At 64.5% G+C, this 55,529-nt stretch carries 57 protein-coding genes (1 of these 57 cut by a window edge); 32 read left to right on the top strand and 25 right to left on the bottom strand.

The annotated features are described in order from the left end of the window. Positions 1–201, bottom strand: the 5' portion of a protein-coding gene (locus tag ISM_RS01190; protein WP_009812263.1) for a DUF2312 domain-containing protein. The gene continues 54 nt to the left of window position 1, outside the view; the window shows 201 of its 255 coding nt (coding positions 1–201); its start codon is at positions 199–201; its stop codon lies off the left edge, out of view. 144 nt (positions 202–345) lie between these two features. On the opposite strand from ISM_RS01190, the gene ISM_RS01195 reads away from it, so the two are divergent. Continuing rightward, entirely contained in the window at positions 346–564 is a 219-nt protein-coding gene (locus ISM_RS01195) for a hypothetical protein (RefSeq protein ID WP_009812264.1), read from the top strand. Here the strand turns inward: ISM_RS01195 and ISM_RS01200 are convergent. The 7 genes from ISM_RS01200 to ISM_RS01235 form a co-directional block, all read right to left on the bottom strand. Then, entirely contained in the window at positions 561–1,979 is a 1,419-nt protein-coding gene (locus ISM_RS01200; protein ID WP_083780871.1) for an enoyl-CoA hydratase/isomerase family protein, read from the bottom strand. The genes ISM_RS01195 and ISM_RS01200 overlap by 4 nt on opposite strands. Positions 1,980–2,080: 101 nt before the next feature. Continuing rightward, entirely contained in the window at positions 2,081–2,293 is a 213-nt protein-coding gene (locus ISM_RS01210; protein WP_156783284.1) for a hypothetical protein, read from the bottom strand. Between the two features lie 169 nt (positions 2,294–2,462). Continuing rightward, positions 2,463–3,407: a FliM/FliN family flagellar motor switch protein gene (locus ISM_RS01215; protein ID WP_050754091.1), complete on the bottom strand. Its 945-nt coding sequence runs from the start codon at positions 3,405–3,407 to the stop codon at positions 2,463–2,465. A 139-nt stretch (positions 3,408–3,546) separates the two neighbouring features. Then, positions 3,547–6,249, bottom strand: coding sequence for an ATP-binding protein (locus tag ISM_RS01220; RefSeq protein ID WP_009812269.1), 2,703 nt, complete (start codon positions 6,247–6,249; stop codon positions 3,547–3,549). After that, complete coding sequence (locus ISM_RS01225; RefSeq protein WP_009812270.1) at positions 6,246–6,533, bottom strand: hypothetical protein; 288 nt, start codon at positions 6,531–6,533, stop codon at positions 6,246–6,248. Before ISM_RS01225 ends, ISM_RS01220 begins: the two co-directional genes overlap by 4 nt. Continuing rightward, the gene (locus ISM_RS01230) at positions 6,530–6,898 is read right to left on the bottom strand and encodes a response regulator transcription factor (RefSeq protein ID WP_009812271.1); all 369 of its coding nucleotides are present in this window, start codon (positions 6,896–6,898) and stop codon (positions 6,530–6,532) included. The genes ISM_RS01225 and ISM_RS01230 overlap by 4 nt, the downstream gene beginning before the upstream one ends. 63 nt (positions 6,899–6,961) lie before the next feature. Further along, complete coding sequence (locus tag ISM_RS01235; RefSeq protein WP_050754092.1) at positions 6,962–8,266, bottom strand: XRE family transcriptional regulator; 1,305 nt, start codon at positions 8,264–8,266, stop codon at positions 6,962–6,964. A gap of 255 nt (positions 8,267–8,521) precedes the next feature. Between ISM_RS01235 and ISM_RS01240 the strand changes: the two genes are divergently transcribed. From ISM_RS01240 to ISM_RS01270, 7 genes are all read left to right on the top strand, one after another. Then, positions 8,522–9,868, top strand: a complete 1,347-nt coding sequence (locus tag ISM_RS01240; protein WP_040618226.1) for a substrate-binding protein — start codon at positions 8,522–8,524, stop codon at positions 9,866–9,868. 126 nt (positions 9,869–9,994) lie between these two features. Beyond that, entirely contained in the window at positions 9,995–11,026 is a 1,032-nt protein-coding gene (locus tag ISM_RS01245; protein ID WP_009812274.1) for a branched-chain amino acid ABC transporter permease, read from the top strand. 3 nt (positions 11,027–11,029) lie between these two features. Continuing rightward, positions 11,030–12,259, top strand: a complete 1,230-nt coding sequence (locus ISM_RS01250; protein ID WP_009812275.1) for a branched-chain amino acid ABC transporter permease — start codon at positions 11,030–11,032, stop codon at positions 12,257–12,259. 10 nt (positions 12,260–12,269) lie between these two features. After that, complete coding sequence (locus ISM_RS01255) at positions 12,270–13,025, top strand: ABC transporter ATP-binding protein (protein WP_009812276.1); 756 nt, start codon at positions 12,270–12,272, stop codon at positions 13,023–13,025. A 24-nt stretch (positions 13,026–13,049) separates the two neighbouring features. Further along, entirely contained in the window at positions 13,050–13,805 is a 756-nt protein-coding gene (locus tag ISM_RS01260; protein ID WP_009812277.1) for an ABC transporter ATP-binding protein, read from the top strand. A 108-nt stretch (positions 13,806–13,913) separates the two neighbouring features. Further along, a complete protein-coding gene (gene acs, locus ISM_RS01265) occupies positions 13,914–15,863 on the top strand; it encodes an acetate--CoA ligase (protein WP_009812279.1) in 1,950 nt (649 codons plus the stop codon). Between the two features lie 140 nt (positions 15,864–16,003). Next, positions 16,004–17,002 (top strand): DMT family transporter, encoded by a 999-nt coding sequence (locus ISM_RS01270; RefSeq protein WP_009812280.1) that lies wholly within the window; start codon positions 16,004–16,006, stop codon positions 17,000–17,002. A 64-nt stretch (positions 17,003–17,066) separates the two neighbouring features. Here the strand turns inward: ISM_RS01270 and ISM_RS01275 are convergent, their stop codons facing one another. Then, positions 17,067–18,230 (bottom strand): HPP family protein, encoded by a 1,164-nt coding sequence (locus ISM_RS01275; RefSeq protein ID WP_050754093.1) that lies wholly within the window; start codon positions 18,228–18,230, stop codon positions 17,067–17,069. Positions 18,231–18,391: 161 nt separating this feature from the next. Between ISM_RS01275 and ISM_RS01280 the strand changes: the two genes are divergently transcribed. The 4 genes from ISM_RS01280 (at position 18,392) to aat (ending at position 21,721) form a co-directional block, all read left to right on the top strand. Beyond that, positions 18,392–18,937 carry a LuxR C-terminal-related transcriptional regulator gene (locus tag ISM_RS01280; RefSeq protein WP_009812282.1) on the top strand — a complete coding sequence of 182 codons (546 nt, stop codon included), beginning with the start codon at positions 18,392–18,394 and terminating at the stop codon, positions 18,935–18,937. A gap of 220 nt (positions 18,938–19,157) precedes the next feature. Continuing rightward, positions 19,158–19,664: an acetyl-CoA carboxylase biotin carboxyl carrier protein gene (accB, locus tag ISM_RS01285; protein WP_009812283.1), complete on the top strand. Its 507-nt coding sequence runs from the start codon at positions 19,158–19,160 to the stop codon at positions 19,662–19,664. A gap of 10 nt (positions 19,665–19,674) precedes the next feature. After that, positions 19,675–21,024 carry an acetyl-CoA carboxylase biotin carboxylase subunit gene (gene accC / locus ISM_RS01290; protein WP_009812284.1) on the top strand — a complete coding sequence of 450 codons (1,350 nt, stop codon included), beginning with the start codon at positions 19,675–19,677 and terminating at the stop codon, positions 21,022–21,024. A gap of 49 nt (positions 21,025–21,073) precedes the next feature. Then, complete coding sequence (aat, locus tag ISM_RS01295; protein ID WP_009812285.1) at positions 21,074–21,721, top strand: leucyl/phenylalanyl-tRNA--protein transferase; 648 nt, start codon at positions 21,074–21,076, stop codon at positions 21,719–21,721. Here aat and ISM_RS01300 read toward each other — a convergent pair. The 6 genes from ISM_RS01300 to ISM_RS01325 all read right to left on the bottom strand — a co-directional run bounded on the left by ISM_RS01300 (position 21,682) and on the right by ISM_RS01325 (position 26,893). After that, the gene (locus ISM_RS01300) at positions 21,682–22,071 is read right to left on the bottom strand and encodes a DUF2155 domain-containing protein (RefSeq protein WP_009812286.1); all 390 of its coding nucleotides are present in this window, start codon (positions 22,069–22,071) and stop codon (positions 21,682–21,684) included. The two genes, aat and ISM_RS01300, sit on opposite strands and share 40 nt — an antisense overlap. Beyond that, a complete protein-coding gene (gene mlaD, locus ISM_RS01305; protein ID WP_009812287.1) occupies positions 22,071–22,526 on the bottom strand; it encodes an outer membrane lipid asymmetry maintenance protein MlaD in 456 nt (151 codons plus the stop codon). Before mlaD ends, ISM_RS01300 begins: the two co-directional genes overlap by 1 nt. Before the next feature lie 4 nt (positions 22,527–22,530). After that, a complete protein-coding gene (locus tag ISM_RS01310; protein WP_009812288.1) occupies positions 22,531–22,914 on the bottom strand; it encodes an NADH:ubiquinone oxidoreductase subunit NDUFA12 in 384 nt (127 codons plus the stop codon). A 191-nt stretch (positions 22,915–23,105) separates the two neighbouring features. Continuing rightward, entirely contained in the window at positions 23,106–24,371 is a 1,266-nt protein-coding gene (gene clpX / locus ISM_RS01315; RefSeq protein ID WP_009812289.1) for an ATP-dependent Clp protease ATP-binding subunit ClpX, read from the bottom strand. Positions 24,372–24,484: 113 nt separating this feature from the next. Beyond that, positions 24,485–25,120 carry an ATP-dependent Clp protease proteolytic subunit gene (locus ISM_RS01320; RefSeq protein ID WP_040617754.1) on the bottom strand — a complete coding sequence of 212 codons (636 nt, stop codon included), beginning with the start codon at positions 25,118–25,120 and terminating at the stop codon, positions 24,485–24,487. A gap of 108 nt (positions 25,121–25,228) precedes the next feature. Further along, positions 25,229–26,893 (bottom strand): ABC transporter permease, encoded by a 1,665-nt coding sequence (locus ISM_RS01325; protein WP_009812291.1) that lies wholly within the window; start codon positions 26,891–26,893, stop codon positions 25,229–25,231. A gap of 422 nt (positions 26,894–27,315) precedes the next feature. Here ISM_RS01325 and ISM_RS01330 point away from each other — a divergent pair, with 422 nt between their 5' ends. The 5 genes from ISM_RS01330 (at position 27,316) to ISM_RS01350 (ending at position 32,829) form a co-directional block, all read left to right on the top strand. Further along, on the top strand, positions 27,316–28,854 hold the full coding sequence (locus ISM_RS01330; protein WP_009812292.1) for an ABC transporter substrate-binding protein: 1,539 nt from the start codon (positions 27,316–27,318) through the stop codon (positions 28,852–28,854). A gap of 114 nt (positions 28,855–28,968) precedes the next feature. Continuing rightward, on the top strand, positions 28,969–29,955 hold the full coding sequence (locus ISM_RS01335; protein WP_254655628.1) for an ABC transporter permease: 987 nt from the start codon (positions 28,969–28,971) through the stop codon (positions 29,953–29,955). After that, positions 29,952–30,860, top strand: a complete 909-nt coding sequence (locus tag ISM_RS01340; protein ID WP_009812294.1) for an ABC transporter permease — start codon at positions 29,952–29,954, stop codon at positions 30,858–30,860. Before ISM_RS01335 ends, ISM_RS01340 begins: the two co-directional genes overlap by 4 nt. Then, on the top strand, positions 30,860–31,828 hold the full coding sequence (locus ISM_RS01345) for an ABC transporter ATP-binding protein (RefSeq protein WP_009812295.1): 969 nt from the start codon (positions 30,860–30,862) through the stop codon (positions 31,826–31,828). The genes ISM_RS01340 and ISM_RS01345 overlap by 1 nt, the downstream gene beginning before the upstream one ends. Continuing rightward, positions 31,825–32,829 carry an ABC transporter ATP-binding protein gene (locus ISM_RS01350; RefSeq protein ID WP_009812296.1) on the top strand — a complete coding sequence of 335 codons (1,005 nt, stop codon included), beginning with the start codon at positions 31,825–31,827 and terminating at the stop codon, positions 32,827–32,829. Before ISM_RS01345 ends, ISM_RS01350 begins: the two co-directional genes overlap by 4 nt. 73 nt (positions 32,830–32,902) lie before the next feature. Here the strand turns inward: ISM_RS01350 and modC are convergent, their stop codons facing one another. From modC to modA, 3 genes are read right to left on the bottom strand one after another with little or no spacing between them, the layout of a single operon-like run. Next, a complete protein-coding gene (gene modC / locus ISM_RS01355; protein ID WP_009812297.1) occupies positions 32,903–34,018 on the bottom strand; it encodes a molybdenum ABC transporter ATP-binding protein in 1,116 nt (371 codons plus the stop codon). After that, entirely contained in the window at positions 34,015–34,701 is a 687-nt protein-coding gene (gene modB, locus ISM_RS01360) for a molybdate ABC transporter permease subunit (protein WP_009812298.1), read from the bottom strand. Before modB ends, modC begins: the two co-directional genes overlap by 4 nt. Continuing rightward, positions 34,698–35,474 (bottom strand): molybdate ABC transporter substrate-binding protein, encoded by a 777-nt coding sequence (modA, locus tag ISM_RS01365; RefSeq protein ID WP_040618230.1) that lies wholly within the window; start codon positions 35,472–35,474, stop codon positions 34,698–34,700. Before modA ends, modB begins: the two co-directional genes overlap by 4 nt. A 187-nt stretch (positions 35,475–35,661) precedes the next feature. Here modA and ISM_RS01370 point away from each other — a divergent pair, with 187 nt between their 5' ends. The 4 genes from ISM_RS01370 (at position 35,662) to ISM_RS01385 (ending at position 38,786) form a co-directional block, all read left to right on the top strand. Continuing rightward, a complete protein-coding gene (locus ISM_RS01370) occupies positions 35,662–36,144 on the top strand; it encodes an NUDIX hydrolase (RefSeq protein ID WP_040617755.1) in 483 nt (160 codons plus the stop codon). 52 nt (positions 36,145–36,196) lie between these two features. After that, complete coding sequence (locus tag ISM_RS01375; protein WP_009812301.1) at positions 36,197–36,628, top strand: DUF1178 family protein; 432 nt, start codon at positions 36,197–36,199, stop codon at positions 36,626–36,628. Between the two features lie 37 nt (positions 36,629–36,665). Next, complete coding sequence (locus tag ISM_RS01380) at positions 36,666–37,310, top strand: SDR family NAD(P)-dependent oxidoreductase (protein ID WP_009812302.1); 645 nt, start codon at positions 36,666–36,668, stop codon at positions 37,308–37,310. Between the two features lie 240 nt (positions 37,311–37,550). Continuing rightward, the gene (locus ISM_RS01385) at positions 37,551–38,786 is read left to right on the top strand and encodes an aspartate kinase (RefSeq protein ID WP_009812303.1); all 1,236 of its coding nucleotides are present in this window, start codon (positions 37,551–37,553) and stop codon (positions 38,784–38,786) included. A gap of 31 nt (positions 38,787–38,817) precedes the next feature. On the opposite strand, the gene ISM_RS01390 is transcribed toward ISM_RS01385, so the two are convergent. Beyond that, positions 38,818–39,954, bottom strand: coding sequence for a PDZ domain-containing protein (locus tag ISM_RS01390; RefSeq protein ID WP_083780873.1), 1,137 nt, complete (start codon positions 39,952–39,954; stop codon positions 38,818–38,820). Positions 39,955–40,131: 177 nt separating this feature from the next. On the opposite strand from ISM_RS01390, the gene ptsP reads away from it, so the two are divergent. Beyond that, positions 40,132–42,375, top strand: coding sequence for a phosphoenolpyruvate--protein phosphotransferase (gene ptsP, locus ISM_RS01395; RefSeq protein ID WP_040618231.1), 2,244 nt, complete (start codon positions 40,132–40,134; stop codon positions 42,373–42,375). A 44-nt stretch (positions 42,376–42,419) separates the two neighbouring features. Here the strand turns inward: ptsP and ISM_RS01400 are convergent, their stop codons facing one another. Both ISM_RS01400 and ISM_RS01405 read right to left on the bottom strand, forming a co-directional pair. Then, the gene (locus ISM_RS01400) at positions 42,420–43,205 is read right to left on the bottom strand and encodes an EcsC family protein (protein WP_009812306.1); all 786 of its coding nucleotides are present in this window, start codon (positions 43,203–43,205) and stop codon (positions 42,420–42,422) included. Positions 43,206–43,252: 47 nt separating this feature from the next. Beyond that, positions 43,253–43,738: a GNAT family N-acetyltransferase gene (locus tag ISM_RS01405; RefSeq protein ID WP_040617756.1), complete on the bottom strand. Its 486-nt coding sequence runs from the start codon at positions 43,736–43,738 to the stop codon at positions 43,253–43,255. Positions 43,739–43,837: 99 nt separating this feature from the next. On the opposite strand from ISM_RS01405, the gene ISM_RS01410 reads away from it, so the two are divergent. Both ISM_RS01410 and ISM_RS01415 read left to right on the top strand, forming a co-directional pair. Further along, positions 43,838–44,422 carry a flavin reductase family protein gene (locus tag ISM_RS01410; protein ID WP_009812308.1) on the top strand — a complete coding sequence of 195 codons (585 nt, stop codon included), beginning with the start codon at positions 43,838–43,840 and terminating at the stop codon, positions 44,420–44,422. Between the two features lie 245 nt (positions 44,423–44,667). Continuing rightward, on the top strand, positions 44,668–44,901 hold the full coding sequence (locus ISM_RS01415) for a hypothetical protein (protein ID WP_009812309.1): 234 nt from the start codon (positions 44,668–44,670) through the stop codon (positions 44,899–44,901). Between the two features lie 114 nt (positions 44,902–45,015). Here ISM_RS01415 and ISM_RS01420 read toward each other — a convergent pair whose 3' ends face one another. From ISM_RS01420 to ISM_RS01430, 3 genes are all read right to left on the bottom strand, one after another. Continuing rightward, positions 45,016–46,641 (bottom strand): SulP family inorganic anion transporter, encoded by a 1,626-nt coding sequence (locus ISM_RS01420; protein WP_420806190.1) that lies wholly within the window; start codon positions 46,639–46,641, stop codon positions 45,016–45,018. 181 nt (positions 46,642–46,822) lie between these two features. Beyond that, a complete protein-coding gene (locus tag ISM_RS01425) occupies positions 46,823–47,743 on the bottom strand; it encodes a DMT family transporter (RefSeq protein ID WP_040618233.1) in 921 nt (306 codons plus the stop codon). A gap of 4 nt (positions 47,744–47,747) precedes the next feature. Next, a complete protein-coding gene (locus ISM_RS01430; RefSeq protein WP_009812312.1) occupies positions 47,748–48,341 on the bottom strand; it encodes a TetR/AcrR family transcriptional regulator in 594 nt (197 codons plus the stop codon). A 165-nt stretch (positions 48,342–48,506) separates the two neighbouring features. On the opposite strand from ISM_RS01430, the gene ISM_RS01435 reads away from it, so the two are divergent. From ISM_RS01435 to ISM_RS01470, 8 genes are all read left to right on the top strand, one after another. Further along, positions 48,507–49,379: an S-methyl-5'-thioadenosine phosphorylase gene (locus ISM_RS01435; RefSeq protein ID WP_009812313.1), complete on the top strand. Its 873-nt coding sequence runs from the start codon at positions 48,507–48,509 to the stop codon at positions 49,377–49,379. A gap of 43 nt (positions 49,380–49,422) precedes the next feature. Then, positions 49,423–50,049, top strand: coding sequence for a LysE family translocator (locus ISM_RS01440; protein ID WP_009812314.1), 627 nt, complete (start codon positions 49,423–49,425; stop codon positions 50,047–50,049). A 38-nt stretch (positions 50,050–50,087) separates the two neighbouring features. Continuing rightward, the gene (locus tag ISM_RS01445; RefSeq protein ID WP_009812315.1) at positions 50,088–50,618 is read left to right on the top strand and encodes an adenine phosphoribosyltransferase; all 531 of its coding nucleotides are present in this window, start codon (positions 50,088–50,090) and stop codon (positions 50,616–50,618) included. A gap of 119 nt (positions 50,619–50,737) precedes the next feature. After that, positions 50,738–50,947 (top strand): twin transmembrane helix small protein, encoded by a 210-nt coding sequence (locus ISM_RS01450; protein ID WP_009812316.1) that lies wholly within the window; start codon positions 50,738–50,740, stop codon positions 50,945–50,947. Position 50,948: 1 nt separating this feature from the next. Continuing rightward, positions 50,949–51,527: a cob(I)yrinic acid a,c-diamide adenosyltransferase gene (locus ISM_RS01455; protein ID WP_009812317.1), complete on the top strand. Its 579-nt coding sequence runs from the start codon at positions 50,949–50,951 to the stop codon at positions 51,525–51,527. Between the two features lie 202 nt (positions 51,528–51,729). Then, entirely contained in the window at positions 51,730–52,488 is a 759-nt protein-coding gene (locus ISM_RS01460) for an electron transfer flavoprotein subunit beta/FixA family protein (protein WP_009812318.1), read from the top strand. Beyond that, complete coding sequence (locus ISM_RS01465; RefSeq protein WP_009812319.1) at positions 52,488–53,414, top strand: electron transfer flavoprotein subunit alpha/FixB family protein; 927 nt, start codon at positions 52,488–52,490, stop codon at positions 53,412–53,414. Before ISM_RS01460 ends, ISM_RS01465 begins: the two co-directional genes overlap by 1 nt. A gap of 223 nt (positions 53,415–53,637) precedes the next feature. Continuing rightward, positions 53,638–54,480 carry a hypothetical protein gene (locus tag ISM_RS01470; RefSeq protein ID WP_009812320.1) on the top strand — a complete coding sequence of 281 codons (843 nt, stop codon included), beginning with the start codon at positions 53,638–53,640 and terminating at the stop codon, positions 54,478–54,480. A gap of 63 nt (positions 54,481–54,543) precedes the next feature. On the opposite strand, the gene ISM_RS01475 is transcribed toward ISM_RS01470, so the two are convergent. Beyond that, positions 54,544–55,377 (bottom strand): DUF6473 family protein, encoded by an 834-nt coding sequence (locus ISM_RS01475; RefSeq protein WP_009812321.1) that lies wholly within the window; start codon positions 55,375–55,377, stop codon positions 54,544–54,546. Positions 55,378–55,529 lie beyond the last annotated feature (152 nt).

The following is a 55,529-nucleotide window of genomic DNA, read 5'->3' on the forward strand; positions in this document are numbered from 1 at the left end:
AATGTCGTCCTTGTCGCGCTTGCGCAGCGCGATGACCTTGCGCATGACCTTGGTGTCATAGCCCCGGGCCTTGGCCTCGGCCATGACTTCCTTTTGCTGCTCGGCCACATCCTTTTTCTCGGCTTCCAGCCGCTCGAACCGCTCTATGAACTGGCGCAACTCGTCGGCGGTGACCCGGTAACTGCTCTCGGCATCCTGCATGTGATGTCTCCATTCTGGCTTTTTTATCTGCCTAACGCGGGCTCAGAACGCTCGCAAGCCCGTTTCGCACCCTTGCCAGCCGGGCCGAAGTCATTTACCCGGCGCAGCATCTGAACCGATTGCACCGCACAAGGGACCGTGGACATGGACTTCCTCATCTGGATTGGCGCCGCCATCTCTGCCACCGGCCTCGGCGGTCTGCTCTGGTGCATTGCCCGGGTCTGGCGGGCCCGCAAGGCGGGTCTCTCCGAAGAGGCGCTGCGCGCGGAATTGCAACGGGTGGTCCCGGTCAACACCGGCGCACTGCTGCTCTCCGTTCTGGGCCTGATGGTCGTGGTGCTCGGTATCGTGTTCTCGGGCTAAGCCCCGGCGAGGCTGGCGTTCCTCGGCGTGACCTCATCAAAGAGGCGCCGCCCCTCATTCACCAAACGCGAGAACTCCGGCACCGGAGCCAGAACCGATGCGGCCTCGGCCCGCAGACCCTGCAACGCGCGCAAGAGCGGCAAGAGCCCCTGTTCTTCCGCCTGAAAGAGCAGGCCGCCTTTTGCGGCCTCAAACCCAAGGTCCCGCGCCGCGATCACATCCGCCTCCATCGTGTGCCGCAGCACCCCGGCCGCCTGCGCCGCCACGCAGAGATTCACCATCCCGGCATGGATAATGCCACCGAGCAGCGCCTCATCGAGCGAGGCTTGCGCAAAGCCGCTCGCGGGCACACGCCAGCCGCTGGCCCGTGCGAAGGCATCGAATTCGCGCACGATCTCCTCGCCGGAATGTGTCTCCATCATCGCGAAAGGCCCTTTGGCAAATCCGATCTGCCGCGCCGCTGCATCAATGGCATCGGGCCGTGCCCCTCGGACCAAGAGACTGCGCCCGATCGCCCAATAGCCCTGCCTGACCCACGTCGCTGCCGCATCATTTGGCGGCTCATCCCTCGCCGATGCGCGTGCAAAATGCGCCAACCGGGCCCGGTATCGCGCGGCACGCGCCTCCGCGTCCCGGGCCAAATCCTGCGCCAGCACCTCCTCGAGCGCGACGCCCCGCTCAAACGGCAAGAGCGCCGCCGCCTCCACCGCGCGAATGACCGCCTGAGCGGCCGCCGTCACAGGCGTATGGGACTGGGCGCGATGTGCGGCAATTGCTGCGAAATAAGCCCCGGGCTGGCGCAGCCCGTCCTCTCGCAAAGAGGTTCGCCGCGATGGGGCGAGCGTTTTTGCCAGATCAATAGCCTGTGCCAGCGGGGCCTCATCCTCGATCCCGTCGATCACCGTCGCAAGTGCGGGATCACCCGCCCGATGCAGCCGCCCCTCGAGCATCATCTGAAGCGCGGTATCCGCCCCAACAAGTCGCGGCAGCCGTTGCGTGCTGCCCCCGCCCGGTATCAGGCCAAAGCCCACTTCGGGACAGATCAGCCGAGCCTCTCGGGTTGCCACTCGGCCATGGGCGGCCAGAGCCAATGCCACCCCGGCCCCGCTCACGAGCCCGTCGAGACACGCGACGGTCGGAACGGGGAAAGCCTCCAATCCAGTGCAGAGCGCCGCCAGCGCCTCTCGCGCGGCGTCACCCTCTTCTGCAACGGGGTCAAAGCCTCGGCAAAACTCCTGCCCCGCCCCACGCAGAACAAGACCCGCGGCTTCGGTTTCCCCGCGCTCCAAACGGCCAGCCAAATAATCAAGCGCCCGCAGCACATCCCGGCACATCTCGCCGGTCAAATAGCCCTCCGGCCCCGCGGGCAGCTCCAGAATGGCAACGCCATCCGCCTGTCGGATCAGTCCTGACATATCACCTCCACACACCAAACCACCGGCCGCCGTGACGCAGACGGCCTGAACAGTTTAGAACAGAGATGTCTGTCAAAAGGCAATCTGTGACTTGAAGGATGTCAGACAGGCATGTTGTCGAACATGTCTTCCGCCGCTTCCTCCTCGAGCCGCCGCAACATGGCCCGCGCCTGGCAGGGTGCCGGCTGCCCCGAACTGGATTGCGCAGCAATCATGCGCCGCAGCGTCGGGATATGCGCGTAGCGCGCGGGCGCGGGTGCCCTTTCAATCCTCTGCAACAATGCGCCAAAGGTCTCGTCATGTGATCCGGTCATCAGTCTCCCCCCCTGGTGTCGCGGGGAGCAGCCCCCGCTGATGCAATCTTTATCTCTCATATCAGATTTCCTCCGAATCGTCGCCTATGCTTACCGCCGGTTGAAAAACTCGGCGGAATTGCTCGCATGTCTTTTGCCGCATGCGCCTGTGCCAAATTGATCTCGCCCCTCAATCCGCTGACCCCACTGTCTTTTGTGCCTCTCGGGGTGTCGGCACCGGATCACTTTGTGGCGCGGCGGGCCGTGCTCTGGCCCGCGTGGCCGGCGCCGGTTTCGCCGCAGCTTGGCTCTTCTGATCCGCCTCGGCGGCCTGATGCGACGGCTGTTTGCGCAGCCTTATCGCCCGCATCCCGTTCACTTGACCCAACCGCCCGTCTGAGACCAAATGCCCGCCCGGCGCCTCGAGCCGCAGCGCCATCGCGCCACTTCCCGGCACGATGAGCTGATCGCCGGCCTTGAGCGACAAGGCCTTCTCAAGCGGGATGGAATGCCGCGCGAGAATGGCCTGCAACGTCACCGGCGCGCCCATGACCACCGGGCTGAGCGCGCGCGGCTCGTCCCGCGGCCGCCCCGGCTTTTCCTTGGAGACCTGTGGCGCGTCCATCACCGGCAGCAAGAGCTCGTAGACCCCGGCGCGCTTGGCCTCGCCCAGCATCACGCCAACCCTAAAAAGATGATAGTGATCCGCCTCCAGCGCGAGGCTCAGGGAATGCGCATCCTCGGCCATCGCGCCAAAGCGATAGCCCTGCCAGCTCTGGCCATCGGGCAGGTCCTCGGCCCCCGTCTCGAACGCCTCGAACACCGCATCGAGCAGCGGCGCGCAGAGCGCCGCATCGGTGCGGGTGAGCGGGCGTTCAACCACCTCGCGTTCGGCCACGCGACCGATGGTCTGAATTTCGATCACCGCGCTCAGCGCCGGAAAATCGAGCCGCACGGCCCCGCGCCGCCCCCGATCATCCTCGACGAGACAGGTGAGCCCGGTCCCGGCCAAGACTTCGGGCAGGTCCTTTTGCGACAGCCGTGATTGTTCCACCGTCGAGACAGAGAGCGCGAGGCCAAGCGTGCCATCGGCGGCCTTGCCCAGCCCGACACGAAGCGCCTTGGCCGGCGACATGGCCCGCGCATCAAATCCCTCTCGGGCCGCACGCGCCTTTCTGTGTTTGACTGTGTCGGTCGCGACCGAATCCATAGAAGCACCGATGTCCTGAAACGGGGGGCAGGCTCAGCCTACGTCAGGCGAGGTTATCAACCTCTTAATCGGCGACGTTTTCCCCGGCAGCCTGCAGCCCGCCCGCCACTGGAAAACTCACGAGAAAACCGCCGCCCTGCGGCTTGGGCAGGCAGACAATCTCGCCCCGCAGCCGCGTCATGATCTCGCGACAGATCGCCAGCCCGAGCCCCGCGCCGCCGGCCTTGGTTTCGCCGACCCGCACGAACTTCTCGAAGATAATGCTCTGAAGCTCCTCCGGCACGCCCGTCCCATTGTCGGCAAAGACCACCTCCACGGTGTCGTCCCGCTGCGTGACGTCGATCCGCAGCTCGGGCTGCGGCGCATCGCAATATTTCCGGCAATTGGCGATCAGGTTGATGAACACCTGCACCAGCCGGTCGAGATCAGTGTCCACCACGATATCTTCGCGCGCCGCCTCCCGCAGGATGCGCAGCCGCGCGTCGAGCCCGCCGGTCGCGTCAATCGCCCGGTCAAGCAGATCGCCCAGACGCGCACGCCCGGGGTTCAAAACGACCGTTCCGCTTTCCAACACGCTCAGATCCAGCAGATCGTCGAGCAGCCGGGTCAGCCGCAGCGTCTCGTCATGAATGATCCCCGCGTATTTCGCCTGCGCCCCGGCATCGAGGCCCTGAGTGTCGCGCAAGATCTCGGAAAACGACCGGATCGAGGTCATCGGCGTGCGGAGCTCATGGCTGATCTGGCTCAGAAACGCATCCTTTTGCACCGACAACTTGGTGAGCTTGTCATTCACCTCGCGCAGCTGGCGGGCGGTGTCGGCCAGCTCATTGGATTTCGCTTCGAGCTGCGAGGAATATTCCATGATCTGCGCCGTCTCATCGGCCACGGCCAACAGATCCTCGACCGACACATTCGCGCCGCCGATGATCTGGGAAATCATCGCATGGGCCGTCGCCGCGCCGACCGAGCCCGACAGCTCACGTTCCAGAAGTTCGATGAATTCGGGCGACGGCTCTGGCAAAAACCCCGGCAGCCCCTGAAGCTGTGCCGACCGCGCAAAGAGCTTGCGCGCCTCGTCCGGCCCCATGATCCGCTGCGCCATGATCAACAGGTCTTCGCTCTGCGCCATGCCCGCGTTCCAGCCCCCCGAGGTGCCGGAATGGTCAAAGATATTCACAAACTGCGCGCCCTGCAGACGCTCCACCGGTGTCGGAAAGCTCAGCAGCGACACCCCGACAAAACCCGCCACGTTGAGAGACAGGCTCCACAGCACCGCATGCACCACATTGTCGATCCCCTCGGTCCCAAAGAGCGCATAGGGCCGCAGCCAGCCGATGCCCCAAGGCCCCGCCTGCATCACCTCCGCCGAGATCAGCACATCTGGCCCAAAGCTCGGCAGGAACAGGCAATAGGCCCAAGTGACAAAGCCGATCGAGACCCCCGCCAGCGCCCCGCTGCGCGTCGCACCCCGCCAGATGAGCCCACCCAGCAGCGCGGGCAGGAACTGCGCCACCCCGACAAAGGCGATGAGCCCGATGGCCGCCAGCGCCGTGCCGCCGCCTGAGAGACGGAAATAGAGATAGCCAAGGAAGACCACCGCAGCGATAGACAGACGCCGCGCCAAGAGCGCCACGCTGCGCACATCCCCCGACATCATCGCCGTGCCACCCGTCATCCGAAGCCAAACCGGCATCACGATATGGTTCGACACCATGGTTGATAGGGCAATCGCCGCCACGATCACCATCGAGGTGGCCGAGGAAAACCCGCCGAGAAAGCTAAAGATCGCCAGCCCGTCCTGCCCATGCATCAGGGGCAGTGTCAGAACAAAGAGATCCGGGTTGCTGTCCTCGGGCAGCAGGTCGAGCCCCATCACCGCAATCGGGATCACGAACAGGCTCATCAGCATCAGATATGTGGGAAAGGCCCAGGCGGCGGTGCGCAGATGGCTCTCATCCTGGTTCTCGACCACCATGACCTGAAACATCCGCGGCAGGCACAGAAACGCCGCCGCTGACAGCATGGTCAGCCCGATCCAGCGGCTGTTGCTCACCTCCCACCGCGCGATATCCGACGCATCCACCCGCGCCAGAATATCCGCCGGTCCGCCGCCGAGGCCCCAGACCACAAACACCCCGACTGCCAGAAGCGCGCAGAGCTTGATCACCGCCTCCACCGCAATCGCCATGACAACCCCGTGATGCCGTTCGTTCACATCGAGATTCCGCGTCCCAAAGAGCACGGTAAAAAGCGCCAGCCCCGCCGCGATCAGAAACCCGGTGGTCCCGGTCTCGCTCACCTGATCCCCCGGCAGATCGACCTGCGCAAAGGCGTTGATCGACAGGGTCACCGATTGCAGCTGCAAGGCGATATAAGGCGTCGTGCCGATGACCGCGATCAAGGTGACAATCACCGCCAGCAGGTTCGACTTGCCATAGCGCGAAGAGATCATGTCGGCGATCGAGGTGATGCGCTGACTGCGCCCGATCCGCACCATCTTGCGCAGCAATCCCCACCAGCCGATCATCACCAATGTCGGCCCGAGATAGATGGTCACGAACTCAAGCCCCGAGCGCGCCGCAAACCCGACCGCCCCGTAAAAGGTCCAGGCCGTGCAATAGATCGACAGCGACAATGTATAGACGATGGGCGAGCGGAGCCACGCGCCGCGTCCCCGCCGCGCCGCACGGTCGGCGGCAAAGGCCACGCTAAAGAGAAACACAACATAGCCAAGGCAGACTGCGATCAGCAGGTTGAGAATGCTCATGTCACCTGCTCGGGTTTTGCCTCTTCAGAGCCATCAGCGCCGTCGTCGCCCTCGCCCGCCGCATCTGCGCGCAACCGCCACGCCACCAGCCCCGACAGGATGCAAAGCAGCGCCCAGGTCAGAAACACATAGATCAAGGCCCGCGTCGTCGGCGTTTCCTGCCAGAAAATCGGCAGACCAAAGAGCCCGGCCCCGAGCACCGGCAACAGCCGCGCCGCATCGCCAAGCCGCCGCCGCCGATAGGTTTGCCGCTCGGCATAGATCGGGTCTTTGGCCTGCGTCATGGCATCAGCAGATCCCGCACCGCCTGCAACACATCCGCATTGGAAAAAGGTTTGCTCATGTAACGGCTTGCGCCAAGCTTCTCAGCCATTTCCCGGTCGCGCGTCTGGCCTCTGGCCGTCAGCATGAGCACCGGCAGGCCTTGGGTCTGGTCGTCATTGCGCAGGTCTTGCAGGATGTCATAGCCACTGCGCCCCGGCAGCATCACGTCGAGGACCAGCACATCGGGCGCTTCGCGCCGCACGACATCGACCGCGTCCACCCCGTTGGAATGGCTCTTCACCGTCAGCCCGTCGCGCGAAAGAATAAAGCCGATCGCCTCGGTGATGTTCGGCTCATCCTCTATCAGAAGTACCTTCGCCCCCATTCAACCGGCCTCCCCTCCGATCAAAACCATTGCCTCGCACTATCACCATTGCCCTGCCCGCTGTCAAAACTCCTTTGCCGCCCCCCGGTCTGCCGGGTTTTGCAGCAGCGACGGCTCGCGCCGCGCGGCGCATCCCGCGACGGGGCAGACACGGCAGGTCATCCCCACCTGTCGTGCCGGTTCCGAGGGCGTGGCGTCGCCCCGCTCGGCGGGTACGAGGATCATCTGCGCCCGGTGCAGCGCCGGCTGGCCATATTGCGCCGCCGGGATCATCTCGCCATGGGCATAGGCCAGCAAGTGCCGCGCCTCCTGCCCGGCCTGCTGGATCTCGACCCGGATCACCGCCCCCGGCTGCCCCAAGGCCAGATAGAGCGGCCAGCGCGGGCAGCCGCCCGAGCCGCGCGGCATGGCAAAGCCCGCAATGGCCCGCCGCGACAGGATCGCCCCCGCGCCGTCACAGCTCAGATAACCGAGCTCTCCAATCACCTCCTGCGGCAGATGCGACAGGCGGCGCATCACCCGCGCGACCGGCTGATCGAGATGCTGCGCCAAGCGCAAAACATCCGTGCCCTGATCCGCCACTGCCGCCGCAATCTCTGCCAATGGCAGCGCCTCGGCCTCCTGTGCATAGTGGCCGAGCCGCTCGCGGGCCATGGCGCGCGCCTGCTCGGACACCAGAACATCGCTCGCACCGATCAGCTCCGCCACAGCCCCGGCCCCCTGCGCCTCGATCTGAGGGAAATGGTGCCCATGCGCCGCCCAAAACCCATCGACCTCGTCAAGCGGCGTCTGCATCTGACCCGCCTGCCCCACCGGCGCATCGAGATAAGCGACCAGCGCCTCCGCCCCTTGGGCAAGCCGGTCGCTGTCCTCGTTGATATTGCGGTGAAACCTGTGCTGCCACTCGGGCTCGAGCTCGGGCGTCTCCATCAGGATCGAGGCCGAGGAGCGGATCGCGGTCACCATGCTCAGCACCTCATGCAGCCTGCCCGCCAGATCCGGATCATGGGCGAGCCGATCGGTCAGCCGCTGCACCTGCTCTTCGAGCTCCGCCAGCCGCGCCTGATCCTTGGTGATCAGCTCGGCCCAGCCCGGGAACCGCTCGGCCAGCTCGGCCGCCTCCTCCACATCGAGCGCCAGCTCAGGATAGCCCTGCGCCGCCGCCTGCACCCCGGAGACAAGCCCCGCCGCCGCCCCTTGCGTCAAGAGCGCCGGTTCGACCCCCAGCGCCCGCGCCAGCCGCAACACGAGCGAGCCGCCGATTCTGCGCCGGTTGTGTTCGATCAGATTGAGATAGGAGGGCGAAATCTCTGCCGCGCGCGCCAGATCGGTCTGTTTCAACCCCAGCGCCAACCGTCTTTCCCGCACTCTCGTCCCGATCAGCCCGGTTTCCGCTAGGGCAATTTCTGCCATGTTTCCAACCTCTCCATCCCGGGTTTGCGAATTTTTTTACAAAAATCACACCTCGCCTGTCGAAAACTTTACAAAAAAATCCTTACTGGGAAAGCTTTTATTGAGAAATTTTCTTACGCAATGAAATAATGCTTTTGCACAATCGTGCCCATTCACTGCGACATGGAGGAGATGTCGCCGCGGATGGAGATAAAAATTTGGGAGGACTTCATGTCAAAATCGAACTTCACGCGTCGTGGCCTGTTGAAGACCAGCGGCATTGCCGGCGCAGGTCTGGCACTGCCGACGATCTTTACGGCCTCATCGGCCGCAGCCTTTACCAACGAACCCACCGGGAGCACCGTCACCCTCGGCTTTAACGTGCCGCAATCGGGCCCCTATGCCGACGAGGGCGCTGACGAGCTGCGCGCCTACAAGCTCGCGGTCGAACACCTCAACGGTGGCGGCGATGGCGGCATGATGAACACGTTTTCGTCCAAGGTGCTGCAGGGCAATGGCGTCCTCGGCAAGAAGGTCGAGTTTGTCACCGGCGACACCCAGACCAAATCCGACGCGGCCCGTGCCAGCGCCAAATCCATGATCGAAAAAGACGGCGCGGTGATGATCACCGGCGGCTCGTCCTCGGGCGTGGCCATTGCCGTGCAGGGCCTTTGCCAAGAGGCAGGCGTCATCTTCATGGCCGGTCTCACCCACTCGAACGACACCACCGGCAAGGACAAGAAAGCCAACGGCTTCCGCCACTTCTTCAACGGCTACATGTCCGCCGCCGCCCTCGCCCCCGTGCTCGAGAGCATGTATGGCAATGACCGCAAGGCCTATCACCTGACCGCCGACTACACCTGGGGCTGGACCCAGGAGGAATCGATCGCGGCCGCCACCGAGGCCATGGGCTGGGAAACCGTGGAAAAGGTGCGCACACCGCTCGCCGCCACCGACTTCTCGTCCTATATCGGCCCGGTCATGAACTCGGGCGCCGATGTGCTCGTGCTCAACCACTACGGCGGCAACATGGTGAACTCGCTCACCAACGCCGTGCAATTCGGCCTGCGCGACAAGCAGGTGAACGGCAAGAACTTCGAAATCGTCGTGCCGCTCTACTCGCGTCTGATGGCCAAGGGTGCCGGCGAAAACGTCAAGGGCATCCTCGGCTCGACCAACTGGCACTGGTCGCTGACCGATGAAGGCTCGAAAACCTTCGTCAAATCCTTCGGCGAAAAATACGGCTTCCCGCCGAGCCAGGCGGCGCACACCTGCTATGTGCAGACCCTGCTCTATGCGGATGCCGTGGAGCGCGCCGGATCCTTCAACCCCTGCGCCGTCGCCGAAGCCCTTGAGGGCTATGAGTTCGACGGTCTGGGCAACGGTCCGACGCTCTACCGTGCCGAAGATCACCAGTGCTTCAAGGATGTTCTGGTGGTGCGCGGGAAGGAAAACCCGACCAGCGAATTCGACCTTCTCGAAGTGGTCGAGGTCACCCCGCGGGCCCAGGTGGAATACGCACCTGATCACCCGATGTTTGCAGGCGGCAGCCTCGGCTCCTGCAACCCCGGCGCCTGAGCCTAGACCCGGGTGGGCAGCGATGCCCACCCGACCCCAGGACACCGAAAACCCAATTCCTTCCAGCCGTCGGTCTGCGTTGCTTCGCGGGCACGGCACTGGACACTCTTATGCAAGGCGGGGACCATGGACGCCATCCTCCTTCAGATACTCAACGGGCTCGACAAGGGCTCGGCCTATGCGCTCATCGCGCTCGGCCTGACACTCATCTTCGGCACGCTCGGCGTGGTGAACTTTGCGCATGGTGCGCTGTTCATGATCGGGGCGTTTTGCGCGGTGACGCTGCAACGCATCCTGACGCTCAGCACGATCACCATCGACGAGACGCAAAAAGACTTCCTTGGCAATCCGCTCAAGGTCAAAACCCCCTATGTCGAAAGCTGGTTCGGCCCCGAGACCGGGGCGGCGATCATCGACTGGTCCGTGCCGCTGGCCATCCTCTTCGCGATCCCGGTGATGCTGCTCATCGGCTATGTGATGGAGCGCGGGCTGATCAAGCATTTCTACAAGCGCCCCCATGCCGACCAGATCCTCGTGACCTTTGGTCTCGCCATCGTCCTGCAAGAGATCATCAAGGCCTTCTACGGCGCCAACCCGATCCCCACCGGCGCCCCCGCCGCCTTTCGCGGGTCGTTCGATTTCGGCTCGATGTTCGGCTTTGATCCCAACACGATCATCTACCCCTATTGGCGCATGGTCTATTTCGCTTTTGCTGCGGTGATCATCGGCGGCGTCTTTGCCTTCCTGCGCTACACGACCTTCGGGATGGTGGTGCGTGCCGGCATGGCCGACCGCGAGACCGTGGAACTTCTCGGCATCAACATCGACCGCCGCTTTACCATCATGTTCGGCGTCGCCGCCGCGGTGGCAGGGCTCGCAGGCGTCATGTACGCCCCGATCAATTCACCCAATTACCACATGGGCATGGATTTTCTGGTGCTGAGCTTCGTGGTGGTCGTCGTCGGCGGCATGGGCAGCCTGCCCGGCGCCGTTCTCGCCGGGTTCCTGCTCGGCATTCTCGAGGCCTTTGCCTCGATGAACGAGATCAAGGCGATCTTTCCCGGCATCGACCAGATCATCATCTATCTCGTCGCCATCATCATCATTCTCACCCGTCCCCGTGGCCTCATGGGCCGCCCCGGCGTGATGGAGGAATAATCCATGTTCGGACTGAACCAAAAAGACACCCGCCTGTTCCTCATCGTGGCTGCGATGACATTGCTGGCGCCTTTCATCCTCAACCCCTTCCCCGAAGGCACCGCGATGGCGCAGATGTTCAACGCGGGCTACCCCGACCTGATGCAGCGTTTCGTGATCTTCGGCATCCTGGTCATCGGCTTCAACATCCTCTTTGGCCTCACCGGCTATCTGTCCTTTGGTCACGCGGCCTTTCTCGGCGTGGGCTCATATGCGGCGGTCTGGATGTTCAAGCTGGTGGGCATGAATGTCGTGCCTGCGATCCTGCTGTCGATGGTGGTGGCCGGGCTCTTCGCGCTGCTCATCGGCTATGTGAGCCTGCGCCGCTCGGGCATCTATTTCTCGATCCTGACGCTGGCCTTCGCCCAGATGTCCTACAACCTCGCCTATTCGGTGCTCGGCAATCCGGCGTCGAACTTTAACCTGACCAATGGCGAAACCGGCCTGCAGCTGCTGCTCGACGACCCGCGTGTGCTGGGCGAGAGCGTGACGGCGGATGGCTCGATCCCGGTGACCAATTTCTTTGGCATCGCCATGCGCGACAGCTTCAACCTCGAGATCGGCGGCTGGCTCTTTACCTTTAACGCGGGCTACTACCTCGCCGGGATCATCATGCTGATCTCCTTCTACATCTCGATCCGCATCTTCCGCTCGCCCTTTGGCATGATGCTGCGCGCGGTGAAGTCGAACCAGCAGCGGATGAACTACACCGGCCTGTCGAGCCGCCCCTACACGCTCGCGGCCTTTGTCATCTCGGGCATCTATGCCGGGCTTGCCGGCGGCTTGCTGAGCTCGATGGACCCGCTTGCGGGCGCCGAGCGGATGCACTGGACCGCCAGCGGCGAGATCGTGATCATGGCGATCCTCGGCGGTGTCGGCACGCTCATCGGGCCGATCCTCGGCGCGGGCTTCAACGAATACTTCAAGAACATCCTGAGCAAGATCAACGACGAGGTGCTGCACCAATGGCTGTCCTTCATGCCCGATGGGCTTGAGAACGCCTTTGTCGGCGTGCTGCATTTCTTCGTGGGCAAAGGCTGGCACCTGTCGCTTGGCCTGTTGTTCATGATGGTGATCATCTTCCTGCCCGGTGGGCTGGTCGAAGGCGGTCAACGTCTGGCGCGGCTCTTCCGCCGCCGTCGTCCGAGCGACGACGACAGCCAGAAATCCGCGCAATCCACCCCGGCGGAATGAGGAGAGTGTGATGGGAATCCTAGAGGTCAAAAACGTCAACAAACGCTTCGGCGGGCTGCAAGCCCTCGGCGACGTGAACCTGAGCGTGGCGGAAAACACCGTCCATGCCATCATCGGCCCCAACGGGGCGGGCAAATCCACCCTGCTCAACTGCCTGATCGGCAAGCTCATCCCCGACACCGGCAGCGTGCTCTTCGACGGCGAATCCGTGCTCGGGCGCAAACCCTTTGAGATCTGTCAGATGGGGATCAGCCGAGTCTTTCAAACGCCTGAAATCTTTGGCGAACTCTCGGTGCTCGAAAACATGATGATCCCGATTTTCGCCAAGCGCGACGGCGCCTTCCGGATGCAGGCCCTGTCCAGCACGGCGGGCGAGCGGGACGTTCTCGAACAGGCGGAACATATGCTCGAAAGCCTCAACATGGCCGACAAGCGGCATATGCATTCCGCCGCCATGAGCCGGGGCGACAAGCGCCGCCTCGAAATCGGCATGTGCCTGAGCCAGAACCCCCGCCTCCTGCTGCTGGACGAGCCCACCGCCGGCATGGCGCGGGCCGACACCAACAACACCATCGACCTGCTCAAGCAGATCAAGGACGAGCGCGACATCACCATCGCCATCATCGAACATGATATGCATGTGGTCTTTAGCCTCGCCGAACGCATCACCGTGCTGGCCCAGGGCTCGCCGCTGGTCGAGGACACGCCGGAAAAGATCAAGGGCCACCCCAAGGTGCGCGAAGCCTATCTCGGCGAAACCGCCTGAGCCGGGTCAAAGGAGAGATCAAAGATGAACGTCAAACCCGACATCGCCCACAATGGCAACCACGCCGAAACCGCGCCTGCCTATCTCTCGGTCTGGGATCTTCAGGCCTATTACGGCGAGAGCTATATCGTCCAAGGCATCAGCTTTAACGTCCATGAAGGCGAGATCCTCGCCCTTCTGGGCCGCAATGGCGCGGGCAAGACCACGACGCTGCGCTCGATCGCGCGGATGGCCAACCCTCAGCTGCATCGCGGCGAAATCTGGCTCGACCATCAGCCGCTGCACAATATGACCGCCCATCAGGCGGCGCAGGCGGGCATCGGTCTCGTGCCCGAGGACCGCCGCATCATCCCCGGCCTCACCGTCGAGGAAAATCTCGAACTGGCCCAGATCGCCCCGCCGGTGGGCTGGTCGCTCGACCGGCTTTACGATCTCTTCCCGCGCCTCGCCGAACGGCGCAAACAAGAGGGCGTGACCCTGTCGGGCGGCGAACAGCAGATGCTCGCCGTGGCACGGGCGCTGGCGCGGGACATCAAGGTGCTGCTTCTGGACGAGCCTTATGAAGGCCTCGCGCCGGTGATCGTCGACGAGATCGAAAAGACGCTCGACGTGATCAAACAGCAAGGCATCACCACGGTGATCGTCGAACAGAACGCGGTGCGCGCGCTCGAATTGTCAGATCGTGCCGTGATCCTCGACACCGGCGGCATCGTCTTTGACGGCACCGCGCGCGAGGTTCTCGACAATGCCGAACTGCGGGCGGAGTATCTCGCGATCTAGAGTGTCATTTCCACGCGATGCAAAATCTTCTCGGGGTGCTTGTGGATTAGGCAAAGCCCCGTCAAGATCGCCCAAAAATATAACCAATGTCTTAAGAGGGGGTCCGACATGTCCGACACCATTCACCCGCCATCCGCCGAATTCGCGGAAAATGCCCATATCGACGCCGCGAGATACCGGGCGCTCTATGACGCCTCGCTGCGCGATCCAGAGGCATTCTGGCAGGAACACGGACAGCGTATCGACTGGATCAAACCCTTCACCAAGGTGAAGGACGTCAATTTCGATCTCGGCAATGTCTCGATCAAATGGTTCGAGGATGGCACGCTCAACGTTGCCGCCAATTGTATCGACCGCCATCTCGCCAGCCGCGGCGATCAGACCGCGATCATCTGGGAACCCGACAGCCCGGATGAAGAGGCGCTGCATATCTCCTACCGTGAACTCCACGCGCGCACCTGCAAAATGGCCAATGCGCTCAAGGAGTTGGGCGTCACCCGTGGCGACCGTGTGGTGCTCTATATGCCGATGATCCCCGAAGCCGCCTATGCGATGCTCGCCTGTGCGCGGATCGGGGCCATTCATTCGGTGGTCTTCGGCGGGTTTTCCTCCGACGCGCTCGCGGCGCGGGTCAACGGATCGGAGGCCAAGGTCGTGGTCACCGCCGACGAAGCCCCGCGCGGCGGCCGCAACACGCCGCTCAAGACCAATGCCGACAAGGCGCTCGACGGGGTTTCGCATGACTGCAAGCTGCTCGTGGTACAGCGCACCGGCGGCGACATTCCGATGCAAGAGGGCCGCGACCACTGGCTGCATGATCTCGAGGCCAAGGTGGCCGACGACTGCCCGCCCGAGGAAATGAACGCCGAGGACCCGCTTTTCATCCTCTACACCTCCGGCTCGACCGGCGCGCCCAAGGGTGTGGTGCATACCTCCGGCGGCTATCTCACCTGGGCGTCGATGACCCATGAGCTGGTGTTCGATTACCACGATGGCGACATCTACTGGTGCACGGCGGATGTCGGCTGGGTCACCGGTCACAGCTATATCGTCTATGGCCCGCTGGCCAATGGCGCGACGACGCTGATGTTCGAAGGCGTGCCGACCTACCCGGATGCCTCGCGCTTCTGGCAGGTCTGCGAAAAGCACAAGGTCAACCAGTTCTACACCGCCCCCACCGCGATCCGCGCCCTGATGGGCAAGGGGCGAGAGTTCGTCGACAGATGCGATCTCTCGTCGCTCAAGCTCTTGGGCACGGTGGGCGAGCCGATCAACCCCGAGGCCTGGAACTGGTATAATGATGTGGTGGGCCAAGGCCGCTGCCCCATCGTCGACACTTGGTGGCAGACCGAAACCGGCGGTCACCTGATGACCCCCCTGCCCGGCGCCACCGCCACCAAACCGGGGTCCTGCACCACGCCCTTCTTCGGGGTCGAACCGGTCGTGCTCGACGCGCAATCGGGCGAGGAAATCACCAGCACCGAGGCCGAGGGCGTGCTCTGCATCAAGTCGAGCTGGCCGGGTCAGATGCGCAGTGTCTGGGGCGATCACGAGCGGTTTGAGAAGACCTACTTCTCTGATTACAAAGGCTATTACTTCACCGGCGATGGCTGCCGCCGCGACAAGGATGGCTATTACTGGATCACCGGCCGGGTCGATGACGTGATCAACGTCTCGGGCCACCGCATGGGCACCGCCGAGGTCGAGAGCGCGCTCGTGGCCCATCCCAAGGTCTCGGAGGCGGCGGTCGTCGGCTATCCGCATGACGTCAAGGGACAGGGCATCTATTGCTATGTCACGCTGATGGCGGGCGAGGAATATACCGACGATCTGCGCAAGGAGCTGCGCGACTGGGTGCGCAAGGAAATCGGGCCCATCGCGTCGCCGGATCTCATCCAATGGGCGCCGGGCCTGCCCAAGACCCGCTCGGGCAAGATCATGCGCCGCATTCTGCGCAAGATCGCCGAGGATGATTTCGGCAGTCTTGGCGACACCTCGACCCTGGCCGAGCCCGCCGTGGTCGACGATCTCATCGAAAACCGGATGAATCGCAGCTAAAAACTCTGCCGCCATTCCAACGGCTTGCCCCGCGTCACCCTGTGATGCGGGGCGTTTTGCGACACGCTGTCGCAAAGTCACAAGACGCCGGCCCCCGCGCGCGGCGAGGTTGGGCCTGTCGCCAATTACAGGAGACAGCCATGGCCGTCATGTCAGACACCGCGTTTCAGCCCTCGTCGCGTCCGCTCGAGGGGATGACCTGTCTCATGATCGGTATGGTGTTCTTTGTGGTCCAGGACGCGCTGATGAAGACGCTGCTGGCGACCTATCCGGTCTGGATGCTGATCGGGGCGCGGGCGACGATCAGCGTGATGATCCTGGTGCCGCTCATCCTCTATCTGGGCAGGCCGCATCGGCTCTGGACGCCGCTCTGGCCCTTGCATCTGATCCGGGCCACGCTGTTTGCGGTGGGCTTTTGCCTGTTTTACACGGCTTTTCCCTTTATGGGGCTGGCGGAGGTCACCACGATCTTCTTCTCCGCGCCTCTGATGACCGCGCTTCTCGCCGCCGTTTTCCTACGCGAAACCATAGGCTTGCAGCGTGGGCTTGCGCTGGTCATCGGGTTTATCGGCGTGCTCATCGCGATGCGGCCCGGGGGCGCGACCTTTCAATGGGTGGCGGTGCTGCCGCTGATCTGTGCCTTTACCTATGCGCTGTCACAGATCGTGGCGCGCAAGATCGGCGACCGGGAAAGCACGCTGACCGTCGGGCTCTATACGCTCGCGCCCTCTGGGCCGATCGTGGCGCTGCTCGGCTGGTCGGTGAACCAAGTCTTTGATTTCGGGCCGGAATTCGCGCATTTGCGGTTCGAGTTTCCGATCCCGGATGGCAGCGGCATCCTGTGGCTCGCGGCGATCGCGGGGGCTGGGATGATGGGCTATATCCTCAATTCCCGGGCCTATCAGGTCGCCCCGGCAAGCCTGATGGCGCCCTTTGACTATTCCTACCTGCCGATGGCGGCGGTGCTCGGCTATCTCCTCTGGGGCGAGGTGCCGCCGGTCAATACGGTGGTGGGCATGGCGCTCATTGTGGCGAGCGGGGTGTTCATCGGCTACCGCGAAATCCAGACGGCGCGGCGGGCCAAGGCGGTGCATATCGCGCCGACCGCGCCCTTTGTGGTGGACAGTCCGGACGTCTGAAATCGGCCAAAATGCCATGTCGGTATCCTGTCGGTATTCCGACTGTATGACGACAGTGCGTATTTTACGCGCCCCGTGACGGCCCTGACGCCCCGGTTTCCGGCCGCGCCCCCGCCCCGCGCAGCAAAAGCGCCAGAATATCCGACCGGGTGAGAATGCCGCTCAGCCGCCCTGCCGCATCGGTGAGCAGCACGGATTGCACATCGCCCTCGGCCATCCGGTTGAGCACCCGCCCCACCGGCCAGTCCTGCGGCACCGAGACCGGCACCGGGCGCATGATCCGGCCCGCGTTGAGACGGCTCTGAAGCGCCGCTGGGCGCATCGGCCCCATGCCGCGCTGACGGGTCAGACCGTCGATGAGATCGGCCTGCTGCACCAGCCCCTGCGCCACGCCATCCGCCCCCACCACCGGCAGGCTCTTGATGCCGTGGTCGCGCATCATCCGCGCCACATCGCGCAGCCGCGCCTCGGGCGTCACCCGCAATGGAGTGCGCGTCATGATCTCGGCACAGCGCGTGCCGTCGAACCGGTGCTCGGCCGCCTCGCGTTCCGCCGCCGCGAGGATACGCCCGAGATCAGCCACCCCGAGGTTGGCGCTTTGGTGGAACTCGTCGAGCAGCGCCTCGAGCTCTTCAGTGCCAAGGCCCAGCCGGGGCTGCGCCTCCGCCGGCGCGCTCGCCGGTGGCGGTGGCAGGCGGAACGGGTAGACCCGGCCCGAGAAGCGGTGAAACACCACCCCGGCCAGCACCAATATCGCGGTACTGAGCCCGATGGGCATCAGCACATAGAGCGGCCCTGCGCCAAGCGCCGCCTCGGGGGCCAGCACGGTCAAGAGCGCCACCGCGCCGCCCGGCGGGTGCAGCGAGCGTGTGAGCATCATCATGGCAATCGCGCCGCCCACGGCGAGCGCCGGTTGCCAGGGACCGGCGGGCGTGAGCCAGAGCACCACAAGCGCCAGCGCCGCCGAGATCATATTGCCGATGAGCGCCGACCAGGGCTGGGCCAGCGGCGCGTTGGGCACGCAAAAGACCAAAACCGCCGTCGCGCCGAGCGGCGCCACGAGGTAAAGCCCCGCCTCCGCAGGCCAGATCAGCACCATGAGCGCACAGGCCAAGAGCCCAAGCGCCGCGCCAAGGCTCGCCCGCCACAGATCGCCGCGATGCGGCCAAGGCAGCGCCGGGCCAAAACCCGCCATCCGCTGCCGCAGCCGTTCCGTTCCTCGTTGCATCCGTCCTGTCCCTTTGCCCAACGCCTTGGCCCCATCCCTAGGGCTGCCGCCAGATATGGGAACCATAGCCCCGCGGCAAAAGCCGAAACCTATCGCCTGCGACAGCATGGCACGCGGTCGCGGCCTCTTCCCCCGCGCGGCGGTGCAAGGCATAAGGAGGCATGGACAGCCTCAACGATATCGCCTTTACCCATGCGCCCACCGGGCTTGTCGTGTTGGAAAACCGGATCATCCGGCTGTGCAATCTGCAATTTGCCCGCACCTTCATCGGCACGCCCGCCGATTTCATCAACATCCCGCTGGCGCATTACTACCCCTCGATCGAGGATTACCGCCGCATCGGCGAACGCAGCCTCGAGGCGATGCAGCGCACCGGGCGCTATAATGACGAACGGATCATGAAGCGCAGCGATGGCAGCCTGTTCTGGTGCCGGGTGCGCGGCCAGTCGGTGACCCCGGATGACCCGTTCCGGCGCGGCGTGTGGTCCTTTGCCGATCTGTCAGAGGAGCGGCCCATCGTGGCGCTCACCCAACGCGAGCGCGAGATCGCCATTCTCACCGCGCGCGGCATGACCTCCAAGGAGGTAGGGCTTGAACTGGGGCTGAGCTATCGCACGATCGAAGTGTACCGCGCCCGGCTCTTGAAGAAATTCAGCGCCCGCAATCTCGCCGAACTGGTCGCCAAGCTGAGCGGAATGCCGCATTAGGCACAGGGCGCGGGCCATCGCGCCCTGGCCCGCAATCGGCAGCAAACTGCCCTTGCGTCAGCAAAATTCCCCGTCCCCCTCGCAATTGCCTGCCATTATTCCCAGTTTTACGCATAGAACGGCGCTTTCATCGCTGTGCAGCTTGCCGTATAAGCGGCGAAAACAAAGCAAGAGCACCGGGCCGGGCCTCCCCCCGGCACCGAAACGGTCGAGGAACCCGATGGCAAAAAAAACACATGAAGACGATGTCGCGTTCATCAAGGCGCTGGCGGAACTGCTGAATGACAATGAGCTCACCGAGCTTCAGGTCAAACGCGAATATGGCGAAGCTGACAGCCTCAACGTGCGCGTGAGCCGCCGCCAAGACGTGGTCCATATGGCCGCCGCCCCGGCACCCGCCGCAGCCGCCGCCCCGGCCCCTGCCGCGCCCGCGCCGCATGCCCCCGGCGCGCCGGCCGCCTCCGAGGCCCCCGGCGAAGATCCCGCAAGCCATCCCGGCGCGGTCACCTCGCCGATGGTCGGCACCGTCTATATGCAGGCCGAGCCCGGCTCGCCCTCTTTCGTCAAGGTTGGCGATCAGGTCGGCGAAGGCGACACGCTTCTCATCGTTGAGGCGATGAAGACCATGAACCACATCCCCGCGCCGCGCGCCGGCACGGTGAAACGCATCCTCGTCGAGGATGGCGCCGCGGTCGAATATGGCGCGCCGCTGATGATCATCGAATAAGGGGCGCCCCATGTTCGATAAAATCCTGATCGCAAACCGGGGCGAGATTGCCCTCCGCGTGATCCGCGCCGCCCGTGAAATGGGCATCCGCACCGTGGCGGTGCATTCCACCGCCGACACCGATGCGATGCATGTGCGGATGGCGGACGAATCCGTCTGTATCGGCCCGCCGCCGGGCACCGACAGCTATCTGTCGATCCCGTCGATCATCGCCGCCTGTGAAGTCACCGGCGCGCAGGCGATCCACCCGGGCTATGGCTTTCTCTCCGAGAATGCCAATTTCGTGCAGATCGTCGAGGATCACGACCTCACCTTTATCGGCCCCACCGCCGAGCATATCCGCATCATGGGCGACAAGATCACCGCCAAGGACACGATGAAGGATCTGGGCGTGCCCTGCGTGCCCGGCTCTGACGGCGGTGTGCCCGATGTCGAGAGCGCCAAGGCGCTCTGTGCCGAGATCGGCTATCCGGTGATCGTCAAGGCCACCGCCGGTGGTGGCGGGCGCGGCATGAAGGTCGCGATGAGCGCGGCCGAGATCGAAAGCGCCTTCCGCACCGCGCGGACCGAGGCCAAGGCGGCCTTTGGCAATGACGAGGTCTATATCGAGAAATACCTGACCACGCCGCGCCATATCGAGATCCAGGTCTTTGGCGATGGCAAGGGCGGTGCGGTGCATCTCGGCGAGCGCGACTGTTCGCTGCAGCGCCGTCACCAGAAGGTGTTCGAGGAGGCCCCCGGCCCCTGCATCAGCCAGGAAGAGCGCGATCGCATCGGCAAGATCTGCGCCGATGCCGTGGCCCGGATCAACTATACCGGGGCCGGCACGATCGAGTTCCTCTACGAGAAGGGCGAGTTCTATTTCATCGAGATGAACACCCGTCTGCAGGTGGAACACCCGGTGACCGAGGCCATCTTTGGCGTCGATCTCGTGCGCGAACAGATCCGCGTGGCCTCGGGCCTGCCGATGTCCTTCACGCAAGACGATCTCACCATCAACGGTCATTCCATCGAGGTCCGTATCAACGCCGAGAAACTGCCGGAATTCTCGCCCCGTCCGGGCCGGATCACGCAGTTTCACGCCCCCGGCGGGCTTGGCGTGCGAATGGATAGCGCGCTCTATGACGGCTATAACATCCCGCCCTATTACGACAGCCTGATCGCCAAGCTGATCGTGCATGGGCGCGACCGTCCCGAGGCGCTGGCGCGTCTGCACCGGGCGCTGGGCGAGCTCATCGTGGATGGGGTCGAAACCACTGTGCCGCTGTTTCATGCGCTGCTCGAGGAAGAGGCCGTGCTCACCGGCGAATATAACATTCACTGGCTGGAAAAATGGCTGGAGACCGATCCCCTGACCTGAACCTGTCCCTCGCGCCCCATAAGGGCGCGGGGGCCAACCGGGGCAGCGCATGAGCACCGAGCCTGCGCTGTCACCGGCGCTTATTCTGCGGGCCTATGCCAATGGCATCTTTCCGATGGCCGAGACCCGCGACGACCCGGAAATATTCTGGGTCGATCCCCGCGAACGCGGGATTTTCCCCATCGATGGCTTTCACGTCTCGCGCAGCATGGCCCGCCGCGTGCGCCGCGCCGAGTATCGCGCCACGCTCAATCAGGATTTCGCGGCGGTGGTCGATGGCTGTGCGGCGCGGGAAAACACCTGGATCAACGACACGATCCGGGGGCTCTATATCGAGCTGCACAATATGGGCCATGCCCATAGTCTCGAGATTTACGAGGGCGATGTGCTGGCCGGTGGGGTCTATGGGGTGAGCCTCGGCGCGGCCTTCTTTGGCGAATCGATGTTCTCGACCCGCACGGATGGCTCAAAGCGGGCGCTGCTGCATCTCATCGACCATCTGCGGCGCTGTGGCTTTCACCTCTTTGACACGCAGTTCCTCACCGATCATCTGGCGAGCCTCGGGGCCAAGGAAATCAGCCGATCCGACTATCGCAGCCGTCTCGCCTCTGCCCTGCAAATGCCCGGAAATATTTGGAAAGTCCCGCTAGACCGCGATCACGACGCGGTTTTGCAGCGCATGACCCAGACGTCGTAACGCGGGTGGTCGAGCGCGCTCAGCGCCGGCGATGAGGCGATCATCCAGCCGGAAAACTGCGGCTGGGTCTGGCCGTCTTCCTGGATCGTCAGAAAGGCATAGGCATCGCCCGCCGGGTCGCCCTCGGGAAAGCGGCATTCGCCGAGATTGATCGTCAGACGGCCAAAGCGCGCGCTGCTGGCATTGCCGAGCTCGAGATCGGTGACGCTGCCATTGACCTTGTCGAGGGCGCGCAGAATGGCGCCCTGCCCCAGCGAGGCCGCTTCCTGCGCGGCGCTCACACCGGGGGTCGCCCCGGTCCAGAGCCCGGTGGTCACCCCGGCCAGCAGAAGTGCGGCCAGCGGGCGCATCACTTGTCACCCTCGTTGTCGCCCGCGACGAATTTCATCAGGAGCGAGATCAAGCTCACCGAGCCTTGGGTAAACTCGACCGTATCGCCGGGCTCGAACGCGAAGGGCGAGCCGCCGGGCAGGATTTCGACGAAATTGCCGCCCAAGAGCCCCTCGGAAGCGATGGAGACGGCGCTGTCATCGGGCAGCTCGATGCCTTCTTGCACGGTAAAGGTGGCGCGCGCGCGGAAGGTTTCGGGATCGAGGGTGAGCTCGGTCACCCGGCCCACCTTGACGCCCGCCATGCGCACATCGGTGCCGAGATCGACCCCATCCGCCGAGCGGAAAGAGGCGTGCAGCGGATAGCCCTGCGAGGTGCTGGCAAAGCCGGTGAGCTGGCCCGCATAGACCAGAAAGCCCACCGCCGCCGCGAGCACGATGCCGCCAACGGCCACTTCTGTCTTGTTCTCGGACATCTGTTTACTCCGGGCTCCAGGCCTCGTAATCGCTCCGCTCGACCGGCTGCGGACGGCGGATCGACCCGGCGGGCGCATAGGCCAGCGCGGTGCCGGTCAGGTTTTCCTGATGCGGCTTTTCCCAGGTCTTATGGGGCAGCGGCCGGTCGGTCGGCGGCGTGTCGAACGTGTGATGCAGCCAGCCATGCCAATCGGGGCTGACCCGGCTCGCCTCGGCCTCGCCGTTGAACATGACCCAGCGGCGGGTGTTGTCGCGGTTGCGATAGAACACGTTGCCCTGTTCGTCCTCGCCCACCTTGACGCCGCGGCGCCAGGTAAAGAATTGCGTGTTGAGCGTGCTGCCATGCCACCATGTGGCGGCGCGAAGTAGCGTCTTGAGAATGCCCATAGGGTCCTCCGGAATCCGTTGCCCCAGATATGGCCCATCGGCGGCCAAAGGTCCAGTACCCCAAGGCCGATAGGCGGCGTCTCGGGCGGTCTCTTGCACGGGGACAGGCGGCGGATGAGCGGCGCAACGGAAAACGGGCGCCGGGGAGGTCCCGACGCCCGCGTCTGTCATGGGTCAAAGGCGGCTGTGGATCAGCCTGCGCTCGCCTCTTCCTTCTTGGCGTCGGCATAGATCATCAGCGGTGCCGCCTCGGAGGACACGGCCTCTTCGTTGACGACCACCTCTTCGACGCCTTCGAGACCCGGCAGCTCGAACATGGTGTTGAGCAGGATGTCCTCGAGGATCGAGCGCAGCCCGCGCGCGCCGGTCTTGCGCTGAATGGCGCGTTTCGCGATGGCCTTGAGCGCATCATCGGTAAAGCTGAGCTGTGCGCCTTCGAGTTCAAACAGACGCTGATACTGTTTCACCAGCGCGTTCTTGGGCTCGGTCAGGATGGTGATGAGCGCGTCTTCGTCGAGATCCTCGAGCGTCGCGATGACCGGCAGACGGCCGACGAATTCCGGGATCAAACCGAATTTGAGCAGATCCTCGGGCTCGAGCTCTTTGAAGACTTCGCCAACGCCGCGATCGTCATTGTCGCGCACATCCGCGCCAAAGCCCATGGCAGAGCCCTTGCCGCGCTGCGCGATGATCTTGTCGAGACCGGCAAAGGCACCGCCGCAGATGAACAGGATGTTGGTGGTGTCCACCTGCAGGAATTCCTGCTGCGGATGTTTGCGCCCGCCCTGCGGCGGCACGGCGGCAACCGTGCCTTCCATCAGCTTGAGAAGCGCCTGTTGCACGCCCTCGCCCGACACGTCGCGGGTGATCGAGGGGTTTTCCGACTTGCGGGTGATCTTGTCGACCTCGTCGATATAGACGATGCCGCGCTGGGCGCGTTCGACGTTATACTCGCTCGATTGCAGCAGCTTGAGAATGATGTTCTCGACATCCTCGCCGACATAGCCGGCCTCGGTCAGCGTCGTGGCATCGGCCATGGTGAAGGGCACATCGAGGATGCGCGCCAGCGTCTGCGCCAAGAGCGTCTTGCCGCAGCCGGTGGGGCCGATCAGCAGGATGTTCGATTTCTGCAGCTCGATATCGCCGGATTTGCCGGAATGGTTGAGCCGCTTGTAATGGTTGTGCACCGCGACCGAGAGCACGCGCTTGGCCATGGCCTGACCGATCACGTAATCATCGAGCACATCACAGATCTCGCGCGGGGTCGGCACGCCTTCGCCCGATTTGAGCCCGGCACTGCGGGTTTCCTCGCGGATGATGTCCATGCACAGTTCGACACATTCGTCGCAGATGAACACCGTCGGGCCCGCGATGAGCTTGCGCACCTCATGCTGGCTCTTGCCGCAAAAACTGCAGTAGAGGGTGTTCTTGCTGTCGCTGCCGGAATTGTTGGACATATTTTACCTTTCGGGCATTCATCGGGTTGAATGCGGGGCCATGACGAAATGTGGTTCACAGCTTACGGCAGGTGCCGAGGTGCCACAATCCGAAAATCGCCCCGCAGGCAGTCTTACGCCTTGTCGTCCTCGTCCGCCTTGCCACGGCTCTCGACGATCTCGTCGATGAGGCCCCAGGACTTGGCTTCTTCGGGCGACATGAAATTATCACGCTCCAGCGCCTCTTCGACCTTTTTGAGGGTCTGGCCGGTGTGTTTCACATAGATCTCGTTGAGCCGCCGCTTGAGCTTGAGCGTCTCTTCGGCGTGAATCATGATGTCGGTCGCCTGACCCTGATACCCGCCCGAGGGCTGGTGCACCATGATCCGGCTGTTGGGCAGCGAGTAGCGCATGCCCTTGGCACCGGCGGTGAGCAGCAAGGAGCCCATCGAGGCCGCCTGCCCGATCACCAAGGTCGAGACCGCCGGGCGGATGTATTGCATCGTGTCATAGATCGACAGGCCCGAGGTCACGACACCGCCGGGGCTGTTGATATACATCGAGATTTCCTTCGACGGGTTCTCCGCCTCGAGGTGCAGAAGCTGCGCCACGACGAGGCTCGACATGCCGTCATGCACCGGCCCGTTGAGGAAAATGATCCGCTCCTTGAGCAGGCGGGAAAAGATGTCATAGGCGCGTTCGCCACGGCTTGTCTGCTCGACCACCATGGGCACGAGCGTGTTCATATACGTCTCAAGAGGGTCTTTCATAATCGCCTGCCTGCTGAAGTTTCTTCGAACGATAGGTCCGATGTCCTAAGGGAGTCTTATTATCGCGCCCCCGGCGCTGCAAGGGAGGCGGGTAAAATTAGCGCGGGCTCACCCCGGTTTCACCGCCGTGGCCAGCCGCGCGGCGCGCCGCCCGCGCTCTTCGCGCCCGATCGACCGGCACAGGATCAGCACCGGGATGAGCCCGAAAGCCATGAGCGCCAGCGACGGCACCGCCGCCTCGTTGAGCCGCTCGTCCGAGGCCAGCCGATGCGCCTGCACCGCCAGCGTCTGAAAGTTGAACGGATGCAGGATGAGCGTCGCGGGCAATTCCTTCATCACATCGACAAAGACGATGAGCAGCGCGGTCAGCACCGAAGAGCGCGCCACCGGCAGATGCACCCGCCACAAAAGGCGCGGCCCCGACTGGCCGAGCGACCGGCCGATGGCGTCGAAATGCGCCGGCACCGTGGCCATGCCGCTGTCATAGGCATTGAGCGCCGCCGCCATGAACCGCGCCATATAGGCCAGCACCATGAGCCAGACCGACCCGGTGATCAAAAGCCCGGTGGAAATGCCGAACCAGCCCTCCATCGCCGCATCAATCGCGTTGTCGAGCGCCGCAAAGGGCACCATGAGCCCGACGGCAATCACGCCCCCCGGCACCGCATAGCCAAGCCCCGCGCCAAGCACCATCGCCCGCGCCCCGCGTCCCGGCCGCATCCGCGCGTGAAAGCCGATGACCACCGCGCCGAGCACCGTCAGAACCGAGGCCAGCGCCGCCAGCGTCACCGAATTGCTCATCAGCGCGGCGTAGCGCGCGCTGAGGATGTTCTGCCCCGAATCCACCGCCATGGAGCCGAGCATCACCAGCGGGATCACAAAGCCAAAGACCACCGGCACCGCGCAGAGCGCCGTCACCAGCCAGCCTGGCCCGCCCCGCAGCCGGGGCTTTTCCACCGTCTCGAACCGCGCGCCGCGCCCGGCGGTGCGGATGCGGCCCCGCTGCACCCGCTCCAGCCCCGCCACCAAGAGCGCAAAGCCCAGAAGGCAGAGCGCCAGCTGCGCCGCCGCGCCCCGGTCGCCAAGGCTGAACCACGATTGGTAAATCCCGGTGGCAAAGGTATCGACATTGAAAAACGCCACCGTGCCGTAATCGGCGATGGTCTCCATCACCGCCAGAAGCGCGCCGCCGACAATCGCCGGGCGCGCCATCGGCAGCGCCACCCGCCAAAAGGCGGTGAGCGGCGTATGCCCGAGCGTCCGCGCCACCAGATAGGCGTTCGAGCTTTGCTGTCGAAACGACGCCCGCGCCAGCAGATAGACATAAGGATAAAGCACAAAGATGAGCATCGCCGCCGCGCCGCCCATGCTGCGGATCTCGGGGAACCAATAGTCGCGCGGGCCCCAGCCGGTCACATCGCGCAGAAGGCTTTGCACCGGGCCGGAATGATCGAGGAACGAAGTATAGGCATAGGCCAGCACATAGGCCGGAAAGGCCAGCGGCAGCGCCAGCGCCACTTCGAGCGTGCGGCTAAACGGAAAGCGATAGACCGTCACCAGCCAGGCCGCCCCCGTGCCGATTGCAGCCGTCGCCGTGCCGACAATCGCCACCAGCAACAGCGTGGTGCCCGCAAAGCGCGGCAAGACCGGGGCCAGAACATTGCGCCAGGTGTCGAGATCGCCGGTCAACGCCGCCAGCGCCGCCGCCACGATGGGCGCGACACAGAGCAGGGCCACGAGCCAGGCCAGGCGGTGCAACAGGCGGTCTATCATCTGATCCTTGATCCGCTGTGGGGTCCGCCCGCGGGTCCGGGCGGCGATATCCGAGGTTTTCGATCAGTATTGCCCAAGCGCGGCGCCGTCAATCAATGCGCCGGGCGGATGCGGGACCTCTGCCCGCCGCCCCAGCGCTCCCCCGGCCCTGCCTTGACCCAATCCGGGCCTGATTCTCCGCCCCGCGCCCACAACCCTGACCCGCCGGAACCCCCATGTATTTCGCGTCACACGAAATATTCGCCAAAGCACGCAAGCCCTTGGCAACGCAAGATTTCAACCAAATGGTTAAAAATGACGTGAAGTTACCCACCCGTCGCAAGCCTTTACAGCAGACATAATTCGCGCCAGTTTTGCCCGCATGACAGGTGTGCGCGTCAAAAATTTCGCGCGGGAGGCACCGTCAATTCAGGGAGACTCTCATGAAAACCATTCGTAATCTTGCCACTGCCACGGCCATTATGCTGGGCACCGCAGGGCTCGCGTCGGCTCAGACGCTCAACTTTGCCTATGACGCCGACCCGGTGTCGCTCGATCCGCATGAGCAGCTGTCGGGCGGCACTCTGCAGCTGTCGCATATGGTCTTTGACCCGCTGGTGCGCTGGAACAAGGATCTGGGCTTTGACGGTCGTCTGGCCGAAAGCTGGGACCGTGTCGATGACACCACCGTGCGCTTTAACCTGCGCAAGGGCGTGAAATTCCACTCGGGCGACGAGATGAAGGCCGAGGATGTGGTCTATACCATCGAACGCCTCAAGAATTCGCCGGATTTCAAAGGCATCTTCTCGGGCTGGGCCTCGGCCACCGCCGTCGATGACTATACCGTCGAAGTGAAAACCGACGGGCCGAGCCCGCTGGTGCTGCACACCGCCACCTATGTCTTTCCGATGGACAAGGATTTCTACACCGAAGGCGGTGACGAGGTCGTGAAACACGGCAACAGCTTTGCCTCCTCCAACGTGTCGGGCACCGGCCCCTTCACCATCGCCGAGCGCGAACAGGGCGTGAAAGTCGTGTTCGAGCGCAACCCCGACTATTGGGACACCAACAGCCCCGGCAACGTGCAGACCGCCGTGCTGACCCCGATCAAAGAGGCGCCGACCCGCGTCGCGGCGCTGCTCGCCGGTGACGTCGATTTCATCGCCCCCGTGCCGCCGACCGATCTCGAACGGATCGAGGCCGATGAAAACGTCAACTTGGTGACCATGACCGGCACCCGGATCATCACCCTGCAGCTCAACCAGAAGCGCCACGAAGCGCTGGCTGATCCCAAGGTCCGTAAGGCCATCGTCCATGCCATCAACAACGAAGGCATCGTCGAGAAGATCATGAAGGGTTTTGGCACCGCCGCGGCCCAGCAATCGCCCGAGGGCTATGTCGGCTACAACCCCGATCTGACCCCGCGTTTCGACGTGGCCAAGGCCAAGGCGCTGATGGAAGAGGCAGGCTATGCCGACGGGTTCGAGGCCACGATGATGTGCCCGAACAACCGCTACGTGAACGATTTCAAAATCTGCGAAGCGGCGGCGGCAATGCTGGCCAAGATCAACATCAAGATCGACCTGACCACCATGCCCAAGGCGCAATACTGGCCGAAATTCGATGAACGCGCCGCGGACATCATGATGATCGGCTGGCACGCGGACACCGAGGACAGCGCCAACTTCAACGAGTTCCTGACCATGACGCCGAATGCCGACACCGGCAAAGGCCAGTACAACTCGGGCAATTACTCGAACGCCAAGGTCGACGAGCTGACCATGGCCTCGCTGACCGAGACCGATCCCGCGAAACGCGCCGAGATGCTGCAAGAGGTCGAAAAGATCCTCTATGACGACGCAGCCTATGTGCCGCTGCATTGGCAGGATCTGGCCTGGGCCGCGCGCAAAGGCGTCGACATCGAGCCCGTGCTCAACGTGATGAACTTCCCCTATCTGGGCGATCTCGTCATCTCCGAATAACCGCCTGCGGCGGGCCGGTATGCTCCGGCCCGCCGTCTTTCGTCCGCTGTTGCCGGTGCGCCTGCCTGCGCCTCGGGCCGGATGCTCAAGCCCCCGCCAGAGACCCTGCACCCCATGCATATTCTAGCTTTCCTCATCCGCCGTGCCGTTCAGGCCGTGATCGTGATGTTCGTGATTTCGCTGATCGGCTTTTCGATCCAGGACAATCTGGGCGATCCGCTGCGCGAATTGGTCGGACAATCCGTCTCCGAGGCCGAACGCCAAGAGCTGCGCGATCAGCTGGGTCTCAACGACCCGTTCCTCACCCAATATATCCGCTTTCTCGGCAATGCCGTGCAGGGCGATCTGGGCACCTCTTATTTCTTCAAACGCCCCGCCCTCGACGTGATCATGGACAAGTTCCCGGCCACGTTCGAACTGGTGATCGGGGCGGTCGTGATCTTCCTGTCGCTGTCGATCCCGGCGGGCATCTACTGTGCCATCCACCGCAATTCCTGGATCACCCGGATCATCATGACCGGCTCGATCATCGGCATCTCGGTGCCGGTCTTCCTGACCGCGATCTTCATGGTCTGGCTGTTCGGGGTGGAACTCGGTTGGCTGCCCGCCTTCGGGCGCGGCGACACGGTCACCCTGCCCTGGGGCTGGGACACCGGGTTTCTCACCCTCGACGGGCTCAAACACCTGATCCTGCCCTCGGTCACGCTGAGCTCGATCATGCTGCCGCTCTTCATCCGGCTGATCCGGGCCGAGATGATGGAGACCATGGGCACCGATTACGTGCGCTTTGCCCGCGCCAAGGGGCTGCGCACGGCGCGGGTGCGCTATGTCCATGCCTTCCGCAACACGCTTTTGCCGGTGGTGACGGTGGGCGGGCTGATGATCGGCACGCTCATCGCCTATACGATCCTGACCGAGACGGTGTTCCAATGGCCCGGCATGGGCTTTCTCTTTCTTGAGGCGGTAAACCGCACCGATACGCCGCTGATCATCGCCTATATCATCGTGGTCGGGCTGATCTTTGTGGTGGTCAACACGATCGTCGATTTCGTCTACACGCTCATCAATCCGATGGTGAAACTGCCGGGAGCCAAATCATGATCACCTGGCGCAGCCTCTTCAAACGCTTTCTCAGCGATCCCGTGGCCATCGGCGCAGGCATCGTCCTGCTTCTGCTGGTGCTGATGGCGGTCTTTGCGCCGCTCCTCGCGCCGCAGAACCCCTATGACCTGATGCAGATCGACATCATGGACAGCGAATTGCCCCCCTCCTGGAAGGACGACGGCGATGCGCGCTTTCTGCTCGGCACCGATGCGCAGGGGCGCGGGGTGCTCTCGACCATCATGTATGGCACCGGCATATCCCTCCTGATCGGGATCGGCGCGGTGGTGGTGCAGGCCATTCTCGGCGTCACCCTCGGGCTCATCGCCGGCTACAAAGGCGGCTGGATCGACGCCTTTCTGATGCGGCTCGCCGATATTCAGATGTCGCTCTCGACGCTGATGATCGCGATCATCGTGCTGGCGATCTTTCAGGCGGCCTTTGATGCCAATGTCTATGCCGATTACGCGATTGTCATGCTGATCGTGATCATCGGCGTGGCGGAATGGCCGAAATTCGCCCGCACCGTGCGCAGCTCGGTCCTTGGCGAAAAGAACAAGGAATATGTCGATGCCGCCCGTGTCATCGGCCTGCCCGCGCGCAAGGTGATGTGGGGGCATATCCTGCCCAACACGCTGACCCCGGTGCTGGTGATCTCGACCATCCAGGTGGCCGAGGCGATCATGACCGAAGCGGCGCTGAGCTTTCTCGGCCTCGGCATGCCGGTGGACCGGCCGTCGCTCGGCTCGCTGATCCGGTCGGGGTTCGAGTTCGTCTTCTCGGGCCAATATTGGATCACCCTCTACCCGGCGCTGGTGCTCATCGCGCTGGTGCTGGCGCTCAACCTTCTGGGCGACTGGATGCGCGACGTGCTCAATCCCAAACTGCGGCGGGGAGACGACTGATGGCCATGCTCGAAATCGACGATCTGCGCGTGGCCTTTCCGCGCGGCAAGACAGAGGAAATCGAGGCGCTGCGCGGGGTCTCCCTGCGGCTCGAAAAGGGCGAACGCCTTGGCGTTGTGGGCGAAAGCGGCGCGGGCAAATCCATGCTCGCCTTCTCGATCCTCAACCTCATCGCCGAGCCGGGCCGGGTGAGCGAGGGCGCCGTGCGCTTCATGGGCGAGAACCTTCTCGACATGTCGGAACGCCAGATCCGCGGCATCCGCGGCAATCGCATCTCGATGATCTTCCAGGACCCGATGGTGACGCTCAACCCGGTGCTGACCATCGGCACCCAGATGATCGAAACCCTGCAAGCCCACCGCCGCATCTCGCGGCGCGAGGCGCATAGGCTCTCGGTGGAAAAGCTCAAGATGGTCGCCATCCCTTCGGCGGAAACCCGGATGGACGCCTATCCGCACGAGCTCTCGGGCGGGTTGCGGCAACGGGTGGTCATCGCCATCGCGCTGCTGACCGACCCGGAACTCATCATCGCGGACGAGCCGACCACCGCGCTCGACGTGACGATCCAGGCCGAGATCATGGCACTGATCCTCAAGCTCTGCCGCGAAAACGACGTGGCGCTGATCCTCATCACCCATGACCTTGGCGTCGTGGCCGAGGTGACGCAAAAGCTGATGATCATGTATGCGGGCAAATGCGTCGAGGCGGGCGAGACCCGCGCCATCATCGACGCGCCCAATCACCCCTATACCGCCGGCCTGCTGAAGGCGCTGCCGCAGAACGCCGAACCGGGGCAGAAGCTCTACCAGATCCCCGGCTCGATGCCGCCGATCACCAACCTGCCGCGCGGCTGCCCCTATCACCCGCGCTGCTCCCGCGCGAGCGATGAATGCCGCGCCGCCATGCCCGAGATCATCGACGGCGTGGCCTGTTATCACCCGCTGCAAAGCGTGGAGGAGATCGCATGAGCGCCCAGATCAAACCCGTCCCCAGCCCGCAGACCGACCATATCGTCGAAACCCGCGGGCTCGAGGTGCGCTTTCCCCTGCCCACCCATTTCCTGAGCCGCGAAAAACCGGTGCTGCACGCGCTCAACACCGTCGATGTGGCGATCCGCCCCGGCGAAACCTTCTGCGTGGTCGGCGAATCGGGCTGTGGCAAGACCACGCTCGGCCGCACCATCATCGGGCTGCAGAACCCGACGGCGGGCGAGGTCTATTTCAACGGCCAGCGCATCGACCAGATGGACGAGGCGACGCGCAAACCGATCCGCCGCGACATGCAGATGGTGTTTCAGAACCCCTATGCCTCGCTCAACCCGCGCCGCAATGTCTATGACACGCTGGTCGAGCCGATCCGCCACCTGATGCCGGAGAAATCCGCCGCCGAACAGCGCGAGACGGTCGAGGCGGTGCTCGCCGCCACCGGCTGTGACCTGAGCTGGCAGCGCCGCCTGCCGCATGAGTTCTCGGGCGGTCAGCGTCAGCGCATCGCCATCGCGCGCGCGCTGGTCACCAACCCCGCCTTCATCGTCGCGGACGAGCCGATCTCGGCGCTCGACGTGTCGATCCAGGCACAGATTCTCAACCTGCTCACCGATCTGCAGGCCGAGCGCGGGCTCACCTATCTCTTCATCACCCATGATCTGAGCGTTGTGCAGCATTTCGGCACCCGCGTGGCGGTCATGTATCTCGGTCAGGTGATGGAGCTGGCGGAGACGGCGACGCTCTTTGCGACGCCCAAACACCCCTATACGCGGCTGCTTTTGGACGCGATCCCCAAGCTCGAAGGCGGCTCGTTCGACAAGCCGCGCACGCCGGGCGAATTGCCCGATCCGGTCAACCTGCCCAAGGGCTGTCCCTTCGCGCCGCGCTGCCCGCTGGCCACCGATCTGTGCCGGGCGGAACGTCCGAAACTGCGGGTTCTGCCCTCGACCGGCACCGAGGTGGCTTGCCACCACACCGAATAGGGATAATCGCGCGAAATGTTGGGTTAAGACAAGTATGGCCGGGTTTACAGAGGGTAATCCCGGCCATTAACCATTAATCAGACAAGGGCTCGCCCTGCCCGACCCCCTGCCCGATACTCTGTCTCGGCACAGCCGTGGCCTTGAGAATGGCAAAGACCTCCGCCCCCGGCGCAAGCTCCAGCTCCGCCGCCGCCCGCGCCGTGATCCGCGCCAAGATCCGGTCCCGGCCAAGCGCCAGCTGCACCGCCACCCCCGGCCCCTCGCCCCGGTAAAGACCGCTCACCACCGCCGGCAGGATGTTGCGCGACGACAGCCCCTCGGGCCGCCCCCGCGAGATCAGCACATCGCTCGCCAGCACCCGAATGCGCAGCCCACTCCCCGGCGCCGCCGTCACCCCCGGCAGCAGCAACTCGCCCGCATCGAGCCCAAGCCGCGTCAGCCCATCCGCCTCATGGCCAAGCACCCGCGCCGAGAGCACCGCCCCCGCCTCGCGCACCCCCACGAAAGGCAGCGCCGCCGGATCGCTGAGCACCTCCTGCACCGGCCCGCTCAGCACCACGCGCCCGCCCGCCATCACCACGATCCGATCCGCCAGCCGCGCCACCTCGCCCAAGCTGTGACTGACATAAAGCATCGAGAGCCCCAGCCCGTCGCGCAGCTCTTCGAGATAGGGCAGGATATCCGCCTTGCGCCGATCATCGAGCGCCGCCAAAGGCTCATCCAACAAGAGCATCTCGGGCTGCGACAGGATCGCCCGCCCCAGCGCCACGCGCTGCGTCTCGCCACCCGAGAGCGCCCGCGGCCGCCGGTCGAGCAGCCCGCCCAGACCCAGCAAATCCACAATCCGCGCCTCCTGCGCCGGATCGGGCGGCTCTGGCGCAAACCGCGCCCCATAGCGCAGATTACCCGCGACGCTCATATGCGGAAAAAGACGGCTGTCTTGAAACACATAGCCGACGCGCCGCCGATGCGGCGGCACCATCCGGCCCGCCGCCCCGTCAAACAGCACCCTGTCGCCCAGCGCGATCCGTCCCGCATCTGGCCGCAACAGCCCCGCCACGGCATTGACCACACTGGTTTTGCCCGATCCCGACGGGCCGAAAAGCGCCGTCACCCCGGCCCCGGCCTGCAGCGCGGCCTCTAGGGTAAAGCCCGGGAAAGACTTGGTAATATCGAGAGAAAGGCTCATCTGCCGATCCTCTTCGCCATCCGCCGCGCCAGCAGTTCAGAGGCGAGAACCGCGCCCACCGCCACCACCAGCGACAGCGACAAGAGCCGCAGCGCCGCCGCCTCGCCCCCCGGCACCTGCAGATAGGTGTAGATCGCCGAGGGCAGCGTCCGCGTCTCGCCGGGGATATTGGCGACAAAGGTGATCGTCGCGCCAAACTCGCCCATCGCCTTGGCAAAGCCGAGCACCGCCCCCGCCAACAGCGCCGGCGCGATGAGCGGCAGGGTCACGGTGACGAACACCTGCGCCCGTGGCGCGCCCAAGGTCGCCGCCGCCTCTTCGAGCCGCGGATCGACCGCCTCGAACCCGAGCCGGATCGCCCGCACCATGAGCGGAAACCCCATGATCGCCGCCGCCAGCGCCGCCCCGGTCCAGCGAAAGGCAAGCACGATCCCGACCGAGTCGAGCGCCCCGCCAAGCCAGCCTTGCCGCCCAAAACCCAAGAGCAGCAAATACCCAGTCACCACCGGCGGCAGCACCAGAGGCAGATGCACCAGCGCCGACAGCACCGCCTTGCCCGCAAACTCGCGCCGCGCCAAGAGCCAGGCCATCGCCACCGCCAAGGGCAGGCTGAGCAGCGTCGCCCAAAGCGACACCTTGAGCGACAGACCGAGCGCCGCCAGCTCTTCCGGCGTGAAACTCATGGCAGGGCCCCAAGCGCCGCCCGGGGCACAAAGCCCAGCGCCGCAAACCCGTCCTGCGCCGGACCCAAAAGATGCGCGATAAACGCCTCCGCCTGCGGATGCTCACTGGCCTCAATCACCGCCGCCCAATAGGCGATCGGGCTATGGGCCTCGGCCCCAATCTCCTGCACCACCGTGACCCGCGCCGCCCGCGCATCGGTGGCATAGACCACGCCGAGCGCCACCTCGCCGCGCTCCACAAGCGCCAGCGCCGCGCGCACATTCTCGGTCTCGGCCAGATGCGGCGCCAGCGCCTCCCAAAGCCCCGCGGACTGCATCCATTCCTTCGCGTAAATCCCTGCGGGCACGGACAAAACCTGCCCCAACGCCATGCGCCCGCCCGCCAGCCGCGCACGCAACGCCTCGGCGCTCAAATCCTCTAAAGGCGCGGCCCCCTCGGGCCCCACCAGCACCAGCCGATTGCCCATCACCCGCGCCACGCTGCCCGCCCGCAACGCGCCCTCGTCGTCGAGCCAGCGCAGCCAGGCCTCATTGGCCAGGATCACCACATCCGCCGGCGCGCCAAGCGCCACCTGCCGCGCCATCGCCCCCGACCCGCCATAGGACAGAACCACCTCGCCGGAAAACCCCGCCGCCGCCCCGTCCAGCGCCTCGCGCAGCGACGCCGCCGCAAACACGGTGAGCGGCTCGGCCCGGGCCGAGCCTGCCAGCGCCGTCAGCGGCACGGCAATCAGGGCGCAAACCCCGGTGATCATGGCGAAAATTCCTGTCATGGCGCGAGTATTTCGCAATCCCCCCAGCGGCGCAAGCGGCGCGCGCCCCGCCACCGTGGCCATTTTGCCCCGCGCCGGGCTTCGCGATAATTTCCTCTGGTCAGAACGGGTGAAACGCCACAATATGTTGTGTGTAACGAGTGAGTGAAACAATAACCGCGCGAAAGTGGCGGGACGAATGCGGCACATGATCAGACAAGCCCCCATATCGGTTGACGATTACGACAAGCGCGACATGCGTTCGCAATTTGCAGCGCTTTGTTTTCGCATGAAAAAAGGCAAGCCGCAGGTGCTGATGATCACCACGCGCGGCTCTGGCCGCTGGATCATCCCCAAGGGCTGGCCGATGCCCGGCCGCACCCCCGCCGAAGCGGCGCTGATCGAGGCCTGGGAAGAGGCCGGCGTGCAGGGCAAGGGCTATGATCAATGCCTCGGCGTCTTCTCCTATCACAAGCTTTTTACCCGCACCGATGGCGCGCCCTGTCTGGCGCTGGTCTACCCGATCAAGGTCAAGGCGCTGGCACAGAATTTCCCCGAAAAAGGCCAGCGCAAACGCAAATGGATGGGTCTCGACAAGGCCGCGACCAAGGTCGACGAGCCCGAGCTCGCGCAGATTCTGCGTCAGTTCAACCCCAAGCTTTTGCCCAAGCCCATTCGCGCCAAGCGTTGATCTTTCGCGGCAAAAGGTTATGTAACACTTAGGTGTAATATTTGGGCGTGCGATGATAAAATTCACGTTGAAATGTGAGCAAGATCACCGGTTTGACAGCTGGTTTCAATCTGCCGAGGCCTTTGACAAGCTGCAAAAGGCGGGCCATGTCGCCTGTGCCGTCTGCGGCAGCGACAAGGTCGAAAAGGCCTTGATGTCGCCGCGCGTGCAAGAGGCCCGGCGCAAGGCGGATACGCTGCGCCCCGCCGCCGACCAATCCCCCGATGTCACCGCCCAGGCGCTCGCCGCGCTGCGCAAACATGTCGAGAGCAATTCCGACTATGTCGGCGGCAAATTCGCGCAAGAAGCCCGCGACATGCACGAGGGTCTCATCCCCTCCCGCGCCATCTATGGCGAGGCCCGCCCCGACGAGGCGCGCAAGCTCATTGAGGATGGCGTGCCGGTCACGCCGCTGCCCTTCACCCCGGGCCGCAAAGCGAACTGACCCCCCGGCACACAGACCCCGACCGAGAGGACATCCCATGCATGTAGTGATCACCGGCGCCAATCGCGGCATTGGCGCGGCCCTCGCGGCTGCCTATGCGGATCTTGATCACGAGGTGACCGGCACCGCGCGCGGCGCGGACGCCGCCCATCCGCTCGATGTGACCGACCCCGAGGCGCAGGCCCGCTTTGCCCAAACGCTCGAGGGCCGCGCCGTCGATCTCCTGATCTGCAACGCCGGCGTCTATCCCGACAAGGGCCACGATCTGACCTCTGGCTTTGACGCCGACACCTGGGCTGCGGCGCTCTCCACCAATGTCACCGGCGTCTTTCTTACCATCCAGTCCCTCCTGCCCCATCTCGCCCGCGCCGAGACGCCCAAGATCGCCATCCTGTCGAGCATCATGGCCAGCGACGCCCGCGCCCCGGGCGGCAGCTACGCCTATCGCGCCTCCAAGGCGGCGGCGCTCAACCTCGGGCGCAACCTCGCGGTCGATCTCGCCCCCGAGGGCATCGCGCTGGGCATCTATCATCCCGGCTGGGTCCGCACCGACATGGGCGGCAATGAGGCCGATATCGACGTCGCAGAGGCGCGCGACGGGCTCATCGCCCGGTTTGACGCGCTCACCCTCGACACCACCGGCTGTTTCGAGGGCTGGGACGGCAACCCGATCCCCTACTGATCCCCTGCTGAGCACGCCAAAACCGCCACTGTCGCAAGACCGCCGCAATACCGACGCGATACCGACAGGCGGTTTTGCCCCGATCCCTTTGGTCCGAAAACTGCGCCCTCGGGGCGGATTTCCCGCCCCAAGCCGCGACAAACCGGCCCAGAGCGCAATTTTCCTGATGCCACGCCACTTGCCCTTCGCCGCGACCGGGCGTAAACCCCCGCGCGACCAATACCCGAAGGGACCGACCCCATGCCCGTTCTCGTGATGAAATTCGGCGGCACATCCGTCGCCAATCTCGACCGCATCCGCCGCGCCGCCAAACGTGTGGGCGTCGAGGTGGCCAAGGGCTATGACGTGATCGTCATCGTCTCGGCCATGTCGGGCAAGACCAACGAGCTGGTGGGCTGGGTGGGCGAGACCTCGCCGCTCTATGACGCCCGCGAATATGACGCGGTGGTCAGCTCGGGCGAGAATGTGACCGCCGGTCTCATGGCGCTCACCTTGCAGGAAATGGACGTGCCGGCGCGCAGCTGGCAGGGCTGGCAAGTGCCGGTCAAGACGACCTCGGCCCATTCCGCCGCCCGCATCGAAGAGATCCCCACCGACAACATCACCGCCAAGTTTGGCGAAGGCATGCGCGTCGCCGTGGTCGCGGGCTTTCAGGGCGTGAGCCCCGAGGGCCGCATCACCACGCTGGGCCGGGGCGGCTCGGACACCACTGCCGTGGCCTTTGCCGCCGCTTTCGACGCCGAACGCTGTGACATCTACACCGATGTCGACGGGGTCTATACCACCGATCCGCGCATCGCGTCGAAGGCGCGCAAGCTCGACAAGATCGCCTTTGAGGAAATGCTGGAACTGGCCTCGCTCGGGGCCAAGGTATTGCAGACCCGCTCGGTCGAGCTGGCGATGCGCTATAATGTCAAACTGCGCGTGCTGAGCAGTTTCGAGGAACAATCTGACGCGGCCGGGACGCTGGTCTGCGATGAGGAGGAAATCATGGAATCTAATGTCGTAAGCGGCATCGCCTATTCGCGGGACGAGGCCAAGATGACCCTCATCTCGGTCGCCGACCGGCCCGGCATCGCCGCCGCCATCTTCGGCCCGCTCTCCGAGGCCGGGGTGAATGTCGATATGATCATTCAGAACATCGCCGAAGAAGGTCGCACCGACATGACCTTCTCCTGCCCCACCGATCAGGTGAAACGCGCCGAAAAGGCCATGGCGGATGCCAAGGCCCGGGGCGACATCAACTATCACGATCTGGTGGCCGACACCGATGTCGCCAAAGTCTCCGCCGTGGGCATCGGCATGCGCAGCCAGTCGGGCGTCGCCGCCAAGATGTTCAAGACGCTCTCCGACGAAGGCGTCAACATCAAGGTCATCGCGACCTCCGAGATCAAGATTTCGGTGCTGATAGACCGCAAATACATGGAGCTCGCCGTGCAGGCGCTGCATGACGCGTTCGAGCTCGACAAGGCCTGAGGTCTAGGGCCTTAAGGCTATCCCCCAGGGCCTAGCCCTCGCCCATCAAGATCAGTTGCCGGACCTCGTAAAACTCTGGTCCGGCGACATTTTCCCACTCTCCCGCCATGGCGGGCGGCACCGGATAGCCGGTCGCCTCGCGGCTCTGCCCATCGGTGGCACAGCGCTGACCCGCGCGAAACACCGTATCGCTCGCCGAGATCTTGCCCAGCTTCTCATCGCTCAGCATCTTGATCCGCCCGCCCTCCCCGAAGGCATAGCGCGCCCGAAAGAGCTGCCCGGCATAGAGCACCACCGCCTCGGCCTGCATCGCCGCGCCGCGCCCCTCGATCCGCACCGGCCCGGGCCGCGCCAGCGCCGCCCCCTCGCCGCCCGGCAGCTCCGCCGCCCGCTCGATCACCTCGAACGCGCCCGCCTTGGCCCAGATATGACCGTTGTAATAGCGCAGATACTGCGCCGCCTGCGCCTCGGTGCCGAGATCCGGCGCACTCTGCGCCGCGATCCCATGCACCGTCGCCGCCCGCCCGTCGAGAAACACCGGCACGCCACCGCGCGGCACCAGATAAGAGCGCAGACAGGGATGATCCCACGCGCCCATCTCCCAAAGCTCCGCGCCGTCGTGGAACTGCAGCCCAAGCCGCCGCGCATAGTGCATCTCCGCCGCCGCCAAGACCCCGGGCTCATCGGTCTCGGACGCCGCATCAGAGGCCGCTGAGGCCCCCCGCGCCCCAGCCCCTTGCAACCTTACGGCGACCTCTTCCGGCCCCTCCCCCCCGAGCCGCGTGAAAAACACCTCGCCACCGGGCTTGATCTTGCGCAGCGCTGCCTCAAATTCCCCTTGGCTCACCACCGCCACCCCGTCCACAGACAGGAGTATGTCACCCAGTTTCAGACCCGCCTCCTGCGCCGCATACCCGTCGAGCACCGAGATCACGAAAACGCCCGCAGGCGCCTCCATCCCGGCCCGCTCGGCGATCCGCGCGCTCACCGCATATACGCTGGCGCCGAGGACCCCGCGCCGCGCCTCCGACGGCTCGAACCGCCCCCACAGGACCAGCCCCGATGCCAAGAGCCCAAGCCCGGCCAGACCCCAGATCCGCCGCCCGCGCAGCCGCGCCAACAGCCCCGCCGACACCCGCCCGACTGATGAAAACCTGTCCTTTACCATCACAACTGCCTGTTTTTACGGCGCACCGATCAGAGCCTTCCCGTCTGACGCGAAACACATGGAATTTCTTATGATTACACGTCATGATAGAAGAAAGAATAGCAAAGACGCCGCCGCCGAATCTGAATATCTTCGGCGCGGCACCGAGGGGAGACGGTGCATGGCGAGAGTTTCACCATGATGGACGGCTTTATCACCGACAGCCGCCAGATGCTTGGCCGTCTGCGCGAGATCATGTCAGAGGAAACCGGCGGCCAGACGCGGCTCGACCGGATCACCTCGCTGATCTCCGAAGAAATGCGCACCGAGGTCTGCTCGATCTACCTCTTCCGCGACGAGGAAACCCTCGAACTCTGCGCCACCGAAGGTCTCAACGCCGAGGCCGTGCACCAGACGCGGATGCGGCTCGGCGAAGGTCTCGTGGGCCGGGTCGCCCGCACCAGCAAGGTGATCAACACCGATGACGCCCCCGCCACGCGCGGCTTTCGCTACATGCCCGAGACCGGCGAAGAGGCCTATTCCTCCTTCCTCGGCGTGCCGATCCAGCGGCTCGGCGAAACGCTCGGCGTGCTGGTGGTCCAGTCGAAACAAGCGCGCAGCTATTCCGACGAGGAAATCTATGCCGTCGAAGTGGTCGCCATGGTCATCGCCGAGATGGCCGAGCTCGGCGCTTTCGTCGGCGAAGGCGCGGCCATGTCGGCCCGCCACCAACACCCGGTCATGTTCCGCGGCCATGTCGCCCAAGAGGGCGTCGCGCGCGGCCATGTCTGGCTGCACGAGCCGCGCGTCGTGGTCACCAACCCGATCGCCGACGACCCGGCGGCCGAGTTGGAACGGCTCACCGAGGCGGTGGAAACCCTGCGCGTCGGCGTCGACCGGATGCTCTCGGATGTGCGCAGCGGCGACAAGGAACAGCTGCAAGTCCTTGAGACCTATCGCATGTTCGCCAATTCCAAGGGCTGGATGCGGCGCATGGAAGAGGACATCGGCCGTGGCCTCTCGGCCGAGGCTGCGGTCGAAAAGGAACAATCCACCGCCCGGTCGCGGATGGAGAAGGCCACCGACGCCTATCTTCGCGACCGGCTCCACGATCTCGACGATCTGAGCAACCGGCTCCTGCGCATCCTGACCGGTCAGGGCCGCGAAACCGGCGCGGAAATGCCGCCCGATCCGATCCTCATCGCCCGCAATATCGGCCCGGCGGAGCTCTTGGATTATGGCCGCTCGCTCAAGGGGATCGTGCTCGAAGAGGGCGCGGTCGGCAGCCATGCCACCATCGTCGCCCGGGCGCTGGCCATCCCGCTGGTGATCCATGCCGAACGCATCACCACCGAGGCGCTCAACGGCGATCCGGTGCTCATCGACGGCGATCAGGGCATCGTGCATCTGCGCCCCGACGACACGATCAGCGCCGCTTTCGTCGACAAGATGGCGATGCAGGCCGAGGCCCAGGAACGCTATGCCTCGATCCGCGACAAACCCGCAGAAACGCTCTGCGGCGCGCGCATCGGGCTGATGATGAACGCCGGTCTCATGGCCGATCTGCCGAGCCTCGTGGGCTCTGGCGCCGAGGGCGTCGGCCTCTTTCGGACCGAGCTGCAATTCCTGATCCGCAACCACATGCCGAAACGCGCCGAGCTGAGCGATCTCTACGCCCGCGTCATGGATGCGGCGCAGGGCAAACAGGTGACCTTTCGCACGCTCGACATCGGCTCGGACAAGGTGCTGCCCTATATGAAGGCCACGGACGAGCCCAACCCGGCGCTCGGCTGGCGCGCCATCCGGATCGGTCTCGACCGGCCCGGGGTGATGCGGATGCAGCTGCAGGCGTTGGTGCGCGCCGCCGCCGGGCGGCCGCTCTCGGTGATGTTCCCCTTCGTGGCCCAGCTCGAGGAATTCGCCGCCGCCCGTGCCGAGATGGACAAGGCGCTCGAACGCGAACGCATCCTCGGCCACCCGCTGCCCTCCGATCTCAAGGTCGGCGCGATGCTGGAAACCCCGTCGCTCGCCTATGCGCCCGACAGTTTCTACCGCGATGTCGATTTCCTCTCCATCGGCGGCAATGATCTCAAGCAATTCTTCTTTGCCGCCGACCGCGAGAACGAGCTGGTGCGCCGCCGCTATGACACGCTCAACGTCTCTTTCCTGACCTTCCTCGAAAACATCGTGAAACGCTGCGAAAAGACCGGCACGCCGCTGAGCTTCTGTGGCGAGGACGCGGGCCGCCCGGTCGAGGCCGCCTGCCTCGCCGCCATCGGCCTGCGCAGCCTGTCGATGCGCCCCGCCTCCATCGGTCCGGTGAAATCCATCCTGCGCCGCATCGACCTCACGGAACTGCACGCGCTCATTCACGAGGCCGCCGAGCGCGGCGATCAATCGGTACGCCCCGCCGCGATGGACTATCTGCGCGGCAAGCTCTGATTAGGTCTGCACGGGGCTCTGAAGAGGGACGCTGAAACGCGGCCCTAGCCGCGTTTGACCGCCGGCGCAGTGATCAGCTTGCGAAACTCCGCGACCAATTCGTCATGATCGCGGTTGGCCTCGATGGCCAGCCGCCGCAGCCCGAAATGCACATGCGCCATTTGCTGATAATAGCCGGTAAAGGCGTAATTGACCGCAGCCCCCGCCGCCGCCCCCAGCACCGGCACCGCCTGCGCCGCGAGCTTTTGCCCCAGCACCGCCGCCAGACGCGGCGCCACCCGCGCGATCAGCGCGTTGAGCGCCGGCCCCGTCACCGCCAGCCGCGTGCCGAGAAAGGCCAGATCCGCCTCGTCATCCCGCTCCAGCGGGCCAGAGGCCGCAAAGACCTGAATGCAATCATAGCGCACGCTTTCCTCCGAGGGGTCAAACCCCTCTTCCTCGGCCACGTCCTGAATGGTGCGCAGAAGGATCGCCGTGGTCACCGGCAGCTCGGCCATCGCCCCCGGCATGCCGCCGAGACCGCCCGCCGCCCCCATCGCCGTCGTCACCGCCCGGTTGAGCCAGCCGGGCTGGCCGCCCACCACGCCGCGCGAGCGATGCGCCGCCTCCATCGCAAGGCGCAGCGCCTCGGCGGTGGCATCCTCCATCCGGTCGCGGATCGGTGCCGGCAACCGGCCCATGATATCGGCGGCCGAGCCCCCCAGCGCGTTGAGAACCTGCATCCCGAGCCCATCGGCCCTGGCATGGCGCAACGCCAAGGCCTGCAGCGCCTTTTGCGTGTCATCCTCGGAAATCGGCGGGCCCAACAGGGTCAGATCAGGTGTGCTCATCCTCTAAAGATCGGCACGCGCCAGAGATTTTCAAGATAATTTGCGGATCAGGTGACTTTGGTCACATGGCCGGTGACGCCCGCCCAGGCATCGGGCCGCAGCGCGATGCCCAGCACCCGGTCCGGGTTGGTCGGTGGCGGCATCTCGACCCCGTCGAGCCGCTCGAACCCGAAGCGCGCATAATAGGGCGCGTCGCCCACCAGCATCACCCGGGGCCAGCCCTGCTCGCGCGCCTTGTCGAGACTGCCGTGAATGAGCAAGCCGCCAAGCCCCTCGCCCTGCCGCGTCGGGTGCACCGCCACCGGCCCGAGCAACAGCGCCCGCGCCGCGCCCACCATCACCGGCCAATAGCGGATCGCACCGGCCACGATACCGCTCGGATCGCGCGCCACGAGGCACAGACCGGATACCGGCGTAATACCGTCGCGTAACCGATAGGACGACAGCGCCTCACGACCGGGTGCAAAGCACAGATCATAGAGCGCTTCGACCTCCCACCAGTCCTCCGCGGTTTCCGGGCGTAATTCGAACACTGTGCAGGCGGCCTTTCTGGGCGTTTTCGGGTGGCAAAGCGGTTATCACGGGCGTAAGCCTTGCACAAACCTAGAAAATCACCCGAGGAGCCCCGCGCGATGTTTTACCGCCCCGAAGACGGTCATGGCCTGCCGCACAACCCGTTCAACGCCATCGTCTCGCCGCGTCCCATTGGCTGGATATCCTCCAAGAGCGCCGATGGCGTGGCCAATCTCGCGCCCTATTCCTTTTTCAACGCAGTGGCTTACGTCCCGCCCCAGGTGATGTTTTCCTCGACCAATGAAAAAGACAGCCTGCGCAATATCCGCGACAGCGGCACGTTCTGCGTCAATGTGGTGAGCGAGGCGATGCTGCATCAGATGAACGAAAGCTCCGCCGCCCTGCCGCCTGAGAGCGATGAGTTCGTCCGCGCAGGCCTCGCCTCGGCGCCCTGCGAAACGATCGACTGCCCCCGCGTCGCCGACGCCCCCGCCGCGCTCGAATGCAAGGTGACCGAGATCCTGCAACTCAAGGGCGCTGCCAATTTCGCCATTTTCGGCGAGGTCACCGGCGTCCATATCCGCGAGGACTGCCTCCGCGACGGCCGCTTTGATGTCACGAGCTTTGTGCCCATCGCGCGGCTCGGCTACATGGATTACACCGCCGTCCGCGAGGTGTTCGAACTGGCCCGTCCCGAGGTCTGAACCCGCCGCGACTCACCTCTCGCAAATGCAGCATTCCATGCCGCAGCACAGCATCAAAATAGCGCCCAGCCTTAAAAACCGGGCGCTATTTGCGTTTTCACCCTGCTCGAAAACTGTGCAGGTGCAGAAAAATCAGCCAAAAGGTCAGCATTTATGACAATTATCACGGGATGGTTACCCAACTGTCATTCCCTTCCGCCAGAAGATGGCTACATCTGGAAACAGAGATGACAAGGAGACCTCCCGTGACCAAGTCCGACACCTCCCAAACCGATCTGACACCCGATGCCTTTGGCTTTGACGAAGACACCAAGCTGCGTTCCGATGGCACGCTCGACGTGGATCACTATGTGGCACTCGGCCGCCAGATGCGCGCCGAACACACCCGCGATCTGGTGCTGGGCCTGACCCGCAGCATCGCGGCGATCCGCCTCGGCGGCCTGCGCCTCTCGCGCCGCCTGCATATCTTCGGCCACTAAGGCCAGCCGCGCTTCAGGTCTCAGCCAAGACCAAGATCGCAAGACCAAGACCCAAGAGCAGTTGGGGCGGGCCCTCTCGGACCCGCCCCTTTTCTGTAAGCAATAGCTTCCGGCTCAATGCCCGCCGAGCACCCCGGTCCGCACACCGTAATCCACCGCCAGCGCGTAATCGGGATCGTCGTCGCTATCGACCACCAGATGCCCCGCCCGCGTCAGAAGCTGATGACAATCGCGGCTCAGATGGCGCAGCATGATCCGCTTGCCCTCGGCCTCATAGCGCCCGGCCACCGTCTCGATCGCCTGCAGCGCCGATTGGTCCACCACCCGGCTCGCATCGAAATCGACGATCACCACCTCCGGATCGCCCTCGTAATCGAAGAGCTCGACAAACCCATCGGTCGAGCCAAAGAACAGCGGCCCCTGGATCTCATAGACCTTGGCGCCCTTCTCGGTCACCGACTCGCGTTCGACCGCATGGATGCGCTTGGCATTGTTCCACGCATAGGCCAGCGCCGAGACGATCACCCCCACGACCACCGCCACCGCGAGGTCTTCCATCACCGTCACCACGGTCACGAGGATGATGACGAAGGCATCCATCATCGGCACTTTGCGCAGGATCTTGAACGAGTTCCACGCGAACGTCCCGATCACCACCATGAACATCACACCGACCAGCGCCGCGAGCGGGATCTGCTCGATCAGCGGCGCGGCAAAGAGGATAAAGATCAGCAGAAAGAGCGCCGCCGCCACCCCGGCGATCCGCGTCCGCCCGCCCGATTTCACATTGATCATCGACTGGCCGATCATCGCACAGCCGCCCATGCCGCCGAAAAACCCGGTGAGCGTATTGGCCAGACCTTGCGCGATACATTCCTGGCTCGCACCGCCCCGCCGCCCGGTGATTTCACCCACGAGGTTGAGGGTCAGCAGGCTCTCGATAAGTCCAATTGCCGCGAGGATCACCGCATAGGGCAGGATGATCTGCAAAGTCTCGAGGTTGAGCGGCGCCAGAGGCGTCCCATAGAGACCTTCCCCCTGACCAAAGGGCCAATGGAAGGCCGGGAAACTGCCCTCGATCGAGGCCAGATCGCCGACCCGCGGCACCTCGAGCCCAAGCCCGATCACCAGCCCCGCGACCACCACGATCCCCGCCAGCGGTGCCGGCACGATGCGGGTGATGCGCGGCATGACCCAGATCACCGCCATGGTCAGCGCCACGAGCCCCAGCATGGTCATCATCTCGACCCCGGCGAGCCAGGTGCCCCCCGACATGCCATGGCCGGTGTTGACCATGCTGCCCGGCTCCTTGAACTGACCGAGCTGCGCGAGAAAGATCACGATGGCCAAGCCATTCACAAAGCCGAGCATCACGGGATGCGGCACCAGACGGATGAACTTGCCCCATTTGAGGGCCCCGGCAATCACCTGAAGAATGCCCATCAACACCACGGTCGCAAAGAGATATTCGACGCCATGCTCGGCCACCAGCGCCACCATGACCACTGCCAGCGCCCCGGTCGCGCCCGAGATCATCCCCGGCCGCCCGCCGATCACCGCGGTCACCAGACCGACGAGGAACGCGGCATAGAGCCCGACCAGCGGATGCACCCCGGCGACAAAGGCAAAGGCCACCGCCTCGGGCACCAGCGCCAGCGCCACGGTGAGCCCCGACAGAAGCTCGGTGCGCACCCGCCCCATGGTCAGATGTTCATCCTGCATGATGCTCAGATCAGGCATCGAAATATTGTTGGCTAGCGCCGCGAGAAGGGTCTTTTTCACGGGGTATCGTCCTTTTGGGATTGCGGGCATTTGCGCGCCCCCTACCCGTTTGACCGGGTTTTGACAACTCCGCCCCGCCCCGAGACCCGGCCTCGCCCGTCAACCGTGACAAATGCGCGGCGGGCGCACCCCGGCTTGCCTAGCCCGCAGGCGCTTTGCGCATTGCGACCCCCGGCCGCACCGGCCAGGTGAGCCACAGCAGGCAGAGCACCACCAACGCCACCCCGGTCCAGCCGAGCGGATCGAGCCGCTCGCCCACCACCAGCACCGCCAAGAGCGCCGCCACCACCGGCTCGAACAGCGTCAGCGTGGTGGCGAGGCTCGCCGCCACCCGCGCCAGCCCATAGCCAAAGGCGAGATAGCCCAAAAACATCGGCACCACCGCCATGTAGATCCCCACGCCCGCATTCTGCCAGCTGTCGAGAAACCCGGCCCCGGTGAGCGCCAGAACCGGCATGAGCAGCAGCCCACCCAGCCCAAAGGTCGCCCCCATCGTGGCCCGCGCGCTGATCCCGCGCTGCATCATCCGCCGCGCCGTCCAGGAATAGAGCGCATAGGTGAACCCGGCCCCAAGCCCCAACAGCGCCCCGGCCAACGGATGCGCGCCGCCCACCCCATGCCCGCCGGTCTCGGCAAGGCTCAAGAGCGCCATGCCCACAAGCCCGATCGCCGCCCCGATCATCCAGCGCCGGCTGAGCCGCAGCCCGTCGAGCCGGTATTCGATCAAGGCCGACAACAGCGGTGCGGACCCCAGCGACACCAACGTGCCAATGGTCACCCCCGCCAGCCGCATCGAGGCGTAGAACGCCAGCGGATAGAGCGCCACCGCCACCGCCCCGAGCCACAGACAGCGCCATTCCCGCATGATCCCCGCCCGGTGCCGCCGCAGCCCGCCCAGCGCCACCAGCGCCTGCAACAGCCCGCCAAACCCCATCGCCGCCGCGCCGATGGCGACCGGGCTCATCTCTGGCGCGAATGTCGCCGCCGTCCCCGTGGTCCCCCATAGGATCGACGCGACCAAAACTGCCGCCACCCCGGCAAAACTCATTCCCTGCGCCATCACTTTACCCCTCACCCACTGGGCCTTGCCCCGGCATCATCACACTCAACATGTCGCGCATCTCGCGCAGACAGGCATCGCTGCCCTCAAGCCCCGCGCGCACCATCGCCCCCTCGATGAGAAAGGCGAACTGCCGCGCATAGCGCGCCGCCGCCGCCTCGCCGCAGATCTCGGCAAGCTCGGACCGCAGGATCGCTTCGACCTCTTCCTTATGCCGCCGCACTGCCGCGCGCCCCGGATCCCCGGGCAGCAATTCCGCCGCCGCGTTGAGCAGCCCACAGCCGCGAAACCCGCGCTCATAGGCGAAATTCGCGTGATCGGCATAGGCATCGACCACCGCCAAGATCCGCGCCTGCGGATCATCGAGCCCCTCAACCCGCGCCGCATGAAACCCCAGCCACTCGGCATGACGCGCCTCGATATAGGCCTCGATCAGCGCCGATTTGGAGGCGAAATTGTTGTAAAGGCTCTGCTTTGCGACCCCGGCACGCTCTATGATCCGGTCAATGCCGGTCGCCACGATCCCGTCTTGGTAAAACAGCTCTTCCGCCGCCCGCAGCAGCCGGTCCCGCGCCGTCTCGCCTTTGGTATGTGCCACGCCAAGCCCTCCGCAGCAAGTAACTAGGTAGACCAGTCTACCTATTTGCGCCCCCTGTCAACCCCCACCCCTCACTTTCGCGACAGATGCGGCAGATCGCGCCCCGTGACGGGTTGACTTCGCCGCCGCCCACGCCACGATCCGGGCCAAGCGAAAGGACCAAAGATGACCAAGACAATGCTGGGCGTGATCGGTGGATCGGGCCTCTATCAGATCGACGGGCTGCAATCGCCTGAATGGCAAACGGTAGAGACCCCCTGGGGCGCGCCCTCGGATCAGATCCTCACCGGCACGCTCGACGGCATGGCGCTGGCCTTCCTGCCCCGCCACGGGCGCGGCCATACCCACACGCCGACCTCCGTGCCCTATCGCGCCAATATCGACGCGCTGAAACGGCTGGGCGTTACTGATGTCATCTCGGTCTCTGCTTGCGGCTCGTTCCGCGAGGCGATGGCCCCCGGCGATTTCGTCGTGGTGAATCAATTCATCGACCGCACCTTCGCCCGCGAGAAATCCTTCTTCGGCCCCGGCTGCGTCGCCCATGTGAGCGTCGCCCACCCGACCTGCCCCCGGCTCTCGGCGGCCTGCCTCACCGCCGCCATCGACGCGGGCATCACCGTGCATGACGGCGGCACCTATCTCGCCATGGAAGGCCCGCAATTCTCGACGCTGGCGGAATCGCGCATGTACCGCGAACATTGGGGCGCGGATGTCATCGGCATGACCAACATGCCCGAGGCCAAGCTCGCCCGCGAGGCCGAGCTTTGCTATGCGAGCATCGCGATGGTCACCGATTACGACAGCTGGCACCCCGATCATGGCGAGGTCGACGTGACCCAGATCATCGCCACGCTCACCGGCAATGCCGACAAGGGCCGCGCCATGATCGAACGGCTCCCCGGCCTGCTTGAGGCCGAGCGCGCGCCCTGCCCGCATGGCTGTGACCGCGCTCTCGATCATGCTATCCTCACCGCGCCCGACGCCCGCGATCCCGCCCTCGTGGCGCGGCTCGACGCGGTGGCGGGCCGTCTTCTCTAACCAGCCTCCTCTAGCCGGTCTCCTTTAACCGAAAGCTCCGCCCATGCCTCTCGATCTCTGGCTCGCCTTCGTCGCCGCCTCCACCGCGCTCTTGCTCATCCCCGGCCCCACGGTCCTCTTGGTGCTGAGCTACGCGCTCTCCAAAGGCCGCAGCGTGGCGCTTGCCAGCGCCGCCGGCGTGGCGCTGGGCGATCTCGTCGCCATGTCCGCCTCGCTCGCCGGTCTCGGCGCGCTGGTGCTGGCCTCGGCCACGCTCTTTACCGCGCTGAAATGGATCGGCGCGGCCTATCTGGTCTGGATGGGGATCAAACTTCTGCGCTCGGCCCCCTCCGAGGGGCTCGACGCCACCCCCACCCGCGAGATCACCACCCGCAGCGTCTTCTGGCACGCGGCCGGGGTGACCGCGCTCAACCCGAAATCCATCGCCTTCTTCATCGCCTTTGTCCCGCAATTCGTCACGCTCAACGCGCCGCTCTTGCCGCAATTCGCCATTCTCGTCGCGACGTTCGTGACCCTCGCCGCCCTCAACGCGCTGGCCTATGCGCTCTTGGCCGACCGGCTGCGCAGCACCATCCGCCGCCCCGCCGTGATCACCTGGCTGACCCGCTCGGGCGGTATGGCTCTGGTGGCGATGGGGGTGATGACCGCGACGCTGCGGCGCAGCAATTGAATATGGCGCTCCGACACACGCACTGCTAGAACAGCCTTATGAAAACCGTCAAAGACTATATCCGCACCATCCCGAATTTCCCCCATGAGGGGATCATGTTCCGCGATGTGACCACGCTGTTCGGCGATGGCGCAGGCTTTTCCCTCGCCGTCGATCAGATGGTCGAGGCCGCCCAAGGCCGCGACATCGACAAGGTCGCAGGTCTCGAAGCCCGCGGCTTCATCCTCGGCGGTGCCATCGCGCATCGGCTGGGCTGTGGCTTCGTGCCGATCCGCAAGGCCGGCAAACTCCCCGGCAGCAAGATTTCCGAGGCCTATCTGCTCGAATATGGCGAGGCCGTGGTCGAGATCCACGAAGACGCGATCGAACCCGGCGAACGGGTGCTGCTGGTCGATGACCTGCTGGCCACCGGCGGCACCGCCGAGGCCGGCATCCGCCTCATCGAGCGGCTCGGCGGTCAGGTGGTCGGCTGCAGCTTTGCCGTTGACCTGCCGGAACTCGGCGGCGCGGCCCGGCTGCGCGCCATGGGGATGGATGTCGACATGCTCTGCGCCTTCGACGGCGCCTGACCAGCGCGCACAGGCCAAAGCCCCGGACCAAACGCCGCAACTGGCACATTTCCGGTTCGGTTTCAGGCGAGTGCCGCCTAGATATCTAGGCAATAACAGATCACGAAAGGAGCCCTCAAATGGCCCAAGATCCCCTCTTCTGGGTGGTGGCAGCCGCCTGTGTCATCGTGCTGGGCATCCTTGTCTTCGGCGTGACAACCTTTGGCCGGGGCGGCGAGTTCAACCGCAAACACGCCAACAAGATCATGCGCTGGCGCATCGCCGCGCAATTCATCGCAGTCCTGCTGATTCTCGGCTTTGTCTGGCTGCGCAGCAGCGGAGGCCAATGACATGGTGGTCCTGAACAAGCTCTACACCCGCACCGGCGACAAGGGCGACACCGCCCTCGGCAATGGCACCCGCGTCGCCAAACATTCGGCCCGCGTCACCGCCTATGGCACGGTCGATGAAACCAATGCCACCGTCGGCCTCGCCCGGATCGAGGCCGAGGCCGACAGCGACATGGATCAGGCCCTCGCCCGCATCCAGAACGATCTCTTCGATCTCGGCGCCGATCTCTGCACCCCCGACATGGACAAGGATGCCGAGGCCGACTACCCGCCGCTGCGGATGAGCGACCAACAGGTGACCCGGCTCGAGGCCGAAATCGACGCGATGACCGCCACGCTCACACCGCTGCGCAGCTTTATCCTGCCCGGCGGCAGCCGCCTCGCGGCCCAGCTCCACCTCTGCCGCACCGTGTCGCGCCGCGCCGAACGGCTCGCCGTGGAACTGGCGGGCGAGGAACCGGTGAACCCGGCCGCCGTGAAATACCTCAACCGGCTGAGCGACTGGTTCTTCGCCGCCGCCCGCATGGCCAATGACGAAGGCCGTGCCGACGTGCTCTGGGTGCCCGGCGCCAACCGCTAATCCGCGCCCGCCTGCGGAACAGGCTGGCGGCAATTCGCAACAAAGTTTCCTCAGCGGGGCACGCCGGGCAGCATCGCGACGTCACAGAGCCCAATAATGACGATTTTGGCCTGTTGTCCCCGGTCGCGACTCGGTAAAACCCTGCGAGATAGCTTGCGCCTGACTCGACTGGTCAGGTGTTTTTTCAAGGGAGACCATGCCAATGAAGGTGCTTGTGCCTGTCAAACGCGTGATCGACTATAACGTGAAAGTGCGCGTCAAAGCGGACGGGAGCGGTGTCGATCTTGCCAATGTGAAAATGTCGATGAACCCCTTCGACGAGATTGCCGTCGAAGAGGCGATCCGCCTGAAAGAGGCCGGCAAGGCCGATGAGGTCGTCGCGGTCTCGATCGGTGTCAAGCAGGCGCAGGAAACCCTGCGGACCGCGCTCGCCATGGGCGCCGACCGCGCCATTCTCGTGGTTGCCGCCGACGACGTTCACACCGACATCGAACCGCTGGCCGTGGCCAAGATCCTCGCCAAGGTCGTCGAAGAAGAACAGCCCGGTCTCGTCCTCGCGGGCAAGCAGGCGATCGACAACGACATGAACGCCACCGGTCAGATGCTCTCGGCGCTGCTCGGCTGGAGCCAAGGCACCTTTGCCAGCGGCCTCGACATCGATGGTGACAGCGCGCTCGTCACCCGCGAAGTGGACGGCGGCCTGCAAACGATCAAGGTCAAGATGCCCGCCATCATCACCGTCGATCTGCGCCTCAATGAGCCGCGCTACGCCTCGCTTCCCAACATCATGAAAGCGAAGAAAAAGCCGCTCGACGAGAAAACCGCCGCCGATTACGGCGTCGATGTCAGCCCGCGTCTCGAAATCGTCAAGACCGACGAACCCGAGGCCCGCAAGGCAGGCGAGATTGTGGGCTCGGTCGACGAGCTCGTGGCGAAACTCAAAGAAGTGGGGGCTGTGTAATGGCTGTTCTTCTTCTCGCAGAAGTCACCGATGGTGAACTGGCGCTCGACGCAACCGCAAAGGCCGTCACCGCCGCGAAACAACTGGGCGATGTGACCGCGCTGTGCTGTGGGGCAAATGCCGCCGCCGCCGGTGAAGCCGCCGCCAAGATCGACGGCGTGTCCAAAGTGCTCGTCGCCGAAGACGCCTCGCTCGGTCACCGCCTCGCGGAACCCACCGCGGCGCTGCTGGTCAGCCTCGCAGGCGATTACGAACATATCGTCGCGCCCGCCACCACCGACGCCAAGAACGTGCTGCCCCGCGTGGCCGCTCTGCTCGACGTCATGGTGATCTCGGACGTGTCGGGTGTTGTCGATGGCAACACGTTCGAACGCCCGATCTATGCCGGCAACGCGATCCAGACGGTGAAATCCTCGGACGCGAAAAAAGTCATCTCCTTCCGCACCTCGACCTTCGATGCGGCTGGCGACGGCGGCTCGGCCTCGGTCGAAACCATCTCGGCCGCTGAAAACCCCGGCCTGTCGGAATGGGTCGAAGACAAGGTTGCCGCAAGCGACCGCCCCGAGCTCACCTCGGCAGGCGTCGTCGTCTCGGGCGGCCGTGGTGTCGGCTCCGAAGAAGACTTCAAGATCATCGAAGCCCTCGCCGACAAGCTCGGCGCAGCCGTTGGCGCCTCGCGCGCGGCCGTCGATTCGGGCTATGCCCCGAACGACTGGCAGGTCGGTCAGACCGGCAAGGTCGTGGCACCGGATCTCTACATCGCCGTAGGCATCTCGGGCGCCATCCAGCACCTCGCCGGCATGAAGGACTCGAAGATCATCGTCGCGATCAACAAGGACGAAGAAGCCCCGATCTTCCAGGTCGCCGATTACGGCCTCGTGGCGGACCTCTTCGAAGCCGTCCCCGAGCTGACCTCCAAGCTCTGATCGCTCAGATCTCTGCAAATTGAAAGGCCCGCCCCCTCGGCGGGCCTTTTTCTTATGGGCTGCCGGTCCCGCACCGGCTCGGCCACCTCTTTCTGATCCCCGCTCACATCGCGCCCGTCAGAGCGGTTTCTTTACTTTTGCACCACGTCCGGTACGGTCTTACCTTTAGATTTGCCGGTAACGTTTCGCCTTTAGACTTATTTCCGCATGAAGGATTTTAAGAATGGCCAAACCGCAATTGAGAATTCTTGTAACAAGCTCCCTCCTCATGGCCTTCGGATCCGCCAGCTTCGCTGAGGGTCTGCCGCCAGAGCTTGCACAGAATATGTCGATCTTTCCTGGCTTCAGGGCCATCTATGAGAACGATCCCTCCTTGGCCTCCAAGTCCGAAATCGCGACCGATGCCTTCCACATTCTACAGGCGATCGCGAAACACCCAGCAAGCTGCATTTTTGCGAATGCCGAGGAGGTCCCGTTTTCTGTCACCGTCAAAAAATCAGAGGTGAACAGTTACGGCGTGGAAATGAACAGCGAGACACAGACGCTGACCGGGTCCATCGCCGTCAGACCCGAATTCGTCCCTTGGGTGAAAGCGAACATCAAGTTTATGAACAGCAACCCCCTCTCCGGAGTGCGCAACGGCGTCGACACATTGCTGACGACGCAGGGCTGTGACAGCGAACACATGACCCGTATCGAACAGGGTCTCGCAACGGCCTTCGGCGTCTCGTTATCCGCCAAGCCGACCCCGAAACTGGGCGACGGCAGCTGGGAGACATTCGTGGATAGCTGCTACCCCGCATCGGTTCAGAGCTACATGGAGGCCACGGGCGGCGAAGAGCCGTCCCTGTCGATGATCGTCTACGCCTGTGTTTGTACCGAAGCCGCGTTGCAAGAAATCGGCGATCCCGAGATCTACGCTGACTTCGCAAGGGGCGATTACTCAGCCTATGAACAGATCAAGGACGTCTACGACCCCGCCTTCGACCAATGCTTCCGGCAGGGCACGACCCCGGAGATCGAAAAGCGCATAGAGGACTACACGCGCAAACATGGCCTCCTTTAGCGCCCTGAACACTCCAGGCCCGCCCCCTCGGCGGGCCTTTTTCATTGCGCCACAGGCCTCCTCTCACGCATTCACCAGCTCTTCGATCACCGGGCCGAGCCGCGCCGCCGTCTCCTGATGCACCTGCGGGCCGAGCAGCTCTGACGCCACCGTCGCCTCGAAATCGGAATGCACCATGCCCTGCGCCCCCGCCCGCATCGCCTCGGCGCTCGCCGTCGCATCCACCACGCTGCGCACCATCGGCATCAGCGCCTTGATCATCCCCCGCGTGACAAAGGCCGGGTCCTCGATCAGATCGGGCATCCCCGCATCGCGCCGCATCTCATGCGCCGAGAGCCACAGCAAAACCACCGGCGCGTTGATCCGCTCGATCAGCAGCCGCATCCGCGCCAGCCACGCCGCCTGCAGCTCATCGCGGACCAGCGCAAACCGGTCGAGCGACTGATCCCGCAACCGGCTCAGCATATGCCGGGTGAAATGAAACTCGGTAAAATCCACCTCATTGAAAATCGCCCGCAGCATCGGCGAGGCCTCGACAAACCGGTCATTGCGCCGCGGATGCACCCGGTAGAACCGGTTGGACATATTCTGCGCCGGTGGCACCTGCAGCACCACCGCCCGCGCCCCCGCCGCCGCGCTGAGCACATCGGGATCATGCAAAAACGCATCGATCCCCGCATTCGGCCAGCCAAAATTGATGCATTTCACCCCGGTCCGCGTCTCGATCAGCGACGGAAACGGCCGCGCGATGAATTTCCCATAGGTCTCCGTCCCCCCCAGAAACGCGGCATAGCGGCCGCTCAAACTGCGCCTCGGTCCCCGGAACAGGAGTTTCGACATGCCATAGCGACATGGCATATAGTCAAGCGGGGTTTCCCCCTGGCGTTCATAGGCCATAAGTCCCACCTCTCTTTCACCCATGGGCAGGATTCGCGCAAAGCTGTTGAGAAATGTCTAAAGACGCAATTTGCCGAGAATCTTTCGCACCCTGCGCCCCTTGCGGCCCCCCGCCTCGGGGGCCTATCCTGCGCCCAACTCAAAGATGCGGA

The organism is Roseovarius nubinhibens ISM, assembly GCF_000152625.1.
In the GTDB taxonomy this organism is placed as follows: domain Bacteria; phylum Pseudomonadota; class Alphaproteobacteria; order Rhodobacterales; family Rhodobacteraceae; genus Roseovarius; species Roseovarius nubinhibens.

Excerpts from the sequence above, each read along its gene's own strand:
- acs (WP_009812279.1), top strand. The coding sequence starts at position 13,914 with ATGTCCGACACCATTCACCCGCCATCCGCCGAATTCGCGGAAAATGCC.
- ISM_RS01455 (WP_009812317.1), top strand. The coding sequence starts at position 50,949 with ATGGTGGTCCTGAACAAGCTCTACACCCGCACCGGCGACAAGGGCGAC.
- ISM_RS01475 (WP_009812321.1), bottom strand. The coding sequence starts at position 55,377 with ATGGCCTATGAACGCCAGGGGGAAACCCCGCTTGACTATATGCCATGT.
- ISM_RS01420 (WP_420806190.1), bottom strand. The coding sequence starts at position 46,641 with ATGCCTGATCTGAGCATCATGCAGGATGAACATCTGACCATGGGGCGG.
- ISM_RS01465 (WP_009812319.1), top strand. The coding sequence starts at position 52,488 with ATGGCTGTTCTTCTTCTCGCAGAAGTCACCGATGGTGAACTGGCGCTC.
- ISM_RS01330 (WP_009812292.1), top strand. The coding sequence starts at position 27,316 with ATGAAAACCATTCGTAATCTTGCCACTGCCACGGCCATTATGCTGGGC.
- modB (WP_009812298.1), bottom strand. The coding sequence starts at position 34,701 with ATGAGTTTCACGCCGGAAGAGCTGGCGGCGCTCGGTCTGTCGCTCAAG.
- ISM_RS01460 (WP_009812318.1), top strand. The coding sequence starts at position 51,730 with ATGAAGGTGCTTGTGCCTGTCAAACGCGTGATCGACTATAACGTGAAA.
- ISM_RS01340 (WP_009812294.1), top strand. The coding sequence starts at position 29,952 with ATGATCACCTGGCGCAGCCTCTTCAAACGCTTTCTCAGCGATCCCGTG.
- ISM_RS01320 (WP_040617754.1), bottom strand. The coding sequence starts at position 25,120 with ATGAAAGACCCTCTTGAGACGTATATGAACACGCTCGTGCCCATGGTG.
- ISM_RS01300 (WP_009812286.1), bottom strand. The coding sequence starts at position 22,071 with ATGCGCCCGCTGGCCGCACTTCTGCTGGCCGGGGTGACCACCGGGCTC.
- accB (WP_009812283.1), top strand. The coding sequence starts at position 19,158 with ATGGCAAAAAAAACACATGAAGACGATGTCGCGTTCATCAAGGCGCTG.
- ISM_RS01470 (WP_009812320.1), top strand. The coding sequence starts at position 53,638 with ATGGCCAAACCGCAATTGAGAATTCTTGTAACAAGCTCCCTCCTCATG.
- clpX (WP_009812289.1), bottom strand. The coding sequence starts at position 24,371 with ATGTCCAACAATTCCGGCAGCGACAGCAAGAACACCCTCTACTGCAGT.
- ISM_RS01435 (WP_009812313.1), top strand. The coding sequence starts at position 48,507 with ATGACCAAGACAATGCTGGGCGTGATCGGTGGATCGGGCCTCTATCAG.
- ISM_RS01425 (WP_040618233.1), bottom strand. The coding sequence starts at position 47,743 with ATGGCGCAGGGAATGAGTTTTGCCGGGGTGGCGGCAGTTTTGGTCGCG.
- accC (WP_009812284.1), top strand. The coding sequence starts at position 19,675 with ATGTTCGATAAAATCCTGATCGCAAACCGGGGCGAGATTGCCCTCCGC.
- ISM_RS01375 (WP_009812301.1), top strand. The coding sequence starts at position 36,197 with ATGATAAAATTCACGTTGAAATGTGAGCAAGATCACCGGTTTGACAGC.
- ISM_RS01400 (WP_009812306.1), bottom strand. The coding sequence starts at position 43,205 with ATGAGCACACCTGATCTGACCCTGTTGGGCCCGCCGATTTCCGAGGAT.
- ISM_RS01260 (WP_009812277.1), top strand. The coding sequence starts at position 13,050 with ATGAACGTCAAACCCGACATCGCCCACAATGGCAACCACGCCGAAACC.
- ISM_RS01325 (WP_009812291.1), bottom strand. The coding sequence starts at position 26,893 with ATGATAGACCGCCTGTTGCACCGCCTGGCCTGGCTCGTGGCCCTGCTC.
- ISM_RS01380 (WP_009812302.1), top strand. The coding sequence starts at position 36,666 with ATGCATGTAGTGATCACCGGCGCCAATCGCGGCATTGGCGCGGCCCTC.
- ISM_RS01210 (WP_156783284.1), bottom strand. The coding sequence starts at position 2,293 with ATGACCGGATCACATGACGAGACCTTTGGCGCATTGTTGCAGAGGATT.
- ISM_RS01275 (WP_050754093.1), bottom strand. The coding sequence starts at position 18,230 with ATGCAACGAGGAACGGAACGGCTGCGGCAGCGGATGGCGGGTTTTGGC.
- ISM_RS01450 (WP_009812316.1), top strand. The coding sequence starts at position 50,738 with ATGGCCCAAGATCCCCTCTTCTGGGTGGTGGCAGCCGCCTGTGTCATC.
- ISM_RS01445 (WP_009812315.1), top strand. The coding sequence starts at position 50,088 with ATGAAAACCGTCAAAGACTATATCCGCACCATCCCGAATTTCCCCCAT.
- ISM_RS01335 (WP_254655628.1), top strand. The coding sequence starts at position 28,969 with ATGCATATTCTAGCTTTCCTCATCCGCCGTGCCGTTCAGGCCGTGATC.
- ISM_RS01230 (WP_009812271.1), bottom strand. The coding sequence starts at position 6,898 with ATGGGGGCGAAGGTACTTCTGATAGAGGATGAGCCGAACATCACCGAG.
- ISM_RS01225 (WP_009812270.1), bottom strand. The coding sequence starts at position 6,533 with ATGACGCAGGCCAAAGACCCGATCTATGCCGAGCGGCAAACCTATCGG.
- ISM_RS01350 (WP_009812296.1), top strand. The coding sequence starts at position 31,825 with ATGAGCGCCCAGATCAAACCCGTCCCCAGCCCGCAGACCGACCATATC.
- ISM_RS01370 (WP_040617755.1), top strand. The coding sequence starts at position 35,662 with ATGATCAGACAAGCCCCCATATCGGTTGACGATTACGACAAGCGCGAC.
- ISM_RS01385 (WP_009812303.1), top strand. The coding sequence starts at position 37,551 with ATGCCCGTTCTCGTGATGAAATTCGGCGGCACATCCGTCGCCAATCTC.
- ISM_RS01440 (WP_009812314.1), top strand. The coding sequence starts at position 49,423 with ATGCCTCTCGATCTCTGGCTCGCCTTCGTCGCCGCCTCCACCGCGCTC.
- ISM_RS01270 (WP_009812280.1), top strand. The coding sequence starts at position 16,004 with ATGGCCGTCATGTCAGACACCGCGTTTCAGCCCTCGTCGCGTCCGCTC.
- ISM_RS01410 (WP_009812308.1), top strand. The coding sequence starts at position 43,838 with ATGTTTTACCGCCCCGAAGACGGTCATGGCCTGCCGCACAACCCGTTC.
- ISM_RS01310 (WP_009812288.1), bottom strand. The coding sequence starts at position 22,914 with ATGGGCATTCTCAAGACGCTACTTCGCGCCGCCACATGGTGGCATGGC.
- ISM_RS01345 (WP_009812295.1), top strand. The coding sequence starts at position 30,860 with ATGGCCATGCTCGAAATCGACGATCTGCGCGTGGCCTTTCCGCGCGGC.
- ptsP (WP_040618231.1), top strand. The coding sequence starts at position 40,132 with ATGATGGACGGCTTTATCACCGACAGCCGCCAGATGCTTGGCCGTCTG.
- ISM_RS01240 (WP_040618226.1), top strand. The coding sequence starts at position 8,522 with ATGTCAAAATCGAACTTCACGCGTCGTGGCCTGTTGAAGACCAGCGGC.
- ISM_RS01245 (WP_009812274.1), top strand. The coding sequence starts at position 9,995 with ATGGACGCCATCCTCCTTCAGATACTCAACGGGCTCGACAAGGGCTCG.
- ISM_RS01390 (WP_083780873.1), bottom strand. The coding sequence starts at position 39,954 with ATGGTAAAGGACAGGTTTTCATCAGTCGGGCGGGTGTCGGCGGGGCTG.
- ISM_RS01255 (WP_009812276.1), top strand. The coding sequence starts at position 12,270 with ATGGGAATCCTAGAGGTCAAAAACGTCAACAAACGCTTCGGCGGGCTG.
- ISM_RS01200 (WP_083780871.1), bottom strand. The coding sequence starts at position 1,979 with ATGTCAGGACTGATCCGACAGGCGGATGGCGTTGCCATTCTGGAGCTG.
- modC (WP_009812297.1), bottom strand. The coding sequence starts at position 34,018 with ATGAGCCTTTCTCTCGATATTACCAAGTCTTTCCCGGGCTTTACCCTA.
- aat (WP_009812285.1), top strand. The coding sequence starts at position 21,074 with ATGAGCACCGAGCCTGCGCTGTCACCGGCGCTTATTCTGCGGGCCTAT.
- ISM_RS01250 (WP_009812275.1), top strand. The coding sequence starts at position 11,030 with ATGTTCGGACTGAACCAAAAAGACACCCGCCTGTTCCTCATCGTGGCT.
- ISM_RS01215 (WP_050754091.1), bottom strand. The coding sequence starts at position 3,407 with ATGTCGCCGGCCAAGGCGCTTCGTGTCGGGCTGGGCAAGGCCGCCGAT.
- ISM_RS01280 (WP_009812282.1), top strand. The coding sequence starts at position 18,392 with ATGGACAGCCTCAACGATATCGCCTTTACCCATGCGCCCACCGGGCTT.
- mlaD (WP_009812287.1), bottom strand. The coding sequence starts at position 22,526 with ATGTCCGAGAACAAGACAGAAGTGGCCGTTGGCGGCATCGTGCTCGCG.
- ISM_RS01220 (WP_009812269.1), bottom strand. The coding sequence starts at position 6,249 with ATGAGCATTCTCAACCTGCTGATCGCAGTCTGCCTTGGCTATGTTGTG.
- ISM_RS01195 (WP_009812264.1), top strand. The coding sequence starts at position 346 with ATGGACTTCCTCATCTGGATTGGCGCCGCCATCTCTGCCACCGGCCTC.
- modA (WP_040618230.1), bottom strand. The coding sequence starts at position 35,474 with ATGACAGGAATTTTCGCCATGATCACCGGGGTTTGCGCCCTGATTGCC.